Origin of the sequence: Acrocarpospora sp. B8E8 (genome assembly GCF_039871605.1) — a bacterium.
GTDB lineage: Bacteria > Actinomycetota > Actinomycetes > Streptosporangiales > Streptosporangiaceae > Acrocarpospora > Acrocarpospora macrocephala.
This window is the reverse complement of sequence record NZ_JBDPLV010000089.1, coordinates 1-42,090: the sequence shown is the minus strand read 5'-3', so window position 1 is coordinate 42,090 and position 42,090 is coordinate 1. Positions and strand designations below refer to the sequence as shown.

At 69.3% G+C, this 42,090-nt stretch carries 41 protein-coding genes and 1 pseudogene; 20 read left to right on the top strand and 22 right to left on the bottom strand.

The window, feature by feature from the left end:
- Positions 1 to 138: 138 nt before the first annotated feature.
- The 3 genes from ABGB08_RS47675 to ABGB08_RS47665 all read right to left on the bottom strand — a co-directional run bounded on the left by ABGB08_RS47675 (position 139) and on the right by ABGB08_RS47665 (position 2,791).
- Positions 139 to 747 (bottom strand): DUF4126 domain-containing protein, encoded by a 609-nt coding sequence (locus tag ABGB08_RS47675; RefSeq protein ID WP_347604910.1) that lies wholly within the window; start codon positions 745 to 747, stop codon positions 139 to 141.
- A 218-nt stretch (positions 748 to 965) separates the two neighbouring features.
- A complete protein-coding gene (locus tag ABGB08_RS47670) occupies positions 966 to 2,090 on the bottom strand; it encodes a nitronate monooxygenase (protein ID WP_347604907.1) in 1,125 nt (374 codons plus the stop codon).
- Between the two features lie 47 nt (positions 2,091 to 2,137).
- Complete coding sequence (locus ABGB08_RS47665) at positions 2,138 to 2,791, bottom strand: acyltransferase (protein ID WP_347604904.1); 654 nt, start codon at positions 2,789 to 2,791, stop codon at positions 2,138 to 2,140.
- A 276-nt stretch (positions 2,792 to 3,067) separates the two neighbouring features.
- On the opposite strand from ABGB08_RS47665, the gene ABGB08_RS47660 reads away from it, so the two are divergent.
- From ABGB08_RS47660 to ABGB08_RS47600, 13 genes are all read left to right on the top strand, one after another.
- On the top strand, positions 3,068 to 4,735 hold the full coding sequence (locus ABGB08_RS47660; protein WP_347604901.1) for a CTP synthase: 1,668 nt from the start codon (positions 3,068 to 3,070) through the stop codon (positions 4,733 to 4,735).
- Positions 4,732 to 5,340 carry an NUDIX hydrolase gene (locus ABGB08_RS47655; protein ID WP_307729881.1) on the top strand — a complete coding sequence of 203 codons (609 nt, stop codon included), beginning with the start codon at positions 4,732 to 4,734 and terminating at the stop codon, positions 5,338 to 5,340. Before ABGB08_RS47660 ends, ABGB08_RS47655 begins: the two co-directional genes overlap by 4 nt.
- Before the next feature lie 38 nt (positions 5,341 to 5,378).
- On the top strand, positions 5,379 to 6,380 hold the full coding sequence (locus ABGB08_RS47650; protein ID WP_347604897.1) for a site-specific tyrosine recombinase XerD: 1,002 nt from the start codon (positions 5,379 to 5,381) through the stop codon (positions 6,378 to 6,380).
- Between the two features lie 160 nt (positions 6,381 to 6,540).
- The gene (locus tag ABGB08_RS47645; protein WP_246269275.1) at positions 6,541 to 7,383 is read left to right on the top strand and encodes a ParA family protein; all 843 of its coding nucleotides are present in this window, start codon (positions 6,541 to 6,543) and stop codon (positions 7,381 to 7,383) included.
- A gap of 240 nt (positions 7,384 to 7,623) precedes the next feature.
- Positions 7,624 to 8,511, top strand: coding sequence for a segregation/condensation protein A (locus ABGB08_RS47640; protein ID WP_347604894.1), 888 nt, complete (start codon positions 7,624 to 7,626; stop codon positions 8,509 to 8,511).
- Positions 8,504 to 9,112, top strand: a complete 609-nt coding sequence (gene scpB / locus ABGB08_RS47635) for an SMC-Scp complex subunit ScpB (RefSeq protein WP_347604891.1) — start codon at positions 8,504 to 8,506, stop codon at positions 9,110 to 9,112. Before ABGB08_RS47640 ends, scpB begins: the two co-directional genes overlap by 8 nt.
- Positions 9,109 to 11,241, top strand: a complete 2,133-nt coding sequence (locus ABGB08_RS47630) for a pseudouridine synthase (RefSeq protein ID WP_347604888.1) — start codon at positions 9,109 to 9,111, stop codon at positions 11,239 to 11,241. Before scpB ends, ABGB08_RS47630 begins: the two co-directional genes overlap by 4 nt.
- Positions 11,242 to 11,275: 34 nt before the next feature.
- The gene (aroH, locus tag ABGB08_RS47625) at positions 11,276 to 11,635 is read left to right on the top strand and encodes a chorismate mutase (protein ID WP_155343022.1); all 360 of its coding nucleotides are present in this window, start codon (positions 11,276 to 11,278) and stop codon (positions 11,633 to 11,635) included.
- A gap of 126 nt (positions 11,636 to 11,761) precedes the next feature.
- Complete coding sequence (locus ABGB08_RS47620; protein WP_347604885.1) at positions 11,762 to 12,853, top strand: prephenate dehydrogenase; 1,092 nt, start codon at positions 11,762 to 11,764, stop codon at positions 12,851 to 12,853.
- Between the two features lie 206 nt (positions 12,854 to 13,059).
- Entirely contained in the window at positions 13,060 to 13,731 is a 672-nt protein-coding gene (gene cmk / locus ABGB08_RS47615; protein ID WP_347604882.1) for a (d)CMP kinase, read from the top strand.
- A 33-nt stretch (positions 13,732 to 13,764) separates the two neighbouring features.
- Complete coding sequence (gene der, locus ABGB08_RS47610) at positions 13,765 to 15,177, top strand: ribosome biogenesis GTPase Der (RefSeq protein ID WP_347604879.1); 1,413 nt, start codon at positions 13,765 to 13,767, stop codon at positions 15,175 to 15,177.
- A gap of 71 nt (positions 15,178 to 15,248) precedes the next feature.
- Positions 15,249 to 16,496 carry a sensor domain-containing protein gene (locus tag ABGB08_RS47605; protein ID WP_347604876.1) on the top strand — a complete coding sequence of 416 codons (1,248 nt, stop codon included), beginning with the start codon at positions 15,249 to 15,251 and terminating at the stop codon, positions 16,494 to 16,496.
- Positions 16,487 to 17,134, top strand: coding sequence for a response regulator transcription factor (locus ABGB08_RS47600; protein WP_347604873.1), 648 nt, complete (start codon positions 16,487 to 16,489; stop codon positions 17,132 to 17,134). The genes ABGB08_RS47605 and ABGB08_RS47600 overlap by 10 nt, the downstream gene beginning before the upstream one ends.
- On the opposite strand, the gene ABGB08_RS47595 is transcribed toward ABGB08_RS47600, so the two are convergent.
- From ABGB08_RS47595 to ABGB08_RS47565, 7 genes are all read right to left on the bottom strand, one after another.
- Entirely contained in the window at positions 17,131 to 18,993 is a 1,863-nt protein-coding gene (locus tag ABGB08_RS47595) for a multicopper oxidase family protein (protein ID WP_347604870.1), read from the bottom strand. The two genes, ABGB08_RS47600 and ABGB08_RS47595, sit on opposite strands and share 4 nt — an antisense overlap.
- On the bottom strand, positions 18,990 to 19,442 hold the full coding sequence (locus ABGB08_RS47590; protein ID WP_347604867.1) for a DUF6220 domain-containing protein: 453 nt from the start codon (positions 19,440 to 19,442) through the stop codon (positions 18,990 to 18,992). Before ABGB08_RS47590 ends, ABGB08_RS47595 begins: the two co-directional genes overlap by 4 nt.
- A gap of 209 nt (positions 19,443 to 19,651) precedes the next feature.
- Positions 19,652 to 20,797, bottom strand: coding sequence for an aminotransferase class I/II-fold pyridoxal phosphate-dependent enzyme (locus ABGB08_RS47585; RefSeq protein WP_347604864.1), 1,146 nt, complete (start codon positions 20,795 to 20,797; stop codon positions 19,652 to 19,654).
- A gap of 31 nt (positions 20,798 to 20,828) precedes the next feature.
- The gene (locus ABGB08_RS47580) at positions 20,829 to 21,197 is read right to left on the bottom strand and encodes a hypothetical protein (protein ID WP_347604861.1); all 369 of its coding nucleotides are present in this window, start codon (positions 21,195 to 21,197) and stop codon (positions 20,829 to 20,831) included.
- Between the two features lie 57 nt (positions 21,198 to 21,254).
- A complete protein-coding gene (locus tag ABGB08_RS47575) occupies positions 21,255 to 23,867 on the bottom strand; it encodes a HEAT repeat domain-containing protein (RefSeq protein ID WP_347604858.1) in 2,613 nt (870 codons plus the stop codon).
- 23 nt (positions 23,868 to 23,890) lie between these two features.
- Positions 23,891 to 24,298, bottom strand: a complete 408-nt coding sequence (locus ABGB08_RS47570) for an ACT domain-containing protein (protein WP_347604855.1) — start codon at positions 24,296 to 24,298, stop codon at positions 23,891 to 23,893.
- A 10-nt stretch (positions 24,299 to 24,308) separates the two neighbouring features.
- Positions 24,309 to 25,310 (bottom strand): Ldh family oxidoreductase, encoded by a 1,002-nt coding sequence (locus ABGB08_RS47565; RefSeq protein WP_347604852.1) that lies wholly within the window; start codon positions 25,308 to 25,310, stop codon positions 24,309 to 24,311.
- 211 nt (positions 25,311 to 25,521) lie between these two features.
- Between ABGB08_RS47565 and ABGB08_RS47560 the strand changes: the two genes are divergently transcribed.
- Complete coding sequence (locus ABGB08_RS47560; RefSeq protein WP_347604849.1) at positions 25,522 to 26,478, top strand: D-isomer specific 2-hydroxyacid dehydrogenase family protein; 957 nt, start codon at positions 25,522 to 25,524, stop codon at positions 26,476 to 26,478.
- On the opposite strand, the gene ABGB08_RS47555 is transcribed toward ABGB08_RS47560, so the two are convergent.
- From ABGB08_RS47555 to ABGB08_RS47540, 4 genes are all read right to left on the bottom strand, one after another.
- Positions 26,461 to 27,954 carry an MFS transporter gene (locus ABGB08_RS47555; protein ID WP_347604846.1) on the bottom strand — a complete coding sequence of 498 codons (1,494 nt, stop codon included), beginning with the start codon at positions 27,952 to 27,954 and terminating at the stop codon, positions 26,461 to 26,463. The genes ABGB08_RS47560 and ABGB08_RS47555 overlap by 18 nt on opposite strands.
- Positions 27,951 to 28,592, bottom strand: a complete 642-nt coding sequence (locus ABGB08_RS47550) for an LppX_LprAFG lipoprotein (protein WP_347604843.1) — start codon at positions 28,590 to 28,592, stop codon at positions 27,951 to 27,953. The genes ABGB08_RS47555 and ABGB08_RS47550 overlap by 4 nt, the downstream gene beginning before the upstream one ends.
- Before the next feature lie 40 nt (positions 28,593 to 28,632).
- A complete protein-coding gene (locus ABGB08_RS47545; protein ID WP_347604840.1) occupies positions 28,633 to 29,088 on the bottom strand; it encodes a MarR family transcriptional regulator in 456 nt (151 codons plus the stop codon).
- A 74-nt stretch (positions 29,089 to 29,162) separates the two neighbouring features.
- Positions 29,163 to 29,801, bottom strand: a complete 639-nt coding sequence (locus tag ABGB08_RS47540; protein WP_347604837.1) for a phosphopantetheinyl transferase-like protein — start codon at positions 29,799 to 29,801, stop codon at positions 29,163 to 29,165.
- Positions 29,802 to 30,011: 210 nt separating this feature from the next.
- Between ABGB08_RS47540 and ABGB08_RS47535 the strand changes: the two genes are divergently transcribed.
- Entirely contained in the window at positions 30,012 to 30,440 is a 429-nt protein-coding gene (locus ABGB08_RS47535; RefSeq protein ID WP_155361933.1) for a CBS domain-containing protein, read from the top strand.
- Positions 30,441 to 30,504: 64 nt separating this feature from the next.
- Here ABGB08_RS47535 and ABGB08_RS47530 read toward each other — a convergent pair whose 3' ends face one another.
- Positions 30,505 to 33,756: a S8 family serine peptidase gene (locus tag ABGB08_RS47530; protein ID WP_347604834.1), complete on the bottom strand. Its 3,252-nt coding sequence runs from the start codon at positions 33,754 to 33,756 to the stop codon at positions 30,505 to 30,507.
- Positions 33,757 to 34,071: 315 nt separating this feature from the next.
- Between ABGB08_RS47530 and ABGB08_RS47525 the strand changes: the two genes are divergently transcribed.
- Together ABGB08_RS47525 and ABGB08_RS47520 are read left to right on the top strand one after the other, a co-directional pair.
- Complete coding sequence (locus ABGB08_RS47525) at positions 34,072 to 34,326, top strand: Smr/MutS family protein (protein WP_204045408.1); 255 nt, start codon at positions 34,072 to 34,074, stop codon at positions 34,324 to 34,326.
- 57 nt (positions 34,327 to 34,383) lie between these two features.
- The gene (locus tag ABGB08_RS47520; RefSeq protein WP_347604830.1) at positions 34,384 to 35,145 is read left to right on the top strand and encodes an IclR family transcriptional regulator; all 762 of its coding nucleotides are present in this window, start codon (positions 34,384 to 34,386) and stop codon (positions 35,143 to 35,145) included.
- Positions 35,146 to 35,204: 59 nt separating this feature from the next.
- Here the strand turns inward: ABGB08_RS47520 and dhaM are convergent, their stop codons facing one another.
- The 4 genes from dhaM to ABGB08_RS47500 form a co-directional block, all read right to left on the bottom strand.
- Positions 35,205 to 35,588: a dihydroxyacetone kinase phosphoryl donor subunit DhaM gene (dhaM, locus tag ABGB08_RS47515; RefSeq protein ID WP_170321272.1), complete on the bottom strand. Its 384-nt coding sequence runs from the start codon at positions 35,586 to 35,588 to the stop codon at positions 35,205 to 35,207.
- Positions 35,582 to 36,214: a dihydroxyacetone kinase subunit DhaL gene (gene dhaL, locus ABGB08_RS47510; protein ID WP_347604826.1), complete on the bottom strand. Its 633-nt coding sequence runs from the start codon at positions 36,212 to 36,214 to the stop codon at positions 35,582 to 35,584. Before dhaL ends, dhaM begins: the two co-directional genes overlap by 7 nt.
- Positions 36,215 to 36,560: 346 nt before the next feature.
- A complete protein-coding gene (gene dhaK / locus ABGB08_RS47505) occupies positions 36,561 to 37,553 on the bottom strand; it encodes a dihydroxyacetone kinase subunit DhaK (protein WP_347604823.1) in 993 nt (330 codons plus the stop codon).
- Positions 37,550 to 38,314: an aquaporin gene (locus ABGB08_RS47500; protein ID WP_347604820.1), complete on the bottom strand. Its 765-nt coding sequence runs from the start codon at positions 38,312 to 38,314 to the stop codon at positions 37,550 to 37,552. The genes dhaK and ABGB08_RS47500 overlap by 4 nt, the downstream gene beginning before the upstream one ends.
- A gap of 479 nt (positions 38,315 to 38,793) precedes the next feature.
- Between ABGB08_RS47500 and ABGB08_RS47495 the strand changes: the two genes are divergently transcribed.
- The 3 genes from ABGB08_RS47495 (at position 38,794) to ABGB08_RS47485 (ending at position 40,768) form a co-directional block, all read left to right on the top strand.
- On the top strand, positions 38,794 to 38,937 hold the full coding sequence (locus ABGB08_RS47495) for a hypothetical protein (protein WP_347604817.1): 144 nt from the start codon (positions 38,794 to 38,796) through the stop codon (positions 38,935 to 38,937).
- A 136-nt stretch (positions 38,938 to 39,073) separates the two neighbouring features.
- Positions 39,074 to 40,294: a cytochrome P450 gene (locus ABGB08_RS47490; RefSeq protein ID WP_347604814.1), complete on the top strand. Its 1,221-nt coding sequence runs from the start codon at positions 39,074 to 39,076 to the stop codon at positions 40,292 to 40,294.
- A 45-nt stretch (positions 40,295 to 40,339) separates the two neighbouring features.
- Positions 40,340 to 40,768: an aldehyde dehydrogenase family protein gene (locus ABGB08_RS47485; protein ID WP_347604811.1), complete on the top strand. Its 429-nt coding sequence runs from the start codon at positions 40,340 to 40,342 to the stop codon at positions 40,766 to 40,768.
- Here ABGB08_RS47485 and ABGB08_RS47480 read toward each other — a convergent pair.
- From ABGB08_RS47480 to ABGB08_RS47470, 3 genes and pseudogenes are all read right to left on the bottom strand, one after another.
- The gene (locus tag ABGB08_RS47480) at positions 40,765 to 40,896 is read right to left on the bottom strand and encodes a hypothetical protein (protein WP_347604808.1); all 132 of its coding nucleotides are present in this window, start codon (positions 40,894 to 40,896) and stop codon (positions 40,765 to 40,767) included. The genes ABGB08_RS47485 and ABGB08_RS47480 overlap by 4 nt on opposite strands.
- 287 nt (positions 40,897 to 41,183) lie before the next feature.
- On the bottom strand, positions 41,184 to 41,765 hold the full coding sequence (locus ABGB08_RS47475; protein ID WP_347604805.1) for a class F sortase: 582 nt from the start codon (positions 41,763 to 41,765) through the stop codon (positions 41,184 to 41,186).
- Positions 41,766 to 41,767: 2 nt separating this feature from the next.
- Positions 41,768 to 42,090 (bottom strand): annotated as a pseudogene (locus ABGB08_RS47470) (hypothetical protein); the annotation flags it as partial.

Below are 42,090 nucleotides of genomic sequence, written 5' to 3'. Positions count from 1 at the left end.
CCACGGCGCTGACGGGGTCGGGCGGAGCCCGAGGGGAATCAAAGGGCTGGGTGGGTGGGAGCTTGGGCAAACGTGTGTTTGGGGGTGGGCGTCGGCTGGGGGGAGTTCTGGGTCGCGGTTATGTGGGGATAGTGGCGATTAGCCTGATCCGCGTTGGGCGGTGCGGGTGCGGCGGGTGGCTTTGTAGCGGCGTACGCGGCGGATGGCGAGCCAGCCGAGGGTGCCGAAGGCGGCCAGGGCGATGAGCACGAGGACCGGGAGGAAGATCGCGATCAGGCTCATGCTCAGCGAGCTCGCGTCCTCCACGGTGCTGACCACGGGCGCGCCGACTCCGGCGGTGCTCGCGTTCACCACCGGGCGCACGCTGGACTTGATCACGTGCACGATCAACGCGGTCACGATTCCCAGCACCCACCCGACCACCGGGTGCTCCGTCATCCAGGTGGAATTGTCGAGCTCCGCGGCGGCCGAGGTCGCGCTGAACACGACACCACCCGCCGCGGGCCGCACCGCGGTCTGAATGATGTCGTTCACATGATCGACGACAGGCACCTTGTCCAGCACGAACTCGGCCAGCAACAACACGCCGATGATCGCCAGCACCCACCCGTTCGACAGCCACTCATACCCCTGCGGCAACCGCACCGCATCCGTGAGGTTGGCCACCACCCCGACCACCATCAACGGGATATAGGCATTGAGCCCAGCAGCCGTAGAAAGCCCTAACCCAGTCAACGTCGCGAACATCCACACCCCCTGCCCCAACCCAACGCCCGAACCCCCCACCAAGTTGCCACAATCGCCACATTTCCCGTGGAGGTTCCGGATCGAAGACGGGTCGCGACGTAGGGCCTTGGCCGGATAGCCGAGGCATGTCGGCTCGGGCCCTCTTGGCGCCGGTGCGGTGGGAAGTGGTGCGGAGGTGATCGGCGCCGGATAGCGGTGAGCAACCCTGGGCAGTTGGGTCAGGAGTTGTTGATGGTGGTTAGGCGGTCGAGGGTGGTGGCGTAGGTGGTGAGGAGGTCGTAGAGGACCTGGCGGGCCGGTTTGATCTGGTTGAGCTGGCCGACGACCTGGCCGACGAAGTAGTTGGAGAGGGCTTGGGCGCCTGGGTTGCCGGATTCGGCGGCGCGGGTTATGCGGGTGTGGGCGGCTTCGGCCAGGAGCATTTGCAGGGGCATGGGGAGGGAACCAGGGCTTTCCAGGCCGTCGTCCCATTCGTCGGTCCAGGCCGAGCGGAGCTGGCGGGCGGGCTTGCCCGTACGGGATCGGGAGCGGACGGTGTCGAGGGAGCCGGCGGCGAGGAGTTTGCGCTTGAGGGCGGGCGGTGTTTCGGCCTCTTCGGTGGTGAGCCAGACGGAGCCGCACCAGACGCCCTCCGCGCCGAGGGCGAGGGCGGCGGCCACCTGACGCCCGTCCGCGATGCCGCCCGCGGCGAGCACCGGCACGCCGACGGCGTCCACGACCTGGGGAACCAGGACCATGGTCGAGATCTCCCCGGTGTGGCCCCCGGCTTCGCCACCCTGCGCCACGATGACGTCGGCCCCGGCGGCGACCTGGCGGCGGGCGTGCTCGACGGTCCCGACCAGCGCGGCCACCGGCACCCCGGCCGCCCGCGCCTTCTCCACCATCGCCGCGGGCGGCGGCCCCAGCGCACTCGCGATCAACCGGATGGGATGCTTCAGCGCCACATCCACCAGCCCGCTCGCTCCTTCGGCGGTCACCCGCCGCCCGGCCTCGTCGGCGCTGCTCCCCGACGTCCGCTCACTCACCGGAACCCCATATTTCCGGAAGAGGTGTGAAACGAAATCCCGATGCACATCCGGGATCGCCTCCACCAGCGACTCCCGGGGATCACCGGCGACCTCCGCGATCCGCCCCGGAATCAGCACATCCACCCCGTACGGCCGCCCGCCCACCCGCTCATCGATCCAGCTGAGCTCCCGATCCAGCTGCTCCGGCGAGAACGCCACCGCCCCCAGCACCCCGAACCCGCCCGCCCCCGTCACCGCCGCCACCACATCCCGGCAATGACTGAACGCGAACAGCGGAAACTCCACCCCTAACAGCTCGGTGATCCGCGTACGCATGCCGCGAACGTACGCCCCAGAACGATGTTCGGTCCACCCGGAGTGAGTCAGGAGGCCGTCTTGGAGATGTGGATGACCCCGGGGGCGTGCCAGCCCTCCTCCTCGGTGAACGTGCGGACGATTCTGGCCGGCACGCCCGCGATCACGCAGTGGTCGGGAAACTCGCCCCGCACGACGGCCCCGCCCGCCACCACCGACTGCCGCCCGATCCGGGTCCCCGGCAGGATGATCGCCCCCGCCCCCAGCCAGCACCCGTCCCCGATCTCCACCGGATTGTTCCGCGGCCACTGCCGCCCGATCGGCACCTCCGGATCGTCATACACATGGTTCTGATCGGTGATGTACACATAAGGCCCGGTGAACACATGCGACCCGATCACGAGGGACTGATGCCCGACGATGTGCGACCCCCGCCCGATCGAGCAGCTCTCCCCGATCCGCACGATCGGGTCCGGCCCGAGATCCACCCCCGGCCCCATCCCCGCCGAAATTGAAACACGTTCTCCCACCAGGGTGTGCGCCCCGATCTCGATCCACTCCTCGCCGAAGATCGCGCCGACCGGGAACGCCAGGCAGGCCCCCTCGCCCAGGTGCCGGAACCGGTACCCCGCCGGACTGAGCGGGCTCACCGCGCCCAGCGTTCTCACCATGCCCCAGCCCCGGTGCACCAGACGCCCCGCGGCCCGCCTCAGGATTGACATAACCGCACAAGTTACCCTCACGTTAGAGCCGGGGCCTAAGTGTTCATGGCCTATCCTCCGGATCGGCGGGTTTGGCCGCCTTCAGCCTGTGTCTTCCCTCGTCACTCCGGCCGCTCCGCGACCTGCGTTCCTCAGTCCGGACACAGGCGCGGCCAAACCGGGTTCGCGCACGTGGTGGCCCGTTCAGGGCGAGGATTTGATATCCTGACAGCCCGTGGGCATGGCTGCCGTCTGGATCCAGTCGCGACGCCACTACTTCAGACCACGGGAGACCCCTTGCGCAACGCCGTACACACCAAACATCTGTTCGTCACCGGCGGCGTCGCCTCAAGTCTCGGCAAGGGGCTCACGGCCTCTAGCCTGGGGCGGCTCCTCAAGCTTCGGGGCCTGAAGGTCACGATGCAGAAGCTCGACCCGTATCTCAACGTCGACCCCGGCACGATGAACCCGTTCCAGCACGGCGAGGTGTTCGTCACCGACGACGGCGCGGAGACGGATCTGGACGTCGGCCACTACGAACGGTTCCTCGACACCGAGCTGCACGGCTCGGCCAACGTGACCACCGGCCAGGTCTACTCCAACGTGATCGCCAAGGAGCGGCGCGGGGAGTATCTGGGCGACACCGTGCAGGTCATCCCGCACATCACCAACGAGATCAAGGACCGGATCCGGAGCATGGCCGGGCCCGGCGTGGACGTGGTGATCACCGAGGTGGGCGGCACCGTGGGCGACATCGAGTCGCTGCCGTTCCTGGAGGCCGTCCGGCAGGTCCGGCACGAGGTGGGCCGCGATAACGTGTTCTTCCTGCACGTGTCGCTGCTGCCGTACATCGGGCCGAGCGGGGAGCTGAAGACCAAGCCGACCCAGCACTCGGTGGCCGCGCTGCGCAGCATCGGCATCCAGCCCGACGCGATCGTCTGCCGCTCCGACCGGCCGATCACCACCTCGCTCAAGCGTAAGATCAGCTTGATGTGCGACGTGGACGAGGACGCGGTGGTCTCCGCCATCGACGCCCCCTCCATCTATGACATCCCGAAGGTCCTGCACACCGAGGGCCTGGACGCCTACGTGGTACGGCGGCTGGGCCTGCCCTTCCGCGACGTGGACTGGAAGGAGTGGGACCAGCTCCTGCGCCGCGTGCACAAGCCCGCCAAAGAGGTCACCGTCGCCCTGGTCGGGAAGTACATCGACCTTCCGGATGCGTACCTGTCGGTTACCGAGGCGCTGCGCGCCGGGGGGTTCGCCAACGACGCGCGGGTCAACATCCGCTGGGTGACCAGCGACGACTGCGCCACGCAGGAGGGCGCGGCCCGCGAGCTTGACGGCGTGGACGGCGTGCTCGTGCCCGGCGGGTTCGGCGTGCGCGGCATCGAAGGCAAGATCGGCGCGATCCGGCACGCCCGGGAACAGAAGATCCCGCTGCTCGGCCTCTGCCTCGGCATGCAGGGCATGGTCATCGAGGCCGCCCGCAACCTGGCCGGCCTGGACGGCGCCAACAGCGCCGAGTTCGACCCCGACGCCAAGCACCCGGTCATCTCCACCATGCCCGACCAGGAGGACGTGGTGGCCGGCGACCGCGACATGGGCGGCACCATGCGCCTCGGCCTCTACACCGCCAAGCTCGGCGAGGGCACCCTCGCCCGCCAGCTGTACGGCAAACCCAAGGCCGACGAGCGCCACCGCCACCGTTACGAGGTCAACAACACCTACCGCGAGCAGCTGGAACGCGTCGGCGTCGTGTTCTCCGGGCTCTCGCCCGACGGCCGCCTGGTCGAATACACCGAACTCGCCGTCGAAACCCACCCGTTCTTCATCGGCACCCAGGCCCACCCCGAATTCCGTTCCCGCCCCACCCGGGCTCATCCGCTGTTCAAGGGCCTCATCGGCGCGGCCCTCGGCTACGCGGAGAGCCGGGCCACCGCCAAGATTGCGAAGACTAAGTGATCATTGAAGACCGTCACGAGGAATGGCCCGTCACCGCTTCCGACCAGCGGTTCGAGGCTCGGGTGATCTCCGTCGTGACCGACACCGTCCGGATGCCGGGCGATGATCTCGCCGACCGCGACTACGTCGTGCATCCCGGCTCGGTGGCCGTGGTGGCGATCCAGGACGAACGGGTGCTGCTCCTGCGGCAATACCGGCACCCGGTCCGCAAACTGCTCTGGGAGCTGCCCGCGGGCCTGCGGGACAAGCCGGACGAACCGCTGGCGGAGTGCGCCGCCAGGGAACTCGCCGAGGAGGCCGGGTATCGCGCCGACACCTGGCACACCCTGGTCGACATGTTCACCTCGCCGGGGATGAGCGACGAGCGCATCAGAATCTTCCTGGCCAGAGGCCTCACGCCCATCCCCGCGACCGAGAACACGTTCGTGCACCGGCACGAGGAGATCGACATGCCGGTGGAGTGGGTACGCCTGGACGAAGCGGTCGAGAAGGCGCTGGGAGGAATGATCCACAATTCCCCGGCCATCGCCGGTATTCTCGCCGCGTACGCCGCATCCGACGACGACTACGAAGGCCTGCGGGCCGCCGACGCGCCGGAGGCATGACCTGACCGTGGGGAGGGACGCTGAACGAGCCCGAAGCCGTGCTGTCCAGCTACCTCGCCCATCTCGCCGTGGAGCGCGGGCTGGCCGCCAACACGCTGGCGTCCTACCGGCGTGACCTCCGCCGCTATGTGGACCATCTGAGCGCGCGGGGGCTCGCCACGATGGCCCAGGTGGCCGAGTCCGACGTGGTCGCCTTCCTGGCCTCGCTCCGGGAGGGCGACGAGGAGCATCCCGCGCTGGTCGCCAGCTCGGCCGCGCGGGCCGTCTCCGCCGTCCGCGGCCTGCACCGCTTCGCCCTCCGCGAGGGCGTCGCGGGCCACGACCCCGCCCACGAGGTACGGCCCCCGCGGCAACTCCGCCGCCTCCCCAAGGCGATCACCGTCGAGGAGGTCGAACGCCTGATCGCCGCCTCCGGCCCCGGCGACACGCCCCTCACCCTCCGCAACCGCGCCCTCCTCGAAGTCCTGTACGGCACCGGCGCCCGCATCTCCGAAGCCGTCGGCCTGGCCGTGGACGACGTCACACGCTATGCCTCAGGAGACGGATCCGGCGCCTCTGGCGGTTCCAGTCATGGCGACGGTGCCGGACTCGGCCAGGGTTGGGCGGACGGGGCCGCGGATGGTTTCATCGGTGGCGAGGTGCGGTTGCGGGGCAAGGGCGGCCGGGCCAGGATCGTGCCGCTCGGGCGGTTCGCCCGTAGTGCCCTGGACGCCTACCTGGTCCGCGCGCGGCCCTTCATCGCCGCCCACGGCCGTGGCACGCACGCGCTGTTCCTGAACGCCCGAGGGGGCAGGCTGACCCGTCAGGGCGCCTGGGAGGTGCTCCAGTCCGCCGCGGAGCGGGCCGGACTCTCCGGCGTGTCCCCGCACATGTTGCGCCATTCGTTCGCAACCCATCTCCTGGATGGCGGCGCTGACGTTAGGGTTGTCCAGGAACTGCTCGGCCATGCCTCGGTGACCACCACCCAGGTGTACACATTGGTCACGGTCGATCGGCTTCGCGAGGTTTACGCTGCGGCCCATCCCCGAGCCCAGCGGTGAGATCGAACTGCTTGTCCGTATTCTCCGTCTCCGTGGCGCGTCGCCTTGCCGCATACGTGCCTACCCTCTAGATTCAGTCCGGTTCGGGACCGTCAGGGAGGTTCATCAATTGACTGCGACCACTGATGCGACGTGGACCGCGGGGACCCCCAGCGTCTCGTTGGGGCCAACCGGCCGGCCACGCCCCGTCTTCCCCGACCCTGTCGTCCCCGACAGCCACGGGCCGGCCCGGATCGTCGCGATGGTCAACCAGAAGGGTGGCGTCGGCAAGACGACCACCACCATCAACCTGGGCGCCGCGCTCGCCGAATGCGGCCAGCGGGTTCTGCTGGTCGACTTCGACCCGCAGGGGGCACTCTCCGTCGGCCTGGGCATCGACCCGCGGCCGCTGGAGTCCACGATCTACGACCTGCTGATGGAGGAGCCCGACGTCGTCGCCGAGGACGTGCTGCTCGGCACCAGCGTCGAGGGCATGGACCTGCTGCCCAGCAACATCTTCCTGTCCGGCGCGGAAATCCGGCTGGTCAACGAGGTCGCCAGGGAATACGCGCTGCAGCGCTCGCTCGAACCGCTGCTGCCCGGCTACGACATCTGCCTCATCGACTGCCAGCCGTCCCTTGGCCTGCTCACCGTCAACGCGCTGACCTGCGCGCACAGCGTCATGATCCCGCTCGAATGCGAGTTCTTCGCGTTACGCGGCGTGGCCCTCCTGATGGAGTCGATCGGCAAAGTCCAGGAACGCCTCAACAAGAACCTCGAAATCGACGGCCTCCTGGCCACCATGTACGACCCCCGCACCCTGCACGCCCGCGAGGTCCTCCAGACCATCATGCAGGGCTTCGGCGACAAGGTCTTCCACACGGTCATCAACCGCACCGTACGTTTCCCCGACGCCACCCTGGCCGGCGAGCCCATCACCCAGTTCGACCCCAGCTCCATGGGCGCCACGGCCTACCGCGAACTAGCCCGCGAACTCCTCGCCCGCTGGCCCGCCAAGATCTGACAGTGTTAATGGCCGCGCCTCCGGCACGGCGGGCTTGGCCGCCGTCAGCCTGCGTCTTCCCTCGTCACTCCGGCCGCTCCGCGACCTGCGTTCCTCAGTCCAGACACAGGCGCGGCCAAGCCGGGACATACGACTAACGGCGCGGCGATTGCCCAGTCGGACGTGCACCAAACGTCCTACGGGCGGGAGGCGCGTCGGAATCACGCCGGGTTTGGCCGGTGGGTGCGGGACAATGGGGGAGTGACTGAGCAAGGGACCGCCGCGCCTGAAGAGGGCTTTCATGTGCATTTGGAGGTGTTTCAGGGGCCGTTTGACTTGTTGCTGGGGCTGATTTCTAAGCACAAGTTGGATATCACCGAGGTTTCCCTGCATCAGGTCACGGATGAGTTCATCGCGTATATCCGGTCGCGGGGGCCGGAGTGGGATCTCGATCAGACCAGTCACTTCTTGCTTGTCGCGGCCACTTTGCTGGATTTGAAGGCGGCGCGGTTGTTGCCGACTGGGGAGGTTGAGGACGAGGAGGATCTGGCGCTGCTGGAGGCGCGGGATCTGTTGTTCGCCCGGTTGTTGCAGTATCGGGCGTACAAGGAGGTGGCGAAGGTCTTCTCGGGGCGGATGGCGGAGGAGGCGCTGCGGTATCCGCGGCTGGTGCCGATGGAGGCGGCGTTCGCGAACCTGCTGCCCGAGTTGATCCTGGGGATCGGGCCCGAGCAGTTGGCCCGGATCGCGATGAAAGTGTTCGCGCCGAAAGCGCCGCCGACGGTTTCGGTCACGCACATGTATCAACCGCTCGCCAGTGTGAGGGAACAGGCCGCTATCCTGGTGGAGCGGCTGCGGCGGACCGGGCGGGCCACTTTCCGGTCGCTGACCGCCGACTGCGCGGGCACCTACGAGGTGGTGGCGCGATTCCTGGCCGTTCTGGAACTGTTCCGGGAGGCCGCGGTCTCCTTCGAACAGCTCGAACCGCTGGGAGATCTGTACGTGACCTGGACCGGCGCCACGGACGGCGACATAGCCGTGGGCGACGACTACGACGAGACGGCCGAACGCCGGAACCGGCCCGGCGCCGGGACTTCCGGCGATGAGGCCGAGGATGGCGCGGAAGATGGGGACGCGGGCGATGCCTGACCTGGACGAGACGGGTGACGAGACGGGCTTCGACGAGCCGTCCGGTCCCGAACCGGGAGAGCCTCAGCTGCGGGCCGCCCTGGAGGCGATCCTGCTCGTGGTGGACGAGCCGGTGGCCGAGGTCACGCTGGCGCAGGTGCTGGAACGGCCGACGCACGAGATCGCGAGCACGCTGCGTGAGCTGGCCGGGGAATACACCGCGGCCGGGCGCGGGTTTGACCTGAGAGAGGTGGCCGGGGGCTGGCGTTTCTACACGCGGGCCGAGTGCGCCGCGCTGGTCGAGCGGTTCGTCCGCGACGGGCAGCAGGCACGGCTCACCCAGGCCGCGCTGGAAACCCTCTCGGTGGTCGCCTACCGGCAGCCGGTGAGCCGGGCCAAGGTGGCGGCCATCCGCGGCGTCAACAGCGACGGCGTGATGCGCACGCTCACCGCGCGCGGCCTCGTGGAAGAGGCCGGAACGGATCCGGAGAGCCAGGCCGTGCTCTACCGGACGACAAGCTACTTCCTGGAGCGACTGGGCCTGCGGGACCTCGACGAGCTTCCCGCGCTCGCCCCGTTCCTCCCCGATGATGTGGAAAACCTAGAGGAGCAACCGAAGTGAACAAGCGCAGCACCCCGTCCGGTGATGGACGCGGTCGAAGCCGAGACGGCAACCCCAGAAGCGGCGGCCAGCGCCCCGACCGCTCATCCTTCCGCGCCGACCGCGACGGCTCCCGAGGCGGGTACGGCAAGCAGGACTCCCGCGGCGGCTACGGCCGCCCCGACTCCCGTGGCCGCGACGGCGGCAGCGGCTCCAGTGGTTCCAGAGGCTCCAGCGGCTTCCGTGACTCGCGCGATTCCCGCGACGGCGGCCACCGCTCCGACCGGTCCCCTTCCGGCGACCGCTACAGCCGTCCGCAGTCTCGCGAAGGCCGTCCGGGGGCCAGCGGCTTCACCCGGCGCGACGGCGAGGGCTACGGGCGCTCTGAGGGCCGCGACCGCCCCTACCCCCGTTCGGGCGACGATCGCGGCCGGTACGCCCCGAGAGACGACCGTGGCTACGGCGCCCCCCGGGATGACCGCGGCGGCGCTCCCCGAGATGCCCGCGGTTACGGCGCCCCCCGCGACGATCGCGGCGGCGCCCCCCGAGACGGCCGTGGCTACGGCTCCCCCCGCGACGACCGTGGTTCCCGGGGCTCCTTCGGACGTTCCGACGACCGGGCCTCGTCCAGCTCCGACGGCGGCTCACGCGCCCGCTACGGCCGCCCGGACGGCGAGCGCGGCGGTTCCCGCGGCTACGCTCCGCGAAACGACTCCCGCGGCGCGGACCGCCCCCGCACCGACCGCGACGGCTACGGGCGCGGGCAAGGCCGCAACGACTTCAGCGGCGCGGACCGCCCCCGCGGCGACCGCGACGGCTACGCTCCGCGAGACCACTCCCGTGGCGCGGACCGCCCCCGTACCGAGCGGCCCCGCACCGACCGCGACGGCTTCGGGCGCGGGCAAGGCCGCGACGGCTTCAGCGGCGCGGACCGCCCTCGCTCCGACCGTGACGGCTTCGGGCGAGCGGAAGGCCGCGACGACTTCAGCCCGTCGGGCCAGCGCTCCGGCCGCGAAGGCGCGCCCGGATACGACCGGCGTCCCGATCGTGACGGCTCCCGTGGCTTCGACCGGCGGCCGGAGCGCGACGGAGCACGTGGTTTCGGACGCTCGGAGGGCCGCGACCGCGGCTTCGGACGTCCGGGCGATCGTGACCCGCGCGGGTCCGCGCCCGGCGGGTTCCGGGCCGATCGCGGCGGTTCCCGGCGGGACGACGTGCAGACCCTCGGCGGTGGCAGCCGGGGACGTTTCGGTCGGGACAGCTCGCGCAGTGAGTTCCGTACCGGCGGGGGAACAGGCCGGAACCACGAGCGGGGCCGGAAGCCGGTGGCGAGCCAGAACCCGTTCAAGTCGGCCAAGCAGCCCCTGCGGGATCCCGACTTCTACGATCGCGACTACGTCGACGAGCGGGACACCACCGAGGTGCCGGGCGGCGAGCGGCTGCAGAAGGTGCTCGCGCAGGCGGGCGTGGCCAGCCGCAGGGCCTGCGAGGAGCTGATCGGCGAAGGCAGGGTCACCGTGGACGGCCAGGTCGTGCGGCGGTTCGGCGCGCGGGTGGACCCGGCCAAGCAGATCATCCACGTCGACGGCAAGCGCATCCCGACCGCGCCCGACCTGGTCTACTACGCGCTGAACAAGCCGATCGGCGTGGTCAGCACGATGGAGGACCCGGACGGCCGGCCGTGCCTGAAGGACTACGTCCAGGAGCTGGCCCCGCGCCTGTTCCACGTGGGCCGGCTGGACACCGAGACCGAGGGCCTGCTGCTGCTCACCAACGACGGCGAGCTGGCCCACCGCCTCACCCACCCGAGCTTCGGCGTGCAGAAGAAATACTGGGCCAAGGTGCCGGGGCCGGTTCCGCGCGACCTGCACCGGGTACTGCGCAAGGGCATCGAGCTGGAGGACGGCCTGGCCAAGGTGGACGAGTTCCACATCGTCCAGGAGCACGGCCAGCAGGCGCTGGTGGAGGTGGTCCTGCACGAGGGCCGCAAGCACATCGTGCGCCGTCTCCTGGAGGAGACCGGGCACCGGGTGATCGACCTGGCCAGGATCGAGTTCGGCCCGGTCAAGCTGGGCCGCCTCAAGCCGGGTACGGTACGGGCGCTGTCGCTTCAGGAAGTGGGGGAATTGTACGCGGCGGTCAAGCTGTAACCTTTCCCGACAAATCTTCATTTAAGGGGACATTATGGTTCGGGCGATCCGTGGGGCCATCCAGGTGGACGGCAACGACCGCGACGCGATCATCTCCGGCACGACGGAGCTGGTCTCCGAGGTGATGGAGCGCAACCGCCTCACCACCGACGACGTCATCAGCGTGATCTTCACGGCCACGCCCGACCTGACCGCCGAGTTTCCCGCCTTGGCCGCGCGCAAGCTGGGCTTCCATGACGTGCCCCTGCTGTGCGCGAGCGAGATCGACGTGCCGGGCGCGCTGCCGCGGGTGGTCCGGCTGATGGCCTACGTGGCCACCGACCGCCCGCGCCAGCAGATCCAGCACGTCTACCTGCGCGGCGCGGTAGCACTGCGCGTCGACATCGCCCAGTAAGTCCAGTAATCGACATCCGCCCAGTCAGTAAATAGCCACTTGTCCGAAAAACCGTGGATCAGCGCCCTCGGCAGCGCATAGTAAGAGCACAAACGCACGAGCACGGTACGTAAGGAACCACCCACCATGACCCCCAGCCCGGGCGGCGTGATCACCAGCGCCGCCATCGTCGGAACCGGCCTCATCGGCACGTCCGCCGCCCTCGCCCTGCGCCAGCGCGGGGTGCGCGTCTTCCTCACCGACCGCGACCCCCGGGCCGTACGGCTGGCCAGGGAGCTCGGAGCCGGGGAGGAGTGGGGCCCTGGCGAGCGGGTAGATCTGGCGATCCTCGCGGTGCCCCCGCAGTATGTCGCGCACCAGCTGCTCGACCTGCAGAAGACCGGCGCGGCCCGGTTCTACACCGATGTGGCGAGCGTGAAGGCGCTGCCGCTGGCGCAGGCCGTACAGCTGGGGTGTGATCTGAGCACGTACGTGGCCGGGCATCCGCTGGCCGGGCGGGAGCGGTCGGGGCCGGGGGCGGCGCGGGCGGATCTGTTCCTGGGGCGGCCGTGGGCGCTCTGCCCGACCCCGGCGGCGGTGCCGGAGGCCGTCCGGGCGATGCGGGAGCTGGTGTCGCTGTGCGGGGCGAACGCGGTCGTGGTGGACGCGCGGGAGCACGACGAGGCGGTCGCGGTGGTGTCGCACGCGCCGCATGTGGCCGCCTCAGCGGTGGCGGCGCGGCTGGCGGAGGCGTCGGAGACGGCGCTGGGCCTGTCGGGGCAGGGGGTCAGGGACGTGACGCGGATCGCGGCGAGCGATCCGGGGCTGTGGACCGGCATCCTGTCCGGGAACGCGGGCCCGGTGGCGGCGGTGCTGGAGGCGGTCGCGGACGATCTGGCGGCCGCGGCCAGGTCGCTGCGCGAGTTCGCCGCCGAGGGCACCGAGATCGGCTCGGTCACCGAGCTGCTGTGGCGCGGGGTGGCCGGAACCGGCCGGATTCCCGGCAAGCACGGCGGCCCGGCCCGCACCTACGCGGTGGTCGGCGTGGTCATCGGCGACCGTCCCGGCGAGCTGGCCCGGCTGTTCCAGGTGGCCGAGCAGGTCGGCGTCAGCATCGAGGACGTGCGCCTGGAGCACGTGCCGGGCCTGCCGCTGGGCGCGGTGGAGCTCTCGGTCCAGCCCGAGGCGGCCGGCGTCTTCGCTGCGGCGTTGCGCGAACATGGGTGGCAAGTGCCCTAAGGCCTCCGATACCGGGGCTTCGCCCTGGCTCTCGATCGGCGTGGAATTCCCACCCACCCAGCCCTGTTGTTCCCCTCGGGCTCCGCCCGGCCCCGCGAGCGCCGTGGTATCGCACATGAAATGGGTGCCTGGGCGGAAGGCTCGATGCGCGTCAGGGGCGGGACTGCCGGTACCTTGGGGGGCGGACAACTCAAGTAAGGGGAGCGATGGTGTCGGGTCTGATCGTCGCGATGGACGGGCCTTCCGGGTCGGGCAAGTCGAGCGCGTCGCGTGGGGTGGCCCGGGCGCTGGGGCTGCGCTATCTGGACACCGGGGCGATGTATCGCGCGCTCACCTGGTGGATGCTCCAGCTGGAGGTCGACCTCGGCGACCCGGCCGCGATCGCCGCCCGCGCCGGCGAGCCCGTGCTGGAGATGAACACCGATCCGGACTTTCCCGGCGTCACGCTGGACGGAACCCGGGTGGACGGCCCGATCAGGTATCCGGAGGTGACCCGGGCGGTCTCCGCGGTGAGCGCGGTGCCCGAGGTCCGCCGCCGCCTGGTGGCCCTGCAGCGGGAGCTGATCGAGGCGGCCCTCAAGGAGGGCGGCATCGTGGTGGAGGGCCGCGACATCGGCACGGTGGTCGCCCCGCAGGCGCCGGTCAAGGTCTACCTGACCGCCAGCGAGGAGGCGCGCGCGACGCGCCGCAGCGCCGAGCTGGCGGGGACCACGGTGGCCGCGCAGCGGGTGGAGCTGGCCCGCCGCGACACCCTCGATTCGACCAGGAAGGCCGACCCGCTGGCGATGGCCGCGGACGCGGTCGAACTGGACACCACGGCGCTCACCCTCGATGAGGTCGTCGCCGAGGTGCTGAGACTTGTCAAGGAGCGCGCCTGAATTCCGGGCGCGCGTGAAAGGGAAAACGCGATCATGAGCGCGGGGGAGTACGAGGACGACGGCGGCTGGATCGAGGCCGAACTCGCCGATCTGGCGACCGACACGCCGGAAGAGCGGGCCGACGAAGGCCCGCTGCCGGTGGTGGCCGTGGTCGGGCGGCCGAACGTGGGCAAGTCCACGCTGGTCAACCGCATCATCGGCCGCCGGGAGGCGGTCGTCGAGGACGTGCCGGGCGTGACCAGGGACCGGGTGACGTACGAGGCGAACTGGCGCGGCCGCAGGTTCACCCTGGTGGACACCGGCGGCTGGGACCCGGACGCGACCGGGATGGCGCTGCGGATCGCCGAGCAGGCGCAGCTCGCGGCGGAGCTGGCCGACGTGATCCTGTTCGTGGTGGACGCCAGCGTCGGCATCACCGACTCCGACGAGGCGGTCGGCTCGGTGCTGCGCCGTTCCGGCAAGCCGGTCGTGCTGACCGCCAACAAGGTCGACAACCAGCTGCAGGAGCTGGAGGCGGGCGAGCTGTGGTCGCTGGGCCTGGGCGAGCCGCACCCGGTGTCGGCCCTGCACGGGCGCTCCAGCGGCGACCTGCTGGACGTGGTGCTGGACGCGCTGCCGGAGACCCCGCCGGTGGTGTTCGGGGCCGCGCGCGGCCCGCGCCGGGTGGCGCTGCTGGGCAAGCCGAACGTGGGCAAGTCCTCGCTGCTGAACAAGGTGGCGGGCGAGGAGCGGGTGCTGGTCGACCCGATGGCGGGCACGACCAGGGATCCGGTGGACGAGCTGATCGAGCTCGGCGGCAAGCCGTGGCGGTTCATCGACACGGCCGGGATCCGGCGGCGGGACCGCGAGCTGAAGGGCGCCGACTTCTACGCGGCCATGCGGACCCGGGCGGCGCTGGAGCGGGCCGAGGTGGCGATCGTGCTCATCGACGCCTCCGAGGTGCTGACCGAGCAGGATCTGCGGATCATCTCGCTGGTGATCGAGTCGGGCCGGGCCATGGTGGTGGCCTTCAACAAGTGGGATCTGGTCGACGAGGACCGGCGCTACTACCTGGAGAAGGAGATCGAGCGGCAGCTGGTCCGCACACCGTGGGCGCTGCGGGTGAACATCTCCGCCCTGACCGGCCGCCACGTGGAGAAGCTGGTTCCGGCGCTGGAGCTGGCCATCGACTCGTGGGGGACCCGGGTGTCCACCGGGCGGCTCAACCAGTTCCTCACCGAGCTGGTGCAGGCCACCCCGCCGCCGGTGCGCGGCGGCAAGCAGCCGAAGATCCTGTTCGCCACCCAGGCGTCCACCGAGCCGCCCAAGTTCGTGCTGTTCACCTCCGGGTTCCTGGAGGAGACCTACCGCAGGTTCATCGAGCGGCGGCTGCGCGAGGAGTTCGGGTTCGCCGGATCGCCGATCGAGGTCACCATGAAGATCCGGGAGAAGCGGAAGAAGAAGTAGGGTCTGCCCTACCCCCAGGAGGGCAGTGGACCGGCTCGAAGCCAAGGGGTGAGAATCCTAGTTTGAGAGCCATGAGAACACTCTTCCACCGCCTGCTGGGCGACACCCGTTACCTGATCGAGGGCTTCCTCTTCACCACGATCGCGTTCTGCGTGCTCATCACCGGAATCTCGGCCGGCGCCGGTCTGGTGGTGGTCTGGATCGGGGTTCCGATCATCGGGCTGACCCTGCTGACCGCCCGCGGCTTCGGCGACTTGGAGCGCGTCCGCCTGAAGTCCGTTTTAGGCCGGGACCTGGCTCGCCCGCGCTACCCGGAGAGCCCGCCCGGCGCGGGCTGGCTGCGCCGCATGGTCAACCCGATGCTGGTCGGCCAGTCCTGGCTGGACCTGCTCCACGCCATGGTGGCCTTCCCCGTCTCCGTGGTCACCTTCACGGTCGCGGTCACCTGGTGGGCCGTCGCGCTCGCCGGCCTCGCCTACCCCCTGTACGGCTGGGTGACCAGCAACATCCCCGGCAACGTGGAGCTCCCCGAGCTCCTCGGCCTCGGCGACGGCTACGCCGTCAACGCGCCCTTCTACTTCTTCCTGGGCCTGCTCGGCCTGGCCACCCTGTTCCCGGTCGTACGGACCTGCGCGTTACTGCAGGCCGGTCTGGGCCGGGCCCTGCTGACCGGGGTAGCCGAGCTGCACGAGCGGATCGACGACCTGACCGAGGGCAGGAACGCGGCCGCGCACGCCGAGGCGAACGCGCTGCGGCGGCTGGAGCGGGACATCCACGACGGGCCGCAGCAGCGGCTGGTGCACCTGGCGATGGAGCTGTCGCGGGCCCAGCGCCTGATGGAGCGGGACGCGGCGGCGGCCAGCGCTACCATCGGGCAGGCGATCACCGCCACCCGGGAGACGCTGGACGAGCTGCGCGCCCTGTCCCGGGGCATCGCCCCGCCGATCCTGGCCGACCGGGGCCTCTCGCCCGCGCTGGCCGCGCTGGCCGGGCGCTGCACCGTCCCGGTGGAGCTGGACGTGCGCACCGCGGAACGTTTCCCCGCGCTGGTCGAGAACACCGTCTACTTCGTCACCGCCGAGGCGCTCACCAACGTGGCCAAGCACAGCCGGGCGACCCTGTGCACGATCACGCTGACCCGGGTGGGCGACACGCTGCTGCTCACGATCGGCGATGATGGGGTCGGCGGCGCCCATGTCGCCAAGGGACACGGCCTGTCCGGCCTGGCCGACCGGCTGCGCGCGGTGGAGGGCGAGCTGGCCGTCCAGTCGCCCGCCGGCGGGCCGACGATGATCGTGGCGGAGGTTCCGTGCGGGTAGTGGTGGCCGACGACGCGGTGCTCATCAGGGAGGGCCTGGTGCGCCTGCTCGAGGAGTTCGGCTGTGAGGTGCTCGCGGCGGTCGGCACCGGCACGGAGCTGGTCGCCGCGGTGGACGAGCTGCGGCCCGACGTGTCCGTGGTGGACGTGCGGATGCCGCCCACCTTCACCGACGAGGGGCTGCGGGCGGCGGTGGCGGCCCGGCAGAAGGTGCCGGGCGCGCCGATCCTGATCCTCTCCCAGTATGTCGAGGTCTCCTACGCCGACGATTTGCTGGCCGACGCCAGGGGCGGGGTCGGCTACCTGCTCAAGGACCGCGTGGTGGACGTCGAGGAGTTCCTGACCGGGCTGCGCCGGGTGGCGGGCGGCGGCACGGTCTTCGACCCCCAGGTGATCGCCCAGCTGATGGTCCGCCGCCGCCGCGACGACCCGCTCGGCTCGCTCACCCCGCGCGAGCGCGAGGTGCTGGCGCTGATGGCGGAGGGCAGGTCGAACCCGGCGATCAGCCGCCAGCTGGTCGTCACCGAGGGCGCGGTGGAGAAGCACATCCGCGGCATATTCGTGAAGCTCAACCTGTACGCGGACGACACCGACCAGCACCGCCGGGTGCTGGCCGTGCTCGCGTTCCTGCGTTCCTAGGCCGGGTGGTTGCCCGCCGTCCCGCCCAGGTCGAACGGGCTGGTGACGCCCTCGTAGGCGAGATGGAACTCCATCCCTTGGACGGCGTGCGCCAGATCATGGCAGTGCGACATCCAGACGCCCGGATTGTCGGCGGTCAGCGCCACCTCCCACACCTCGCCCGGCTGGACGTCGAAGGTGTCCATCCAGATCCCGTTGGCGGGCACGCCGTTCCTGGACAGCACTTGGACGTGGTGGCCGTGCGGATGCATGGGATGGGTGTCGGAGCTCCGGTTGACGACCCGGATCAGGACTTTCTGGCCCTCCTTGACCAGCGGGGTCGGGATGTTGGGGAAGCCCTTCCCGTTGACGGTGTAGGCCAGCGCGGGCCTGCCGTCGACCATCGCCAGGGTGCGGTCGAGCACCCAGGTGATCTCCTGGTCGAACTCAGCGGGAACCGGCGTCCCCGAGCCGTAGGTGGTGATGTCGACCAGTGGTCCTGACGCGGGCTTGGGCGGGACATCCCCGTTGATGAGCAGGCCGGGATGGCCCTCGACGCCGAGGTAGACCAGGCCGGAGGGCATGGTGAACGTGAGGTCGTAGCGGCCGCCCGCGGCCAGCCGCAGCCGGTTCCCGTTCAGGTCGGTCGCGCCGGGCACGTCCGTTCCGTCCACGGCCGCCAGCCGGTACGGAACCCCGGTGAGACCCAGTTCGACCGGGAGGCTGTTGGTGTCGACCACGCGGAGCCGTACCGGACTGCCAGGCGGGATCGCCGCCTTCACCAGCGTGTCGGAGGGTGGCTGGTCGTCCAGGGCCATCGTCAGGCCGCCGTAGGTGTGCAGGGCGAGGGTGTGGTCGCCGGGGGCGGGGTCCACGATGAGCAGGCCGTACAGGCCTTTGGCGACGGCGAGGCTGGAGTTCTGGTGGCTGTGGTACCAGTACGTGCCGGGGTCGGCAGCCTGGAAGCGGTAGACGTGCGAGCCGCCGGGCAGGACCGCGTCCTGGGTGACGCCGGGCACGCCGTCCTCGCCGCTGGGCACGTCGTAGCCGTGCCAGTGGATGGTGACCGCCTGGCCGGGCAGCTCGTTGCGGAGCGTCAGCTCCACGTGTTCGCCCTGCTTGACCCGCAGCGTCGGCCCGGGCGACTGGCCGTTGAAGGTCCAGGCCTCGAAGGTACGGCCCGAGGGCAGCCTGAGCGTGGCGGGTTCGGCGGTCAGGGTGAACTTCCGGGCGCTGGGTGTGGGCGCGCCGACCAGCGAGGCGACCGAGATGCCGGTGGCGGACGCGCCGTGACCCGCGTGGAACGCGCTCCCCGACCAGCTGCCGGAGATCGCCCAGGACACCGCGAGCAGGACCACGGCCGTGCCCGCCACCCGCCAGCGGTCGCCCGTACGCCCCGAGAGGACGCGCCAGGCCAGCGCCGACGCGCCTCCGGCGGCGAGCAGCACCACGATCGCCGCGGACACGGTGACGGGGTAGGAGATCACGAGGTCGCACCCGATCCCGGCGACCGCGCCGATGGCGGCGATCACCACGGGCAACGTCCTGGCCGGTTCCGGCGGGCTCCCGTGCCGCCAGAACCGGATCATGGCGGGCAGCGTGACCGCCGCCGTCGCCAGCCCGGGGATGACCACCAGCGGCATCGCGAGGGTGATCTTCTCGGCTACGAACCACCAGCCCGCCGCGGCGAGCCCCGCCGTGGTCAGCCCGCGCAGGGCGGTCATGACGATCGCCCCGGCGATCAGCGCCGCGGCGATCGCGGCCAGGTTCCTGGCGGAGCCGCGCAGGGCGGCGACGGCGACTCCCGCCGACGCCGCCCACAACCCGGCGACCAGGATGAGCAGGATCTGATCGAGGCCGATCAGCTGGCCGGTGCTCACGCGCGCACGGCCACCGGCTCCGCCACCTGGGTCTTGACCAGGGCGCGGGCCTTGCGGACCACGGTCACGGCCACGAACAGGATCGCGACCCCGTCCAGGGCGTGGAAGCCGAGCACGAACAGGCTGGCGGTGGTGGTCTTGTCCTCGCTCGCCCCCAGCAGACCGGCGATCTCGAAGATCACGAACAGCTGCACGGCGACCAGCGCGAACGGCGTGATCGACAGCCAGATCAGCTGGCGGCCGACCTTGGCGATGGCCGCGATGACGGTCAGCACGATCGAGAGCAACGGAATGATCATGGTGCCGTTGATGGCGTGCGGCATGAGCGCGCTGGTTTCGGCGCCTGGGGCCGGCACGGGACGCTCGAACGCGCCGAAGGTGGCGAGGTAGAACTGGGCCAGCACCGCCACCAGTGTCAGCACCGAGAACCAGAAAAAGACCTTGCGCATAGCGGGCTCCTGAACTACGTATCGACGGCCCCGGCTACAGGCGGGGCGCTACCGGCCTAGCGTGTGCCACCCGGCGTCCCGACTGCACGGGACGCCTGTCCCTGATCGACCGGGAAACGACCGGCGGCCTGACCCGGGACTCGGGATGATTGCTCGCACATCGCCGATGATGTTCGCCATCCGCGGCGGGGGCATGAGCACCCCCCTACTCAAGCCTCCATGAGCTGGGCCAGCAGATCGACTCCGGTCGCGAAGTACTCAGGCTCGCGGGCCAGCGCGACTCGCACGAACGAGTCCTCGTCGATTCTGTCCCAGCAGAATGGGCGGCCCGGCAGAATCGCCACCCCCCGCCGCACCAGATACCTGCACAGATCCGTCCCGCCGCCGCCCGTCTGCAGCCGCAACCACTCCACGCTGATCTGCGACCCGGGCGCGGCCAGGCTGAAGGGAAGATCGCGGATCGCCGCCCGGAGATAGTCCCGGTTGTGCTGCACGCTCTGCGCGCAGGTGGGGGCCCGATGCCCCGACGACCCGGCACGCAGCAGGTCGAGCTCAAGCAGGCCAGTGATCGCGCGCAGCGCGAAAGGCGACACGCCGAGGGCGATCTCCTCGCTGATCTCCCGGATCAGGGGCGCGAGGTCGTCGCTCGCGGACACCATGCCTATCTTGATCTCCTTCAGCGGATAAACCTTCCCGGTGTCCTCGATGCAGGCGAAGCTCAGCCCGCCGATGCACCTGGCCGCTCGGTACTGGTCCCACTGGTGCAGGGAGGACAGGAGCCGGAAGCTGAAGTCGAAGACGGCGGCCGTGTGACCGGCCGCCGCCGCTTCACACAGGGACAGGAACGCGGCGGGCTCGGGCAGGAAGCCGGTCGGGTTGTTGGGAACGACGAGGAAGGCGGCGTCACAGCCGGCCATGGCGGACTTCTGGTAGCCGGGGTCGAGCCAGATATCCGGCTCGCGAAGGGGGATCGTCGCCAGGCCGGCGCGCTGCAGCAACAACGGTATGTTGTCGAACGAAGGGCAGATCACCCCGACCCGGCGGACGCCGCTGGCCACGAGCGACTTGGCGACCACATCGATGGAGATCGAGCTCGAATAGTGCAGGATGGGCCGCTGTCGCGGCGGCGACTGGCCGGTGAGGGCGAAGAAGGAATCCAGGAATCGCTGTTCGTGCCTGGACAGGGTGACCGGATCCGAATTCACCAGGATATCGCCGAGGGACCGGATGAAATCGGCCTCCTGGGCCTGAAGCGCGTGCTGTGCGTGCCCGTCGGCGAGATTGAACGGCGCTTCAAGACCGCGGAACTCCCACTGGGTCAGTGTCCAGTCGGACACCGATGAGTCTTTGGTCACCGCTGACCTCCTGGAGAGCTGTGTCGCAGCTTCAGCTAAGGCGTTTGACGGCTTGCCGGAGAATTCGGACCCCCTGCGTCCTTATCCCCACGGCCACGCCGATATACGTGATGCTCAGCACGACCACCGGGCCTAGTGTGAAGGCTTCTGAAATCCCCTGAACCTGGATTCCAAGAACCGCCGCCAGCAGGAGAATCACCGCGACGGCCATTGACAGGGCCGATATCTGGAGCCAGGGAAACTTGGCCCTGTGCCGATTGATCCGATCAGCGGTACGGCGGCGCTCAAGGCTGTCCACAACTGCCCTTTCGTCCACCTCGTGTGCGAAACTATCCAGATTCAGCGCCTCTTGTAGCCACAGCTGAAGGGTGAAGACCTCGAATACAATAATGATGCTCATGCAAGTGTACAATGAGCCGAGCAGGCTGAGTGCGTCGCTGTTGGCCGGCATTCGGCACTACTCCGATCCGGTCAGGCGCTGAAGCGTATCGGTGTCCTCGCGGCTGAACCGCACCTCGTGCGCCGAGCCGTGATCCAGAAATCGCGGATGGGTTTGCAGGCCGCCGGTCCCCATCTCGCGATCGAACAACCGCTGAATCGGCCCCCGCTCCTCCGGATGGATACGGTAGATCACCTGTATTCGGTCGGACCTGGCCGGGCCTCTGCCGAGGACGTCCGCGACAATGCGGAGGTCGCTGGATAACTCGATTCGGTGCCTGATGCTTTTCTGCATCGCGTCCCCGATACGGCGGACGATTCGGTACTTGTCCAGGCGGAGCAGGTGGACGTCTGCTTTTTTCATGGCCTGGAGACTTAGCAAGGATTCGGCGGCCTTGAAGCGAATTGCCGGGTCGGCGTGCTGCAGGCAGGCGCGCAGCACCGGAACCGAGGCCGGGTCTCCGATGAGGCCGAGGGCGTAGATGCCGTCCTCTATGACGTATCCCGACGCCTGGCCGATGAGAAATCGTTCGATGGCATCGCGGTGTTCCCGGGCCTTCAGCACGCCCAGCGAGTAGAGGATGTTGCCCTTGGCGTACCTGGCGGGTGAGTCGTCGACCTCGCGGAAGAGCGCGTCCAGGTAGGTCGCGGTGAGATCGTCCCGGAGTTTCGGGTCGTCGTCGATGTCGCGCACCCGGAGGAAGAGCGTCTGCAGCGACCAGGAAGCGGAGTCACGGTAGCGAAACGCGTGGTCGAAAAGCAGGTCGCGTAACAGGGCGAGATCCCCGTGGCCGCCCATTTCGGCGATCCCGTTGGCGGCGAACGCTCGGGTTCGATGGGAAGACGTCGCCGATCGCGCCACCTCCCGGAGAGTGGACAGGCACGAAGGCGCGCCCAGGTCCTTCAGCGCCGCCACGGCCTGTTCCGCGACCTGGCCATCCCATGAGCCGAGCCGTTGCGAGATGAGCCGCCCGACGCGGTCCTTCATCTTCTCCGAGCGGAAGGGATGGGTCGCCAACGTGTACAACACGTCGATCACGACATCGGCGCGGGGTTCGTCGAGAAGGGTCAGCAACTCCTCCAGCGGAGTGCGTTCGAGTCGGCGCGGCACGACGGAGGCGTACTTGTCGGTGAAATAGACCAGATCATCGCGCAGTCGCTCCGGGTACTCGGCGCCCAGCCGGGGTATCAGGCCTCGGATGGCCCGGACCAGTTCGTAGTCGAACGGCTTCTTCCAGTTCTTGAAAGCCTCGATCATGCTTATCGACAGGTCGTCGATGTCGTCGGAATCGATGTCCCAGCGATTGGCGACGGCTTGGGCGGCGAGAATGAGAAGGTCCTGGCGGTCGTTTTCGAAGGCCGCGTCGACGGTGCGGCGCGAGGTCGCCCCCACGTCCTCCTCAATGCCGACCACAGCGAGGATCGCTCCCCAGAATCGGTGCTGGGGGTCGAGCAGCGTTTCGGTTATCGCCTGCTCGGCCGAGCGGCCACGCATGGTAAGGAGCAGATGCCGACCGGCGAACGCGTCCCTGAAGGTGAGGTGCATAAAAGTGATGTGCGGATGGCCGCCGGTGGGGGAGACGATTTGTTTGAGCGGGGCGCGGTCGATCAGCGCGGCGAGCAGTTCGGCGGGAGAGGGCCGGGCCGCCGCGCCGAACCAGGATGACCAGTTCTCGTCGCTGAGCACCTCCTGCAGCCATTCGGCCAGGTGCTCCTCGCTCACTGAGACGCTCATGCTCGCCATCATCCGCCAGGCGATGAAGCCCAGGAGTTTGAGGTTCAGCCCGCCGACGAACTCGCGCGCCAGCATTGACACGCGGGGGTGGCGAGCCCGTTCCCGGGCGTCGATCAGGCCGATGAAGAGTTCGTAGATCTGGCTCGGGGAGGTGATTTCGAGAACATTGCCGTTCCCGTCCAGCAACAACTCCTCGGTCATGGAAAGCATCAGCGGATTGCGGCAGAGCTCGCGTAACTCGTCGCGCACGATGGCGGACATCCCGGCGTCGGACGAGTTGATCAGAGCTTCCGTCAAAGCCGACTCCACGTCGTCGGCGCTGATCGGCTGGAGAATCGCGGAGTCGTATTTCAGCGCGGCCCAGGGGGACAACTGGGCGCCTCGGCAGGTCGACACCACCCGGGATCGCGGAAATGTCGCGCAGAAGTCCAGGATTTCCTGAAAACCCGCGTCTACATCACCATCCTGAATTTCGTCCAACGCGTCGAAAAGGACCCAGGAACTGGTGCTCTTAAGCAGGTTCTCCGCGTTCGAGGGGGAGAGGCAGCGGCCGGTGAGCTGCTCGACCAGCGGGCGATTCTTCGACCACAGTCCCATCCGGAGGAAGAGGATGGGCTCGCCGGACTCCAGGCGTTCCCGGACGAACGACTCCAGCAGCGTGGTCTTTCCCGAGCCGGGATCGCCCGTCACCACGATCGGGCGATCCGACATCCTGGCTACCAGCTCCTCGAACGAGACGAGCTGGTCGCCCGCTGAGGTGAACTGCGGAATGCGGTTCCCCCGGCGGGCGGGCAGCTTCAAACTCAGCGGGAACAACTTGCCGTGATCCGATGACTCCAGTTCGGCGAGCAAACGCCGCCGGTAGGCGTCCATTTCGTGCTCGAGTTCGCTGGGCATTGGTCGTCTCCCGCCTGCGTAAGCTAGGGGAGCTCGGTCTGCAATCCTCGTTCGGCCAGTGCTTGTTCCGCGGCGTCCGCGGACGCGTTTCGCACGAATATGTAGTCGAAGGTGAAGGTCGACAGCGCCAGCACGCTGGTTTCGGTCGCCGCCACCGCTCCGCACAGGCTCGCCAGGAATCCGGGTGCGGCGAAAGGCTTGCTGGTCCGCACCCGGAACGCCACCAGTGGTCCGTAGGCTTCGGCCGGCATGTCGGCAGGGCGGGTAGCGGACGTGAGGATGATCGTTCGCTCTTCCCCATCGTCGATGATGCCGAAAACGTCCTCACCCGCGGCCCAGCTCATATCGGTCTTCGGTGCCGTTCGATACATCCAGTACGTGTCCGGCATCACCATGAAGGAGCTGGTGTGGATGACTTCGTCGACGAGCATGGTCGCTTCCTTAGTTCGATAGGTTGTTCGCCTTGAGGCCTACGCAGCCTTCGGACATGGCCAGGAGGATCTCGTAGGTGGAGTCCGCGACGTCGATCCATCCCTGTCGCAGGCGTTCCTCCCTGACCTGGGACGATCTCTGCCCCGGGACGCGCACGTGGTGGATGCCCTCGAGCGGCATGCTCTCGGCGATCTCCTGGAGCAGGGCCGTGACCGGAGCCGAGGTGTTGTCCGCCGGCCGGATGGCCACGAACACCGCGCCGAGTTCGTACTCGTCCTGGACGCTGCCGCCCATGGCGGCGCCGACAAGCGTTCCCGCCAGGAGTTCGATCGCCAGGCAGAGGGCCGAGCCCTTGTGGTCCCCGAACGGCAGGACCGCGTTCGCCATGGCGGGCTCCACGGTCTCGTCGCCCTCGGAGTCGAGGAAGCTGGACGGAGGCAGCGGCGACTGCGATAGGGCGGCTTGCCGGATCTCGCCCCAGACCCGTTTCGACGTCGCGAAGTCGATCACCACGGGAGCGTTCGCGGCAGGAAATCCGAAGGCGATCGGGTTGGTGCCCAGAATGGGGTTCCGTGATCCGTACGGCGCGACCGCGGCGGGCCCGGCGTTATTGAGCACAATGCCGACCATGCCATTGGCGGCGATCAGCCGCGAGTAGGGGCCGAGTCTCCCGAATCGGCTGAAGTTCTTCAGCGTGACCAGCCCGACGCCCTGATGGACGGCGATTCGCACCGCTTCCAGGCTGGCGCTTCTCGCCGCGATCTGCCCAATTTCGCGGTGCCCGTCCATGGTCGCGAACGACCCGATCTGGGAAATCAATTCGGCCGGCCCCTGGCGGCCGTCAAGGACATGATCGATAAGCAGGAACTTACCGATCCCATGCGTGGGCTTTCCTTCGAGTTCGGCGTCGATGTAGTCGTGGACGATGAACTCGGCCTGCTCACCGACAATGCCGCGCTGGGAAAGGGCCTTCATCATCAAAGCCATGACTTCGTCCAGGGGTGTGTGCACGCCGCCCTCCGATGGAAATGGGTGTGTCGAGTGCACCCCGAATCCCGGCCTTGATTATCACTCATGACCTGGGCCGAGACAAGACCATTCGCCAGGTCGTGTCGCGATCTTGAGAGGGAGAGGGAAAGAAACCCTACCGAAACGTTTTCGCCGGTCTTTCGCACATGCCCAGAATCGCCATAATGAGGCTGCTGGGGGCGCTCTATATTTGATGGGAGATGAGATGGCTGGACGACTGTGCGCAGTGTGGCTGGACGAGCCCACTGTGATACCGCCCGACTTCCTTGTTGAGGTTAGGAGAATTTGTGAATTTCGGGTATTCACCGGCCATCCGGATCAGGATGAGGTGGTCCGGCGCCTGCGTGGTGCCGACATAGCCGTCGTCGAGTGGACGGCCTTCGGAGCGGAGTTGCTGGAACGGCTCGAATCGGTGCGTTATCTCTGTCTGGTCACCACCGCGGCCGATCACATCGATGTGGCCGCCGCCGCCAGGCGAGGCATCGTCGTCACGAGTTGCCCTTCCTACAGCGCCGCGGCCGTCGCTGAGTACGTGCTGGCCGGCCTGGTCACCGCCGACCGTTCCCTGCCCGCCTCCAGGGATGCGGCCAGGCGGGGGGAGTCGCACCTGTACGGGCCGTTCCGCGGCCGAGGGCTCCAGGGGGCGACCCTCGGCCTGGTCGGAGTCGGCCGCATCGGCAGGCAGGTGGCCGCCCGGGCGGCGGCGTTCGGCATGAGCGTGGTGGGCTGCAATCGCTCGGGAGGGGCGGTGCCAGGCGTTCGGATGTCGAGCCTGGCCGAGGTTCTCCGGTCCGCGGACTTCGTGTCAGTGCAGGTGCCGTACTCCCCGCGGACGCACCACCTGCTCGGCGCGCGGGAACTGGACCTGCTCCCCTCCCACGCCGTGCTGGTGAACGTTTCACGGGCGCGGGTGCTGGACGAGGCCGAGGTGGCCGCGCGGCTCCAGGACGGGCGGCTGCGGGCGGCCGTCGTGGACGACGTGGCCGACCCGGGGACGTCGCGGTTGCCCGGCCTGCCGAACGCCTTCGTCACGACCGGCATCGCCTGGTTCACCGACTCGTCGATCCAGGCCAACTTCGACGAGCTGATCCGGACCATCAGGTCCTGCTGCGAGGGCAGCCCGATCAACGTGTTAGCCGCGCTCGGCTGAGGGGAGCGCCAGCGCCACCACCGCGCCGACCGCGCATAGCACGGCGGTGATGAGGAAGATCTCCGAGTACTCGGTGTGCAGGGCCGCCTTCACCGCGGCCTCGTATTCGGCCAGCCGCCGGGTGAACTCGTCCGGGGCGATGCCGAACGGCAGCGGCGTGTCCAGGTCCGCGGTGAGCGACTGGAAGCGGTGAAAGCCCCAGGCGGACAGGGCGGCCACGCCGAGCAGCATGCCCATCATCCGGGCGACGACCACGGCGGCGGAGGCGACCCCGTGGCGTTCGGCGGGCACGGTCCGCAGCACGGCTGAGGACACCGGCGCGATCACCAGCCCCAGCCCGAAACCGGCCACGACCAGGTCCACATCGACCCGGGTCAGATGATCCCCCAGCTCGACCGGCCACTGCCAGATCCTGATATATCCGGCGACGGCGATGGCCAGCCCGGCCACCGACACCAGCCGCTCCCCGAACCGCCGCGCCAGCCACCCCCCGGCCAGCGCCGCCACCGCCAGCGCCACCAGGAACCGGGTCAGCACCAGCGCGCCGCCCACCGGATCCACGCCCAGCAGCGTCTGCGCCACCAGCTGCACGTCCACCAGCGTCACCAGCAGCGCGGCTCCGGCCAGGAAACTCACCCCGAGCGTGGCCAGCAACGGCCGCTTCGGCACCCCCGACAGGTCCAGCAGCCGCACCGGCGACCTGATCTCCCACACCACGAACACGACCAGCACCACCGCGCCCGCCAGCACGCACGGCAGCCCCCACGACGGCAGCACGGTCTTCTCCGGCGTCGGGTTGTACAGTCCCGCCACCAGCAGCCCCAGCGCCACGGCGAGCAGTGACCCGCCGACCACGTCGATCCGCACCCGCTGGTACGGCTCACGCCCGCCGGGCACCCAGCGCTGCACCGCGATCGCCGCCGCCAGCGCCAGCGGCAGGTTGACCCAGAAGATCGTCCGCCAGCCGAACAGGGGCAGCGCGGCGAGGGCGGCGCCGTACAGCGGGCCGAGGACGCTGCCGAGCTCCTGCGCCGCCCCGACCACGCCGAGCGCGACCGGCCGGGTCCTGGCATCCCACAGGTCGCCGATCAGCGCCATCGTGATCGGCAGCAGCGCCCCGCCCGCGATGCCCTGCAGCGTGCGTCCGGCCACCAGCAGCGGCATCGAGTCGGCCAGGGCCGTGATCAGGGAGCCGGCCGCGAAGCCCGCCAGGCAGGCGTGGATGAGGGGGCGCCTGCCGTACCGGTCGGAGAGCTGGCCGAGTAACGGCATCGCGGCCACGTAGCCGAGCAGGAACCCGGTCACGATCGGCGTCGCCCGCTCCAGCCGGTTCACCGGCACGTCCACGTCGGCCGCGATGTCGATCAGGACCGTCACCACCACGTACGCGTCCAGCGCCGCCAGCAGCACGGCCGCGCCGCCGACGCCGAGGGCGACCCCGCGGCCGCGCAGCGCGCTCTCGACCGGCCCGGTCACGACAGCGGGGGAGCGGTGACGGTGACCGGCGCGTCGTAGTCGGCCAGCGTGACGGTGATCGTGCCGCCGGTGACCGGGAGGTCGATCCTGGTCAGGCGGCTGGAGGCCTTGTCGATCAGCAGCGTGCCCTGCGCGGTCTGGTCGATGCCGGGCACCACCTTCTTCAACGCCTCAGGCGGCAACTTCACCCCCACCTTGTACGCGTTGCCCTCCTCGCCCTCCACCGTGACCTCCTGGGCGGTGGCCAGCAGCTCCGGCACGCCCGCGATCACCGTGCCCGGATCGTAGAAGGCGGCCAGCTGCGCCCGGGTCATCGACTTCTGGTAACCCCCGGTCGGGCCCTTCAGGTAGACGTCCTCGCCGACCAGCACGAACTCCAGCTCCTGGAGCGTGCCGATCAGCTCGATCTGGATCGTCCCCTTCGCGTCCCCGGCCCGGGTCAGGCTGCCCTCGGCCCGCTTCACCTGAATGGCGGGCTTGCCCTCCGTGGTCAGCGTGAACGCGACCGTCTTGACGGCGGCCATCGCGGCACCCGATTTCACCAGCAGCTCGGGCCCCGACGGCAGATCGGAGGAACTGCACGCCGCCCCGAGCAGCAGGCTCGCGCCGGAGAGGATCGTCCAGAGGATTCTTCGCACAGCCGGATAGTAGCCACTCCCGGGCCATCCGGGGCGCGGGCTATTTGCCCTGGAGCTTGGCGATGACGGGGGTGTAGATCTCGTCCAGCTCCGCCACCTGCGCCGGGGTGAGCAGGTCGATGAAATGGCGGCGCACTCCCGCCACGTGATCCGGCGCTACCCGCTGGATGGTGTCCCAGCCCTTGCCGGTCAGCACCGCGAACGTGCCCCGCCGGTCGTCCTCGCAGTTCTCCCTGGTCACCAGGCCCGCCGCCTCCATCCGGGAGATCTGGTGGGACAGCCGGCTGCGGGACTGGATCGTCGCGTCGGCCAGATCGCTCATCCGCATCCGCCGGTCGGGGCTCTCCGAGAGGTTGACCAGGATCTCGTAGTCGTTGAACGACAGCCCGTGCTCCTGCAGCTCGCGGTCGAGCCGGTGGGTGAGGAGCCGGTGCGCCGCCAGGTGGGCACGCCAGGCCGACTGCTCAGCTGGGCTCAGCCAGCGGGGATCTGCCATTCCTCCAGCATAAAGATCGTGTACGCCTGCCGCGTACCCCGGTCCGCCGATCCGGAGGATCGGCCGATATCACTTCATCCGCCCATCAGGCGGAGCTCGCCCGGCTCGTTGAAGATCGCGGTGGCCATCACCGTGCCCGCCGTCCACTCCAGCAGGTGGCGGCCGTCCCACTGGTGGCTCCTGCCCTCGAAGGGCAGCTTGGACAGGTCCACCTCGCGGAGCCGGTCCAGGGCGAGCTCGCCCCGCTTGACCAGGGCCTCCTTGCGGACCCACTGGCGGATCAGCTTGCGGTTGTCGAGGCCGACCAGGTCGGCTTCCGCGGGCGTGAGGGCGAGTGCGATCAGGTTCTCGTCGGCCCGGCCCGCGGTGGCGTGCTCGGCGTCCACGCCCACCTTCCCCAGGCCCGCGGCGGCCGAGACGTATCCGGCGGTGTGGGCGAGGCTGACCGACAGTTCGGGGGCCTCGGCGATGGACGGGCGGCCGTGGGCCCGGCCGCAGCGTTCGCAGGACTGCACCACGGTGAGCACGCAGGCGCGCACGCCGAGGAGTTCGGCCGCGCAGTGCCGTACCAGAAGGTGGGCGGCGACGAAGTCGAGGCGGTCCTGTTTGCGGGTGAAACGTCCGGCCCGGTCCTGTTCCGCTTCGGTGAGCGTCCCGCCGACGGCGTCGAGGACTTCGTCGGTGTAACCGGCGACGGCCAGAGGGGCGCGCATCACCCAAGCCTAAAGAAGGCGTGTGTCGATCAAGTGAACTACAGGGGGTAGCGGGGATTCACGCTGCCGAAAGTGGGCAGCCAGGAACCTTGACGCAGGGTCACTGGGGGTTGTCCCCTGTGTGGACAGGATTTGCCTTTTCGGACGCTTAGCCGGGATCCGAAAAGGGGATCCCCACCTGTACCCCCGGCAGGAAGGGTGTGGTGTCGGTTGCTGATCGGTACGATCTTGCAGGGTAAGGGAGCCGGTGTCGTTACCGTGGCTCCGCAAGCCACGGTCGCGGAGTTGCTCGGCGTGCTCGCGGAGCAGAACATCGGCGCGGTGGTGGTGTCAGAGGACGGAGCCACCATCGCCGGAATCGTCTCAGAGCGTGATGTCGTGCGGCATCTCCACCAGCGTGGCTCGGATGTCCTGGGCGGCCCGGTCTCTTCCATCATGACCTCCGAGGTGCGCACCTGCGCCCCGGACGCCAACGTGGAGGACCTCCGCCAGACCATGACCAACCACCGGATCAGGCACGTCCCCGTCGTACGGGACGGACGGCTCGTCGGCATCGTCAGCATCGGCGACGTCGTGAAGAGCGCCATCGAAGAACTGGAATCCGAACGGGAGCACCTGGTCGGCTACCTGCGCGGCTGAAACCACGTTCGTTAGCACGGGACGGGCCCGGCGGATAAACCGCCGGGCCCGTCTTCATGCCGTGCTACTGGACTGTGATGTTGTCCACCTCCACGGTGATGCCCTTCACCTGATCGGTGGAGGTCGCGGTGGTGACCGTGCCGGTGCCGCCGGCCACGCCCTTGACCTTCAGCGTGTACGTCAGCGACTCACCGGGAGCGCCAGGCGTGCTGGTGATCCGGTAGTCCGACGTGACCCCGGTGCCGGCCGGAAGCTGGCTTCCGGCGGAGCCGTCGGTGTTCTCGGCGCCTACGGTCAGCCCGTACGCGTCACCCGGGTAGGGCAGCGCGCCCGGGTAGGCGTAGGTGATGTCCTCGACGCCGTTGACGCCGATCCACTGCTGGAAGACCCGCTGGGTGCTCGTGCCGAACAGGTTGAGCCGCCATTCCAGGACGATCCAGTCGTCGACGCCGTCCGTGAGCACGGTGGCGTAGATGCCGGGCGCGCCCGTGCCGTCGAGGTCCGTCCAGAACGGCGCCAGCACGCCGTTCGGCCGGGCCGCGTTCGGTAGCGTCTGCGGCGTGAACTGGATGTCCGCCGAGCCGTTGGTGCCGCCCGCCACCGCGTATCCGTTGGAGGTGACGCCGATCCGGGTGAACGTCTGCCCGGCGAACTGGAACGGCGGGACGGTGAAGTTCAGCGCCTGCTCGTCCCCGACCGGTATCGCTGCGGTGAACGCGTCCAGCGGGATGTAGCCGAACAGCTCGCCGGGGGCGATGACCGGCCGGTCGGGCTGCCGGCCGTTGAGCGTCACCTGGGTGGTGGCGGTCTGGGTGTCCACCTGGGTGGCCCCGGTCACGCTGTTGAGGCGGAGCTTGGAGTTCAGCGTGCTCTGCGCGGTGACCTCGGTGTCCTCCAGCGTGTCGTTCGTGACGGTGACCGTACAGGTGGACTCGCCGGCGTTGCGGACGATGGTGGACGGCGCGCAGTCCTGCTCGATCGGGATCGCGCCCTCCTTGCGGAAGAACGCCACCGGCAGGCGGTGATCCTTGTTCCCGTCCTCCTGCCGGAGGTCGATCTCCCCGAAGTACTGCCCGTCCGGCAGGTCCGGCGCGCTGATCGTGATGGTCAGCTCGAGGCTCCCGCCCGCCGGCACGTCGAACTCCGCCGGCGAGACCGTGATGGACGCGCCGCTGGTGGTCTTGCCGCGCGCGGTGTAGGAGACGGTCTCGTCGGTGACGTTCTTGACGGTGCGCTTGGCGGTGATCACGCCCGGCATGGTGGGCGCGTTGATCGACGGCAGGTTGAGGTCGATCCGGTTGAGCGGGTCGTCCGCCGAGGCCACGAAGTTGGCCGCGGTCTCGTCGAGCGTGAGGACCGCGTCGTAGGCCTCGCCCAGGTCGATCCGGCCGCCGCCGGTGTCGAACGGGTCGGCCGGGGTGACCCGGTCCTCCTTGGTGACGTTGGTCCGCGCCGTGGTCTCCAGCGCCGACTTGACCTGCCCCGGCGTCCAGTCCGGGTGCAGCGAGCGCAGCAGCGCCGCCGCGCCCGCCACGTGCGGCGAGGACATCGAGGTGCCGGCGATGACCTGGAACAGGTTGCCGGGCGGACCCTCCAGCGGCGACTCCGGTGTCGGCGTGGTCCCGGCCAGGATGTGCAGGCCGGGCGCGGTCACGTCCGGCTTGAGGAAGTCCCCGCCAGGCCCGCGCGAGGAGAACGTGGTGATCGAGTCACGCTGCCAGTTGGCCTTCGTGCCCTGGGTGAACGTGGCCGTCGCGCCGGGCGTGGCGGCCAGGTGCGCCAGCAGCACGTCGGTGGCCGGCTTGTCGATGTGGACGGCCGGCAGCCAGTGGTTGTCGGTCATGATGTCCAGCGGCGTGCTGTTGTAGAGGATCATGCCGGCCGCGCCGCCCTGCCTGACGGCGAAGCCCTTCAGCACCCGGTTGGGCCCGCGCTCACACGCCACGATCTTCCCGGTGAACAGCCCGGGCGGCGCCGGGTTGATGCACAGCGGGTCGTTGTACGGCGGCGCCGACGCCAGCACCACCGGCGCGGCCGTGTCGATGCCGGCCGTGATCGAGGCGCCCTTGATCGTCGGCCCGCCGGTGAAGGTGATGGTCGACTCGAACGTGCGCTTCTGCGTGGAGGCGGCCACCGTGGTCAGCCACGGCCCGCGGTGGTCGGTCGTGCCCGCGCCCGGCCCGGAGTTGCCCGCCGAGGCCGCCACGAAGATCCCCGCCGCGTAGGCGTCGAGGAACGCCAGCTCCACCGCGTCGCTGTACGGGTTCGCGCCACCGGAGATGGAGAAGTTGATCACCTTCACGCCGTCCAGGATGGCCTGCGCGATCGCCTGGACCGTGTCGGTGGAGAAACAGCCCTCCGCGCCGCACACCTTGTAGACGGCCACGTGCGAGGCGGGCGAGATGCCGTGGATCTTCCCGCGCGAGATGCCGAGCGGGTTGGCGTCCGCCACCGGGCCGCCCGCCGACGTGCTGGCGGTGTGGGTGCCGTGCCCGTTGGAGTCACGCGCGCTGGTCGGGTAGACGTCGCCGCCGACGACCGCGTTGTAGGTGGCGAGGAACGGCTGCCCCGAGATCAGTTTCCGGTTGCAGACGAACACGTCCGTGGCCGGGGTCAGCGGGTTGTCGCCGAAGTTACAGGTACGCGGCGTCCCGTCGGCTTTCGCCGGGGGAACCGGGATCTCGGCGGTCTCCGCGAAGGACGGGTGCTCCGGCCACGCCCCCGAGTCCAGGATGCCGACGATGACACCCTTGCCGGCGGACGGCGCGCCGCCGAGCTCGTTGTAGACGGGGGTGGCGCCGATGGCGTCCGGGCTGGAGTCCGTCAGCGGCTTCTCCAGCGTGTCCTCCTGCACGGCCGCCACGCCCGGCAGCTTCAGCAGGTCCTTCGCCTCGTTGGCGGGCAGGGTGAGCGCGACGCCGCCGTACACGGTGCGCAGCTTCTGGCCGACCTTCGCGCCCGCGACCTCCTCGGGCAGGGCGGCCAGGAACTCGTTCTCCACGCCCTCGATGTGCTTGACGTACTTCTTGGCGTCCGCGCTGTCGGGGTCCAGCTCCTCCCCGGTCACCGCCGGGCTGGTGCCGGGCAGCCCGCTCAGCCCGCCCTTGTAGGCGGCCAGCGAGTCGTAGTCCAGCTTCACGACAACGTTCACGGGCTCCGAGGAGCTCGACTTCAGCAGGCTCTCGTCACTCTTCGCCAGCTGCCCGGTGGCCGACTTGGCGCCGTACACGAGCTCGGGCGTGCCCAGCGGCTTGGCGCTGAGAGAAGGTTTGGGGGAGGGAGTGGGATCGGCCGTCGCGGATCCCGCGGGGACCATCGCCGCGACGAGGCCCAGAATGGCCGCGGCACCGGTTAAACGTAAGTGTCTCGACGAGCGTGGCTTCCTTGACACGAAACCTCCATATGGGGCTGCGGGACTCGTCATCGCACAGCAAGAGGCGTCGCGCCACCCCCGGCAGGCGCCACAGGGCGCACGGAAGAGACTCAACCCTCCCCGGTGGTTGACGACGGTCCGACCACCCGCTCATGAGGCAGCCGAACCTGAAGGGAGTCTAACTACGCGGCTTTTCCCCGGCTAGATCCCTATTTGACATGCCTGGTGTCCAGATTGGGCACAGTTAGACTCGGCCCCATGAAGCTGAAGCTGGACCTCCACGACATCTTCAACAAAGGCGACCAAATCGACCGCGCCCTCAACGCGATCATCCAGGAGGCCCTGGCCAAGAAAGCCACCGAAGTCGAGATCATCCCCGGCAAAGGCTCCGGCCAGCTGAAGAAGAAGGTCCTGCGCTTCCTCGACCAGAAACACATCAAGGCCCTGTATCACCGCATCGACAAGGACGCCAAGAACCACGGCCGCTTGTTCGTCTACTTCAAACACAAGTGACATCGGGGCGGCGACCCTCCGGCCCGGGAAGTGAACCGTGTTCGGCATAATCGAACCGTGATCCAGTCTGTGGAGCGGGCGGCGTTGATTCTGCGGGCCCTGGGGGCGGGGGCGCCTCGGTTGGGGGTTACCGAGATTTCGGAGCGGGTGGGGTTGGCGAAGCCGACGGTGCACGGGTTGTTGCGGACCCTGGAGCGGCATGAGCTGGTCGTTCAGGACGCGGAGACGGGGAAGTACGCGCTGGGGCCCGCGGTGCTGCAGCTGGGGAACGCGTATCTGGATGGGTCGGAGTTGCGGGCGCGGAGTCTGTTGTGGGCGGATTCGCTGGCGCAGCGGGCCAATGAGTCGGTGTGGGTGGCGACCTTGTCGGGGTCGCGGGTGATCGTGCTGCATCACGTGTTCCGGCCGGACGACATGATGCAGATCCTTGAGGTGGGGGCGGCCATTCCGTGGCACGCGTGCGCGCTGGGGCACGCCATCGCCGCGTACCACCCGAGGATCGAGGAGCTGTTCGAGGAGCCGCTGGTCGCGCTGACGGGGCAGACGCGGACGGAACGGGAGCAGCTGGAGGAGGCGCTCACCGCGGTGCGGCGGACGGGGATGGCCGTGGAGGATCAGGAGGCGGCGCTGGGGGACGCGGGGATCGCGGCACCCGTCTTCACCAGGGGCGGGGTGGTCGCGGGGGCGATCGGGGTGGTGGGGCCGGCGGAACGGCTGCTCGGGGTTCGTCGGAACGATCTCCTGCTGGCGGTGCGGGAGTCGGCCCGGGCGCTCTCTCGTGACCTCGGGGCGCCCCGGATCACGTCCGCCTACGGGTGACCCGCGATCTGCTAATGGATGGCCCGCGATCTGGCTGCGGCTGCCTAAGCGGGAGGGGATCAGAGCTTGCCGATGTGGCGGGCTTCCTCGGCGGCGGTGAGGACGGCTTTGACGTCGGCGCCTCCGCCTGAGGTGACCAGGGCGGAGATGGCACCCTCGACGAAGGGGGCGTCGGCGAGGAAGACCCGGGGGCGGGGGTGCTCGTCGAGCAGGGTTTTCGCGGTGAGGACGGCGCTGCCGAGGTCCATCAGGAGGATGACGCCGTCGCCTTGGTCGACGGTGGCGATGGCGTCGGCGACCTTGGTGATGCTGGTGCCGAGGCGGCCGTCGTCGGTGCCGCCGGCCGCCGCGATGGGGACGTCCCTGCCGCCGATCTGGGCGGCCAGTTCGGCCACTTCCACGGCCAGCTGGGGGCTGTGGGAGATGAGCACGATGCCTACCATGTGCGGAATCCCGCCGTCCGGAGCGCGCTCAGCACCAGCGCGGTGGACGCCGCGCCGGGGTCCTCGTGACCGGCGCTGCGCGAACCCAGGTAGCTGGCCCTGCCCTTGCGCGCCTGCAGCGGAATGGTGGCCCGCGCCCCTTCCTGCGCCGCCGCCGCGACCGCGCTCAGCGCGTCCTCCGGTTTCGCCCCCTCTTGTACGGCTTGCGCCAGCGCCCGCACCGCCGGCGCGAGCGCGTCCACCATCGTCTTGTCGCCCTCCACGGCCGCGCCCAGCTTCTGCACCCCGGCCAGGGCGGCGTCCAGCGCGGCCGACAACTCGGCGAGCGAAACGTCCGGAACATCCCCGAGAGATTTGCCCATCTGGCGGAACGCCGTCCCGTACAAGGGGCCGGACGCGCCGCCGACCTTGCGGATGAGCGTGGACCCCGCGAGCATCAGCGTCGACCCGGGCGTCTCGGGCGGCGAATCGGCCAAGGCCCGCCGGACCTCCCCAAAACCCCGATCCAGGTTCGAACCGTGATCGGCGTCCCCGATGGCGGCGTCCAACTGGGTCAGATGATCACGCTGAGCCTGTACGGCTGTCGCGATCTCCTCCATCCAGGCGACGAAGAACGAGGTGTCCAAGAGAGCTCCCGGTCTGTATGCACGCAATGTGACGGATATTTCGAGTTATGCCCCCGCCTGCCGGACATTACGGCACGCCAGGAGGTGGGGATGGCCAACGAGAGATCGGCGCCGGATGCGAGGCCACCCGTGGCCGAGCCCACGAAAGGCTCGGCCACGGTGTCGAGGAACCAATGGGACAGTTCCTGGCTTGCGATGGATCGAAGCACCTCGCCCCGACGGCAGTTGCTGGTTTGTGGCGGTTCGAAGCTGCGCTCCGCTCCGACGACGGTAGTTCCTGGTTGTGGTGGTTCGAAGCCGCTCCCGTTCCGACGACAGTTCCTGTGGTGGATCGGAAGCGGTCGGACTAGCGGCCCCAGCGCAGCCCCGGGGTTTCGACCGGAGCGTCCCAGAGACGGGTGAGTTCCTCGGTCAGCGCGCACGTGGTGACGGAGAAGCCCTGCATGTCGAGGCTGGTGACGTAGTTGCCGACCAGGCTGCGTACCGCGGTGGCCCCCTTCTCCTTGAGGTAGGCCGCGACCTCGGCGTACGCGATGTAGAGCTCCATCAGCGGCGTGCCGCCCATGCCGTTGACCAGCACCAGGAGATCGCCGGAGAGCGGAAGGTCGTCGTTGATCGCGTCCATCGCCACCCGGACGATCTCCCGTGCCTCGGCGTGCGCGGCGCGGGTCCGGCCGGGCTCGCCGTGGATGCCGATGCCCAGCTCGATCTCGGATTCGGTGAGCTCGAAGGTGGGTTTCCCGGCGGCGGGGACCGTGCACGGCGTGAGGGCGACGCCGAAGGAGCGGCTGCGTTCGTTGACCTCGCGGCCGGTCCTGGCCACGTCGGCGAGCGAGGCGCCGGTCTCGGCCAGGGCGCCGGCGATCTTCTCCACGAACAGCGTCGCGCCGGTGCCGCGGCGGCCCGCCGTGTAGAGCGAGTCCTGGACGGCCACGTCGTCGTTGACAAGCACGCTGACCACCTCCACACCCTCGTCGCCGCACAGCTCGGCGGCCATCTCGAAGTTGAAGACGTCGCCCGTGTAGTTCTTGACGATGTGCAGGACGCCCGCGCCGCCGTGCACGCCCTTGGTGGCCTCGATCATCTGGTCGGGCACGGGGGAGGTGAACACCTCTCCGGGGCAGGCGGCGTCGAGCATGCCGTACCCGACGAAACCGCCGTGCAGGGGTTCGTGGCCGGAGCCGCCGCCCGAGACCAGGCCGACCTTTCCGGGGCGGGGGCCCGAGGCCCTGAATATGATCTTGTTGTCGAGGTCCACGCGGAGCGACGGGTGCGCGGCGGCGATGCCGGTCAGGGCGTCGGTGACCACGGAGTCGACGCTGTTGATGAGCTTCTTCACGGTGCCGTCCTCACTGGAGTCGTGCTCTCAACCTCTGCCCTGTTGCGCGCGACGGCAAGCCCGAGGTAGGCGAGCGCGCCGAGCAGGCCACCGGCGAAGTCACCGATCAGGTACGCGGGGAGTTGGTCCCAGCCGACCGTGCCGCCGAACGCCGCGGTCACCAGGAACGGGCCGACGTAGCGGGCCGGGTTGATGGCGGCCCCGGTCGCGGGGCCCACGATGATGATGATCGCGAACACGATGGATCCGATGGCCATCGGCGCCCAGCCGGGCACCGCCCTGCGATCGATCACCCCGAAGATCACGAAGACCAGCATGAAGGTGCCGATCGCCTCGATCAGGGTGCCGCGCAGGAAACCCGTTTCCGCCGCGTACGTGGTGACTCCGCCGCCGGCGGCTTTGGCGGCGTTCGTGCCCAAGGTCACGAAGATGGCGAGCGCCCCCGTGGCCGCGCCTACCACCTGGGCGGCGATGTAGCCGGGGACCTCGCGCCAGGGGAACTTGCCGGTGGCCGCCAGGGCGAGGGTGACGGCCGGGTTGATGTGGCCGCCGGAGATGTGGCCGATCGCGTACACGGTGCCCACGATGACCAGCATGAAGGCGAAGCTGATCACCCCGAGCTGGGCCATCGAGAAGGGCACCTGGGTGCCGGCGGCGATGACGCCCGTCGCGGCGGCGGAACCCGCCCCGACGTAGACGAGGAAGGCGGTGCCCAGGAGTTCGGCGAGGAGCTTCTGGGGGGTGGTGGGGGAGTCGCTCATGACACCGTCCAGAACTGGCGTGAACGTTGTTCGACAATGTCGAACACGATTTCATAGAAGTTAAATCGCCTGGCTCGCGCCGTCAAGACGGCATTACCGGCGATCTTTCAGAGATGGCGCCTGGCACACTGGTGGGCATGTCGAGCGCGTCGCTGCGGGCCGGGCAGCCTTCCTTCAGCGACTCCGGGTCGCTCTGCCGCGACCTGATCGAGCTGGCCACCCGCATCCTGGACGGCCACCTCGGCAGGGAAGGGCTGGTCATGCTTCGAGCTGCCCGCCCTGGCCGAGCGCAGCGCGCGGTATGCCGAGAGCGTCGTCGAGTTCGTGCTTTCCGCCGTGGGCTACCGCTCCCCGGACAAGCGCGACTGACCCGGTCACATGTTTGACACATGGGGAAACCCCCTAGCTTCGCTATATCGGCTGTTCTCGCCCGGAATGGCTCACTGGCCGGCTCCGCCGTGTCGCGAAGGGATGTGGGCATGACAACAACCAGCACCGCGACGGCCGGGTTCCACCAAGCCGCCATCGTTCCTCCCGTGCATGAGATCGTCGAGGAGATCAACGACTCGGGTCGCCAGGCTGTCGCGGACGGTGGGGACGTCGCCGACGAGGCGACCGGGTAGCGGCTGGTCGAGACCGTCCTCTACCGGCGGGCGGACGCACCCACGCCGTCCTCACCTGGAACGACCCGAAATCCGCGCCGCCGCTACCGGCGGGATCTGGCGGCCGGAGACCACCCACGAGCCGAAGAAGGCGACCATGACGGAGACGCTGTCCTCGACCCTCGCCCAGATCTTCCCCTGGCCTCGGCCGGTCATCGACCCGCCGGCCGCCTACGCCGGGCTGCGCGCGGAGAACCCGGTGGTCCGCGTCACGCTGACCGGCGGCAAGCGGGCCTGGCTGGTCACCCGCTACGACGACGTCCGGGCCATCCTGGCCGACCCCCGGGTGAGCGCCGACTCCCGCGACCCCGGGTTCCCCAACTTCGGCTTCGTGCCGGCCGAGCACGAGCGCTCGTTCCTGCGGATGGACCCGCCGGAGCACACCCTGTTCCGCCGCCTGCTGTCGAAGAACTTCATGGCCAGGCGGGTGGAGTCGCTCCGCCCCGACATCCAGCGCCTGGTCGACGAGGCCATCGACGCGATGCTCGCCCAGCCGGACCGCCCGGTCGACCTGGTGGAGCACCTGGCGCTGCCGGTGCCGTCCACCGTGCTGAGCTGGATCCTCGGCGTGCGGGCGGCGGACCGCGCGTTCTTCAACAAGGCCGCCGAGGAGCTGCTGAACGCCACCGACGTCACCGACCCCGAGGCCCTTCCGCGCGCCCTGCGGGCCAATGCGAGCCTGCGGGCGTACATCGGCGAGCTGGCGGCCGAGAAGCAGGCCCAGGAGGACCCCGGCGACGACATCCTGGGCCAGCTCGTCCTGGCGGCCCGCGACGGGGTCATCACCCACCAGGACATCATCAACAGCGGCCTGGTGCTCATCGTCGCCGGTCACGACACCACCGCGAGCATGACCGCGCTCGGCACGCTGACCCTGCTCCAGCACCCGGACCAGCTCGCCGAGCTGCGCGCGAACCCGGAGCTCATCCCGGCCGCGATCGAGGAGCTGCTGCGCTACCTGACCATCGTGCACCTGATCGTCTTGCGGGTCGCCACCGAGCCCATCGAGATCGGCGGTCAGGTGATCCCGGCCGGGGACGGGATCATCCCGCTGAACTTGTCCGCCAACCGCGACGACGCCCACTATCCGGACGCGGCGACTTTCGACATCCACCGCGGCGCCCGCGACCACTTCGCCTTCGGCTACGGCGTGCACCAGTGCATCGGCCAGCAGCTGGCCCGGGTCGAGCTCCAGGTCATTTTCGAGACCCTGCTGCGCCGGATTCCGACGCTCAGCCTGGCGGCGCCGGTCGAGGAGATCCCCTTCAAGATCTGGTCGCCCATCAACGGCGTGCTCAAGCTTCCGGTCACCTGGTAGAGGGCCGCCGCCGGCCACGCCGGCGATGGGCGAAGTCCTCCCCAGGTGCGCCCGCATGCGCTCGATATCGCCCAGCATGCAGCGCCCCCGGGCCGTGAGGAACTAAGCGGCCCTGCCGCCCGGCGTGCTGAACGTGGTCAGCGGGAAGGATTCCGCTGGGGCCGCTGGGGACCGCCCACCCGGTCCCCAGGCTTCACCGGTTCGACGGAGACGGGGAAGCGGGTGGCGGCGGCCGCCGCCAGCGACCTCAAGTGGGTGCCCCGGGAGCTCGGCGGGAACGACCCGGCCATCGTGCTGGACGACGTGCGAAGGAACGGCATCGCCCCGCAGGGGATCTCCTTGGGGGGCGTCGGGAGTTCGGCGGGAATGACCCGGTCATCGTGCTGGACGACGTGCGAAGGAACAGCATGGCCCCGCAGGGGATCTCCTTGCGGGGCGTTGCTGTTCGGGAGTGTCTTGGTGCGGACTACCTAGTAGCGCCAGTCGTCCCAGTCGTCCGAATCGTCGTCCCAGCCATCGTCCCAGTCCCTGTGAAGGCTTGGCGTCGCTGTGGTGAGCATGATCACCGCTAGCAGGACGCTGGTTCCGAGTGCTCGGATCATGAGAATCACTCCGTGACGGATTCGTCTCCGGCCCTGGGGGCTCGCCCTGGGGCCGACGGAGCGTCGCAATGGTTTCCCGGGAATCGCCATAACGGCGCGCGGTTCGGTTTCTACGCAACCACTCGATCGGTAGAGATAACCCGACGGAACGCAAATCCACGGCACACATTGGGGCAAAGATTCGGGTCCTGTGGCGGATCGCACGCCGAAGTGCAGACGCTCGCATCTCCGGCGCGTGGCGCGGAAGGATCGCCGACGCTGTGTCGCGTCGGCGATCCCAGGTGTGGTCAGCGGGCGAAGACCACGATGTTGTCGCGGTAGCTGCCGCGGGAGCGGTCGAAGGTGCCGCCGCAGGTGATCAGGCGGAGGTGGGTGCCGGATTTGGCGGTGTAGACGGCGGTGTTGGGGATGCGGTTCTTGGGGTAGCGGGCGACGCGCTGGACGGTGAAGGTAACCTTGGTGCCGTCCTTGCGATGTACGTGGATGCGGTCGCCCTTGGCGAGTTGGCGGAGGCGGTAGAAGACGGCGGGGCCGGTTTTGGAGTCGACGTGGCCGGCGATGACCGCCACGCCTTTCTCGCCGGGTTCTGGGCCCGCTTTGTTCCAGCCGACGCGGTCGAACTGGCGGGGGGCGACCAGGCGGCCTTTGCGGTCCAGGGGGAGGGCGATCACCTTGGTGGAGACGCCGATGGCGGGGATGCTCAGGCGTACCGGGTCGGCGACGTCCTTCTGGGCGGCGGCCGCGGGTTGCACTGACACCGTCTGGGGGATTTCGACGGGGATGTCGGCGGAGGCGGTGGCGCCGCAGCCGATCGTGAGGAGTGCGGCGGCGGCGGAAGTCATTCCGCCTCTGACGGTCAGGGCGCTCATCGTCAGCTCTCCGCGCTGAGCTTGCGGCGCAGCCAGAACCCGCCACCGGCGAGCATGGCCGCCCCGGCCAGCCCGAGCGGGACCAGCGGAGACGTTTCGCTGTCGGCCGTTCCGCCGAGCCCGGTGTCGACGCCGCCGCTCGGCTGCTCGTCGTCGTCGCTCAGCCCGGCGGCACCACCCTTGCCGGTGTCGACCCCGCCACTGGGGCGGTCGTCGTCGTCATCGTCGGTGGTGCCGCCCTTGCCGGTGTCGACGCCTCCACTGGGGCGGTCGTCGTCGTCATCGTCGGTGGTGCCGCCCTTGCCGGTGTCGACGCCTCCACTGG

Excerpts from the sequence above, each read along its gene's own strand:
- cmk (WP_347604882.1), top strand. The coding sequence starts at position 13,060 with ATGGTGTCGGGTCTGATCGTCGCGATGGACGGGCCTTCCGGGTCGGGC.
- ABGB08_RS47545 (WP_347604840.1), bottom strand. The coding sequence starts at position 29,088 with ATGGCAGATCCCCGCTGGCTGAGCCCAGCTGAGCAGTCGGCCTGGCGT.
- ABGB08_RS47570 (WP_347604855.1), bottom strand. The coding sequence starts at position 24,298 with ATGCTCGTCGACGAAGTCATCCACACCAGCTCCTTCATGGTGATGCCG.
- ABGB08_RS47675 (WP_347604910.1), bottom strand. The coding sequence starts at position 747 with ATGTTCGCGACGTTGACTGGGTTAGGGCTTTCTACGGCTGCTGGGCTC.
- ABGB08_RS47525 (WP_204045408.1), top strand. The coding sequence starts at position 34,072 with ATGAAGCTGAAGCTGGACCTCCACGACATCTTCAACAAAGGCGACCAA.
- ABGB08_RS47670 (WP_347604907.1), bottom strand. The coding sequence starts at position 2,090 with ATGCGTACGCGGATCACCGAGCTGTTAGGGGTGGAGTTTCCGCTGTTC.
- ABGB08_RS47480 (WP_347604808.1), bottom strand. The coding sequence starts at position 40,896 with ATGATCCGAGCACTCGGAACCAGCGTCCTGCTAGCGGTGATCATGCTC.
- ABGB08_RS47540 (WP_347604837.1), bottom strand. The coding sequence starts at position 29,801 with ATGCGCGCCCCTCTGGCCGTCGCCGGTTACACCGACGAAGTCCTCGAC.
- ABGB08_RS47495 (WP_347604817.1), top strand. The coding sequence starts at position 38,794 with ATGACAACAACCAGCACCGCGACGGCCGGGTTCCACCAAGCCGCCATC.
- scpB (WP_347604891.1), top strand. The coding sequence starts at position 8,504 with ATGCCTGACCTGGACGAGACGGGTGACGAGACGGGCTTCGACGAGCCG.
- ABGB08_RS47605 (WP_347604876.1), top strand. The coding sequence starts at position 15,249 with ATGAGAACACTCTTCCACCGCCTGCTGGGCGACACCCGTTACCTGATC.
- ABGB08_RS47665 (WP_347604904.1), bottom strand. The coding sequence starts at position 2,791 with ATGTCAATCCTGAGGCGGGCCGCGGGGCGTCTGGTGCACCGGGGCTGG.
- ABGB08_RS47560 (WP_347604849.1), top strand. The coding sequence starts at position 25,522 with ATGGGAGATGAGATGGCTGGACGACTGTGCGCAGTGTGGCTGGACGAG.
- ABGB08_RS47620 (WP_347604885.1), top strand. The coding sequence starts at position 11,762 with ATGACCCCCAGCCCGGGCGGCGTGATCACCAGCGCCGCCATCGTCGGA.
- aroH (WP_155343022.1), top strand. The coding sequence starts at position 11,276 with ATGGTTCGGGCGATCCGTGGGGCCATCCAGGTGGACGGCAACGACCGC.
- der (WP_347604879.1), top strand. The coding sequence starts at position 13,765 with ATGAGCGCGGGGGAGTACGAGGACGACGGCGGCTGGATCGAGGCCGAA.
- ABGB08_RS47590 (WP_347604867.1), bottom strand. The coding sequence starts at position 19,442 with ATGCGCAAGGTCTTTTTCTGGTTCTCGGTGCTGACACTGGTGGCGGTG.
- ABGB08_RS47475 (WP_347604805.1), bottom strand. The coding sequence starts at position 41,765 with ATGAGCGCCCTGACCGTCAGAGGCGGAATGACTTCCGCCGCCGCCGCA.
- ABGB08_RS47500 (WP_347604820.1), bottom strand. The coding sequence starts at position 38,314 with ATGAGCGACTCCCCCACCACCCCCCAGAAGCTCCTCGCCGAACTCCTG.
- dhaM (WP_170321272.1), bottom strand. The coding sequence starts at position 35,588 with ATGGTAGGCATCGTGCTCATCTCCCACAGCCCCCAGCTGGCCGTGGAA.
- ABGB08_RS47530 (WP_347604834.1), bottom strand. The coding sequence starts at position 33,756 with ATGGTCCCCGCGGGATCCGCGACGGCCGATCCCACTCCCTCCCCCAAA.
- ABGB08_RS47575 (WP_347604858.1), bottom strand. The coding sequence starts at position 23,867 with ATGCCCAGCGAACTCGAGCACGAAATGGACGCCTACCGGCGGCGTTTG.
- ABGB08_RS47580 (WP_347604861.1), bottom strand. The coding sequence starts at position 21,197 with ATGAGCATCATTATTGTATTCGAGGTCTTCACCCTTCAGCTGTGGCTA.
- ABGB08_RS47490 (WP_347604814.1), top strand. The coding sequence starts at position 39,074 with ATGACGGAGACGCTGTCCTCGACCCTCGCCCAGATCTTCCCCTGGCCT.